The following is a 57,671-nucleotide window of genomic DNA, read 5'->3' as shown; positions in this document are numbered from 1 at the left end:
GCTCGCCAGAATTCCGCTGGTTTCGACCTGTCCAACGAAGTGACGCTCGCCGCGCTGAGCAAGAAGCTTGAAGCGACGGCAGATCGCAGCTGGACGTCCGAGCCGCAGGTTGCAGGCGTCAAGGTAAAGGGCGCAAGCCGCCCGGTTCTGAACCCCGGCGACCGTGAAGACGTTGTCGGCACGGTTACGGAAATCGATGTGGCGGATGTTGCCAAGGCTATGACCGTCGCGAAGACCGCGACTGCAAGCTGGTCCGCCGTTGCGCCCACCGAACGCGCCGCCTGCCTCGATCGCGCCGCTGATATCATGCAGCGCGACATGCCGGAACTGCTCGGCCTCGTGATGCGTGAAGCGGGCAAGTCCATGCCGAACGCCATTGCCGAAGTGCGCGAAGCCATCGACTTCCTGCGCTATTATGCCGAACAGACCCGCCGCACATTTGGCGTTGCGCATAAGGCGCTCGGTCCTATCATCTGCATCAGCCCGTGGAACTTCCCGCTCGCTATCTTCACCGGCCAGATTGCAGCCGCGCTTGTCGCTGGCAATCCGGTTCTGGCGAAGCCTGCCGAAGAAACGCCGCTGATCGCGGCGCAGGGCGTGCGTATCCTGCACGAAGCCGGTATTCCCGCTGACGCGCTTCAGCTCCTGCCGGGCGATGGTCGCATCGGTGCGGCACTGGTTGCAGCGTCGGAAACCTGCGGCGTGATGTTCACTGGCTCGACGGAAGTTGCGCGACTCATTCAGGCGCAGCTTGCTTCGCGCCTGCTGCCAAACGGCAAACCGATCCCGCTGATCGCCGAAACCGGCGGCCAGAACGCCATGATCGTCGATTCTTCGGCTCTGGCCGAACAGGTTGTCTTCGACGTGATCGCTTCTGCCTTCGACAGTGCCGGTCAGCGCTGCTCGGCGCTGCGTGTACTCTGCTTGCAGGAAGATGTGGCCGACCGCATTCTGGCCATGCTCAAGGGCGCGCTGCGCGAATTGTCCATCGGGCGCACCGACAAGCTGAAGGTTGATATCGGGCCGGTCATCACCGATGAAGCTAAGGGCATCATCGAAAAGCATATTCAGGGCATGCGTGAGCTTGGCCGCAAGGTCGAGCAGCTTCCGCTTGGACCGGAAACGGCTAAGGGCACATTCGTTGCACCGACCATCATCGAAATTGAAACGCTGCGCGATCTGAAGCGTGAAGTGTTCGGCCCGGTTCTGCATGTGGTGCGCTACAAGCGCGACGACATGGAGCGCCTGATCGATGATATCAACGCCACGGGCTATGGTCTGACCTTCGGTCTGCATACGCGCCTTGATGAAACCATCGCCAATGTCGCCGACCGTATCCGCGTCGGTAACATCTATATCAACCGCAACGTCATCGGTGCGATTGTCGGCGTTCAGCCGTTTGGTGGCCGCGGCCTGTCCGGCACCGGCCCGAAGGCGGGTGGTCCGCTCTATCTCGGACGTCTGGTTGATACCGCTCCGATCCCGCCGCGCCATAGCTCGGTACACACCGATGCAGCGCTCAAGGATTTCGCGAAGTGGCTTGGCCAGCGCGGCATGAACGATCTGGCGCAGGCAGCGCGTGAGACGGGCAGCGTTTCGGCGCTCGGTCTCGATATCGAGCTGCCGGGTCCGGTTGGTGAACGCAACCTCTATGCGCTGCATCCGCGTGGTCGCATCCTGCTGGTGCCGCAGACCGAGATAGGTCTCTATCGCCAGCTGACAGCAGCGCTTGCCACCGGCAACACGGCGGCAATCGACGCGGCTTCCGGCTTGCAGGCCAGCCTGAAAGACTTGCCTGCCAGCGTTGCCGCCCGCATCAGCTGGAGCAAGGACTGGCAGGCGGATGCGCCTTTCGCCGGTGCGCTTGTCGAGGGCGACGGTGCGCGTATTCTCGAGGTCAACCAGAAGATCGCGGGGCTGCCGGGACCATTGGTTCTGACGCAGGCCGCATCGACGGAAGAACTGGCCGCCAGGGACGATGCTTACTGCCTCAACTGGCTGTTGGAAGAGGTCTCGACCTCGATCAACACGACCGCTGCAGGCGGCAATGCCAGCCTGATGGCAATCGGCTGACCGGTCTCGCTCTTGAAATTGAAAAAGGCGGCTTTCGAGCCGCCTTTTCGGATTTTTCAGGCATTTTACGGATTATCGCGCTGATAAATCCAGTCGTGGTCGGGATGGTTCTTGAAGCGCCATTTGCGCAAAGGTCCGGCCATGACGTTGAGATAATACATTTCATAGCCATAGGGCGAGCCGCAGGGGTGGTGCCCCTTCGGGACCAGCACGACATCACCGTCTGAAACAGCCATTGTTTCATCAAGGCTGCCGTCTTCGGTGAAGACGCGCTGGATGCCATAGCCCTGTGCCGGATTGAGCCGGTGGTAATAAGTCTCCTCCAGATAGGTCATATCCGGATAATTGTCCTCGTCATGCCGGTGCGGCGGATAGGACGACCAGTTGCCCTGTGGCGTGAAAACTTCCGTCACCAGCAGGCTGTCGGCAACATCGCGGCCTTCCATCGCGATATTGTGGATGTAGCGCGTGTTGGCGCCCTTGCCGCGCTGCTCCAGCGTCAGGCCTTCGGGGCCAAGTTTCTGCGCCTTGCGTCCGGGCTTGCCGGGTGCTGTGCAGACGGCGAGGACGCAATCGCTTGTCGCTATGGCTATCCAATCGCTTTCGGCCGGAACATAGACGCAATGCGGGGGCAGCTTGTCGAACACGCTCATGCGTTCGCCCATTTCGCCAAAATCTTCGCCCGATGCGGTGATTTTGGCCTTGCCTTCCACCAGCACCAGAATGACTTCGTTGACATCGGTCCGCTCGGAGACCGTGTCGCCCGGTTTCAACCGGTAGAGACCGAAACCGACATAACCCCATTCGGCACTTTCCGGCGTGATGTCGTGGACTTTGCCATGCGTGCCTTGCGGCTTGCGTAACAGATTGGCCATGTCTCAGTCTCCCTTGTCGAGCCCTGCGTCCCTGGCGAATGCTTTCAGCGATTTCAGCCCCAGCGTCTGATATTCGAACGGGTTGCGAATATCCGGGTCCTGTTCGGCTTCGATGACGAGCCAGCCCTGATAGCCGTGTTCGGCAGCTTGCTTGAGAACAGGTACGAAATCGACCGCGCCTTCCTTGTCGCCCGGAACCGTGAACACGCCGCGACGCACCCCTTCAAGGAAGGAAAGGCTTTGGTCGCTGACTTCGGTTGCAATAGTCGGGCGAACATTCTTGGCGTGGATATGGCCGACGCGCGCCATATGCTTTTTTGCTGCGCGCTCAGGATCGCCACCGCCAAACAGGCAATGCCCGGTGTCGAGCAGGAGTTTCGTCGCCGGGCCAGTATGGTGCATCAGCAGGTCGATTTCGTCCTCGCTTTGCACGATCGTGCCCATATGGTGATGATAAACGAGCGCAATCCCCTGTTGAGCCGCATGAGCTGCGAGCGCTTCGACGCCAGCGCCGAAAGTGGGCCAGCGCGCTTCTTCCAGCACGGGGCGTTCGGAAAGCGGCTTGTCGTTATCGCCGTGAATGGCGTTGGAGGTTTCGCAGACGATGATGACCTTCGAGCCCATGGCCTTCAGAAGGTCAAGCGCGGGCTGCATCGCGGCTTTCTCGTCTTCGACCGAATTGACGAGCAGGTTGAGCGAGTGCCAGCCGGAAACATAACGCAATCCGCGCGGCTCCAGCACAGCCTTGAGCGCTTGTGGTTCCTGCGGGAATTTGTGGCCCTTTTCGATGCCGTCGAAGCCGATTTTCGCCGCTTCATCCAGGCATTGATCCAGCGTGATATGCGCGCCGAGGCTGCGGTCGTCATCATTGGACCAGGCAATGGGATTGGTGCCGTACAATATCATCGGTCAGTTTCTTTCTTTCAGCTGAGCTTCATAGTCGCGGCGGGCAGCGCGTACCTGTTCGCGCTCCGATACTTCCGGCACGGCAACATCCCACCACCAGCCTCCGGTGTCAGGCGTCGGATAGGGATCGGTATCGATGACGATCACGCTTGTGCGTGGGCTTTCGCGTGTTTCGGCAAGGGCCGCTTCCAGCTCCGTGATCGACGTAACCTTGCGCGTATCCGCGCCCATGGCGCGGGCATGCGCGGCGAAGTCGATCTGCGACGGGTTCACATGGGCGGCATGGTCGAGCAGATTGTTGAATTCCGCGCCACCAGTGGCCATTTGCAGCCGGTTGATGCAGCCAAAGCCGCGATTGTCCGTCAGGACAACGGTGATTTTCTGGCCCAGCATCACGGCGGTGGCGAGTTCGGAATTTGCCATCATGTAGGAGCCATCGCCAACCATGACGATGACGTCGCGGTCCGGCTCAGCCATCTTGATACCAAGGCCACCCGCAATTTCATAGCCCATGCAGGAGAAGCCATACTCCATGTGATAGGACATGGCGCGCCCGGCCTTCCAGAGCTGGTGCAACTCGCCCGGCATCGTACCGGCTGCACACATGACAACCGTATTGTCACGCGACTGGCGCTGCACGGCACCGATCACCTGCATGTCGGTGGGCAGGGCATTGCCCTCCGTTGGTGCAGCGGTGATGCGGTCGGCATCGGCAAACCATTTGTCTTTCAAGCGTGTATCGACCGGCTGGCGCTTGTAACCTGAAAGCGCCGCGTCAAGCGCCTGCAACCCGATCCGCGCATCCGCCACCAGAGGCAATGCATTGTGCTTCGCACCGTCATAGGGCTGGACGTTGAGCGACAAGAGCTTGCGGCCCGGATGCTTGAACAGCGCCCATGAGCCGGTGGTGAAATCCTGAAAGCGGGTCCCAACGCCGATCACCAGATCCGCTTCGGCGGCAACAGCATTGGCGCTGTCGGCACCCGTCACGCCGACCGGACCGAAGTTGAGCGGATGATCCCATGGCAGCGCGGATTTCCCCGCCTGTGTTTCGATGACGGGAATGCCATGCGTTTCGGCAAATTGCTTCAAAGCCTCATGTGCGCCGGAATAATGCACGCCGCCGCCTGCGACGATCACAGGCTTGGATGCGTTGCGGATTGCGGCGATGGCGGTTGCGAGCTCCAGTTCATCCGGCGGAGGGCGACGCCAATGCCAGACCTTTGGCGCGAAGAATTCCAGCGGCCAGTCATAGGCTTCCGCCTGAACATCCTGACAGAAGGCGAGTGTCACCGGGCCACAATCGGCTGGATCGGTCATGGTGCGGAAGGCGCGGGGCAGGGCGGTGAGAAGCTGTTCCGGTCGGGTGATGCGGTCGAAATAGCGGCTCACCGGGCGGAAACAGTCGTTGACGGTCATGGTGCCGTCGCCGAAATCCTCGATCTGCTGCAGCACGGGATCGGGGCCGCGATTGGCGAAGACATCGCCGGGAATAAGCAGAACGGGCAGGCGGTTCACATGGGCCAGCGCTGCCGCCGTCACCATATTGGTCGCGCCGGGGCCAATGGAGGATGTGACGGCGCAGGCGCGTTTGCGGCCAAGCTGCTTGGTATAGGCGATGGCCGCATGGGCCATGGTCTGCTCGTTATGGCCGCGCCATGTCGGCAACTGCTCGCGGATGCCGTAAAGCGCCTCGCCCAGCCCCGCCACATTGCCATGACCGAAAATAGCCCATACGCCCGCGATGAATGTGTCGCCTTCCGGCGTCATCTGGTTCGCTAGATAACGTACCAGCGCTTGCGCGGCAGTCAGTCGAACGGTTGTCATGTCTCCTCCCGAGATATGAATCAGTGTCTGCGCAGTTTGTCCCAGACATCGCACAGGTTTTTGTAGCGCGCGACCATTTCGGCAACGGCCTCATCATCGCTGATCTTGCCATTTAGCCATTTGCGCGCTGCGTCACCGAAGATGGTTCTGCCGACCGCAAAGCCTTTCACAAGATCGAAGCCTGCCGCTATTGCGAGGCTCGATTCCAGCTCCTCCGCTGGCGCATCAAGACCCAGAACCACGATGCCACGCGTGTAAGGATCGTTGCGGGTGATGGCTTCACAGGCATTGGCCCAGGCCGCCTTGGTCTTCATCGGTTCCAGCTTCCACCAGTCAGGATAGACGCCGATATCGTAGAAGCGCTGGATGACGCGCGCGGTGGTCCCGTCATCGACCGGCCCGGCCTTGGACGGAATGATCTCCAGCAGAAACTCCAGCCGGTTGCGGCGCGCCGCCGTGAACAGCCGTTTGACGGTCGCTTCCTGCTCGGCCTTCATATCCGCCGTATCGTCCGGGTGGTAGAAACAGAGAAGCTTCACCACATGTTCCACCGGCCATTCTACGAGCCCGCCGCAATCGGCTCCGAGGTCTGGTTCCAGCTTTAGCGGACGCGAACCCGGCCATTCGGTCGGGCGCCCGATCCATAGGCCGGAGCCAGCCGCCCGGTAGAGCGCGTCACGACCCAGCCTGCCATCGCAGAGAATGCCATAGCCGCCGCTTCCGCCGGAAACCTGCAAGGCGGCGTCGAGGCAGAGACGTTTGAATTCGCCGATCTTGGTGTTATCCACGCCGGCCTCGGCAGCCATTTCTTCCAGCTGGATGCGATGATCGAAAGCGAAGACCCGCATATGCGGCCAGATACCGTTGCGGTTGGTGGACCAGTGCACCTGTTCCAGTTGCGCATCCTTGCGCAGCGCATGATTGCGAATGCCGTTGCGGAAGAAATATTGCATTTCTTCGAAGCTTGGATAAGCAGGCGTGCAGCCATGTCGGGAGACGGCGAAAGCACCACAGGCATTGGCAAATTTCAGACTGGTCGGCCAGTCCTCGCCCTTCAGCCAGCCGCGCAACAGTCCGGACATGAAGCCATCGCCCGCGCCCAGCACATTGAAAACTTCGATGGGAAAGCCTTCTCCGCTCTGCCCCTTGTCGAGATTGTCCGGAATAGCGCCTTCGAAAACCACTGCGCCCATCGGCCCGCGCTTGCAGACAAGAACGGCATCGGTGATCTTGCGCACAGCGGTGAGGGCTGCAAGCGTATCGGTCGAGCCGCCTGCAATGTGAAACTCTTCCTCCGTGCCTACGATGAGGTCGAAAAGCGGCAGGCTCGATTGCAGCTTGGCGGTGACGGCAGCAGATTCGATGAAACGGTTTTCGCCATCGCCATGCCCTGACAGACCCCAAAGATTGGGGCGATAGTCGATGTCGAGCGCGGTGCGGCTGCCATTCTGGCGCGCAAGGCGCAGCGCCTTGAGGACAGCGGCTTCCGTGCGCGGATGCGACAGATGGGTGCCGGTTGCAAGCACACACCCAGCCTCAGCGATGAAATCCGGGTCGATATCATCTTCGCAAAGCGCCATGTCGGCGCAGTTCTCGCGGTAGAATATCAGCGGAAAATGCTGCTGGTCGCGGATGCCTAGAATGACCAGTGCGGTCAAACGTTGCGGATCGGTGACGATGCCGCGGGTGTCTACACCTTCCCGTTCCAACTCGCGCAGCAGGAATCGGCCCATATGCTCATCGCCGACCCGCGTGATCAGTGCGGATTTGAGGCCGAGCCGGGCGGTGCCCGTTGCGATATTGGTCGGGGAGCCGCCGACATATTTGTTGAAGGAAGCCATATCTTCGAGAAGGCCGCCGATCTGCGCGCCATAGAGGTCCACCGAAGACCGGCCAATCGTTATCAAGTCGAGCGGCTTCTCCATGAAATGCGCTTCCTCCCTCGGCACCTCTTATGATGACCGCAATGCGATTCTGTGCGCATAGCAGTTATTCCATTTCAGATTAAAATGGATTTATTATTCCATTTCAACTGAAAAATGGAATCAAACCGACTGGCGGGCGGTGCCGACGGCAACTGCAAGCGCGATAGCGAGGCAGAGTGTGGCGGAAAGCGATCGGAAAGCGCCGAAATCCACTTCGGAGACCAGCAAGGTTTGTTGCGCAAGCTTGCTCAGCGGGCTGACGATGGTGTCCGTGATGCCGACGACATTGACGCCGCGCGCGGCAGCGGATTCCGCCATCTCGACGGTTTCAGCGGAGTAGGGCGAAAAGGTGATTGCCAAAAGCACATCGCCTTTGCGGATGGCGTGCATGTTTTCCAGCTTGCCGACGGCGCTGTGCAGCATGGCCGGAACCTGCATCTTTTCCAGCGCATAAGCGAGATAGCTTGCCACAGGAAACGCGCGGCGAATGCCAACGAGGTGGATTGTCTCGGCGCGGGCGAGAATCTCGACGGCTCTTTCCAGCGCTTCCGGTTCTATAGTCTTGAGCAGGCCTTCAAGCGACGTACGCCCCGCTTCGGCAAATTCGGCCAGCAAGGCAGGCGCGCTGTTGGCTGCCGTCTCGCGCAGATGTTCCAGACGGGTCGAATAATCCGGCCAGCCGCCAGCATAGGATTCTCGGAAAAGCTTCTGCATTTCCGAAAAGCCGGAAAAGCCCAGCAATTGGCAAAACCGCATGAAGGCCGAGCTTTGCACGCCTGCGCCATCGGCCATTTCTGCGACTGTGGAAACCGCGATGCGGTCCTGATTGGCCGCGACAAAATCCGCGCATTGTTTCAGGCGCTTCGGCAGGCGGTCGGAAACTTCCAGCAGACGCGCTTCAAATTCCTTGACGGTGGTTGGGGCTGGGGATGAAGCGGAAACTGTATCCATTGCGGACTTTCCAAAAACGGTGTCTTGACAATCTTTATGCCACATTCTAGCAAAATAGAATAAATATTCCAATATGCCTTTCGCGCGATCTCCAATAAACGGGACAATTAAGCGGTAAACGCATGAATGGGAATATCAATCAGTTTTGTAACCGTTTCACAGCGGCGGTTTCCTGGGAGGGATAAGGCAATGGTGACACGTCTGGCACTACTTGGCGCAGGTCGCATCGGCAAGGTTCACGCGGGCGCGATAGCGTCCGACAGGCGCGCCAGACTGGTCGCAGTCGCCGACGCCAATGAGGCGGCGGCGCACGCGATTGCCGACGCTGCCGGTGCTGAGGTCCGCACAATCGATGAGATCGAAAAGTCCGATGATGTGGATGCGGTGCTGATCTGCACGCCGACCAACACCCATGCCGATCTGATCGAGCGCTTTGCGCGGGCAGGCAAGGCGGTGTTCTGCGAAAAGCCGATTGATCTCGACATTGCGCGGGTGCGCGCTTGCCTGAAAGTCATCAAGGAGACCGGAGCGAAAGTGATGCTCGGTTTCAACCGCCGTTTCGATCCGCATTTTACAGCCGTGCGCAAGGCGATTGACGATGGCCAGATCGGCGAGGTCGAAATGGTGACGATCACCAGCCGCGACCCCGGCGCGCCGCCAGCCGAATATATCAAGGTTTCGGGCGGGATCTTCCGCGACATGACGATCCATGATTTTGACATGGCGCGTTTTCTTCTCGGCGAGGAAATCGACAGTGTTTCGGCCTCGGCCTCGGTGCTTGTGGACCCGAAGATTGGCGAGCTTGGCGATTTTGATAGCGCCAGCGTCATCCTCACCACGGCTTCCGGTCGTCAGTGCGTTATCTCCAATTCGCGCCGCGCCTCCTATGGCTACGATCAGCGCATTGAAGTGCATGGTTCGCTGGGCGCTGTATCGGCGGAAAACCAGCGTCCGGTATCGATAGAAATAGCTTCGAAGGATGGTTACACCCGCCCGCCGCTGCATGATTTCTTCATGACGCGTTATACGCAAGCTTATGCGGCGGAAATTGCGTCGTTCATCGATGCGCTGGATAGCGGCAAAGCGCCGTCGCCTTCCGCCGAGGATGGCTTGCAGGCCTTGGCATTGGCCGAAGCGGCTTTGCGCTCGGTCAAAGAGGGACGCCGTGTGAAAGTTGCGGACGTTCTGGCTTAGGCATTGATTTCCGTTTGCCTTTCCCGCCGCGAGGCTGCGATATGCGGATATGGCTTACAAAATCGATGACCTGCCGCTTGAGGAACTTTTCCTTGCCGTGACCAGCGCGACCGCCGCGCTGACACGACTGGACGAGCGGCTGGCGCGTTCGCCCATCTGTGATGGATTGAAACGGCGCATGCATATGCAGGACGCCGTCTCCTCCATGTGGCTGGAAGGCGAACTGGTGCATCTGGAAGACCTGGTGCTCCATGATGCGCTGATGGACAGCCGCACGCCAAGCCATGCCCTCACGGTCGCTCATGCGGTGCTACGTATGCGCCGCCAGATTGCGGGCCGTGCGGCGGGCTGGGCGTTGAGTCCTGCTGGCATGCGGCAGCTCCTGGGGCTTAATCCTGATGTTGCTGAAGCACCCGAGCCAGAGCCGTCCGCCCTGTCCGACGATGACGACAGCGATCCGCTGCTTGATGATATCGACGCGCTTCTGGCACGAACGGATGCCCTGTTAAAAGGCGTGACCAGCGAACCCCGCAAGCCGAAACCTTTGCCACGCGATACGCTGATCTATGAAGACGACTGGGACGAGGCCGAGCGTCTGCAGGAATGGCGCGAAATTTTCGATTCAACCCGGCATTTGCCGCCGCTCTTGCGTGCCGCAATCATGCATGACGCCTGGTTTTCCATGCAGGTGGTGCAGCGCTCGTCCTGGATTGGCCGACTGCTGACGGCGTCTTTCCTGAACCAGTCGGGCATCGCCGCCAATCATCTGCCAGCGATCAGTATCGGTTTGCAGACGAAAAAGCCCAATGAACGCCGTTCGCCGAACCGGCTTATGCGGCTCAAGGTTTTTCTGGCGGCAATCGAAGAGGCTTCGGAAGCGGGCATGAAGGAGCATGACCGCCTGATGCTGGCGCGCGAACAGATGCAGCGCAAGCTGAAGGGGCGCCGATCCAATTCGCGTTTGCCGCAATTGATGGAACTGATCCTGAGCAATCCGCTGGTTTCCAGCCAGATGATCGAGAAGGAATTACAGGTCACGCAGCAAGGTGCGTTGAAGCTGATCGGCGAACTCAATCTGCGCGAAATGACCGGGCGAGGCCGCTTTCGCGCCTGGGGCGTTCTGTAGTTCAGGTCAGGCTGCGTCGCTCATACAGTTGTCGCGCAGATGGCTGGCGAACAGCTGGAACTCGTTGCGCCGCGCCGCATTCGCCCGCCACGCCAGCACCAGCGAACGGAAATTGTTCTTCCCCTCATAGGGCACGATGCTGAGATCGGTGCCGCGCGCTACATTGGCCTTGACCGCCAGCTCCGGCAGCAGCGTGACGCCCATGCCAAACTGCACGAGCTGAACCAGCGTCATGATGCTGGTGGCGTGCACATCGCCGCCGGTTTGGGCAGGCTTGGAGCCGATGGCCGCCATCACATGTTCGCGCAGGCAATGGCCGCTTTCGAGCAGCAGGAAAGGCTCATCCAGCAGATCGTCGGCATCGACGCGATCCCGATTGGCAAGCGCATGATCGCGGCGCACGGCCAGGAAAAACGGATCATGCCCGATTTCCACCATTTCGAACTCATCGAGGTCATAGGGGTGGGCCACAAGCGCGACGTCCAGCGTGCCGGAGCGCAGGCTTTCCAGCAGGCTGCGGGTCAGCCCTTCACGCACGGTCAGTTGCAACTCGGGAAACGCCTTGGCCGTCGCGGGCAGGACTTTCGGCAGGAAAAACGGCGCGATGGACGGAATGACGCCAAGCCGCAGGCGCGTGGTCAACGGTCGTTCGGCCTGCCGGGCATGTTCGGGCAGTTCTTCGATCCGCGCAACGATATCACGGGCGCGGGCCAGAAAATCCTCGCCAGCGGGCAAGAGTTGCATGCGCCGGCCCGTCCGGTCGATCAATGTAACGCCCAGTTCCGCTTCCAACGCCTGAATGGCAGCGCTTAATGTGGACTGGGTAACGCCCACGGCTTCAGCGGCGCGCGAAAACGAACCTGCCTGTACAAGCGATAGAAAATAGTGGAGCTGGCGAACGCTGATATTGAGCATGAAATGAAGGGCTTATCGTTATAATCGATATGAACAATCGCTTTAATCGCTTTGACCGATAGGGGTAGGCCGACTATAGATGACTCGCAAGCAGAAAATTCAGAAAATTCTGAATTTTCTGAATAACTATAGAATTTACAGGCAGGTTTTAAGATGCTCGGTATCGGCGATAAGCTCCCCTCTTTCAAGGTCACCGGTGTAAAGCCCGGTTTCAACCATCATGAAGAAAACGGTGTTTCGGCATTCGAAGAGCTGACGGAAACGAGCTTCGAAGGCAAGTGGAAGGTCATCTTCTTCTACCCGAAGGATTTCACCTTCGTCTGCCCGACTGAAATTGCAGAATTTGCTCGTCTGGCTTCGGATTTTGAAGACCGCGACGCCGTGGTTCTCGGCGGTTCTACCGACAATGAATTTGTGAAGCTCGCATGGCGCCGCGACCACAAGGATCTCGACAAGCTGCCGATCTGGTCGTTTGCCGACACCAATGGCTCGCTGGTTGACGGTCTCGGCGTTCGTTCGCCGGATGGCGTTGCCTATCGCTACACCTTCGTTGTCGATCCAGACAACACGATCCAGCACGTCTACGCAACCAACCTCAATGTTGGCCGCGCTCCGAAGGATACGCTGCGTGTTCTCGACGCTCTGCAGACCGACGAACTGTGCCCTTGCAACCGCGAAGTCGGTGGCGAGACGTTGAAGGCAGCTTAAGCTGTCGCGCACGACCAATCAAAAGGCGGGTTCAGGCCCGCCTTTCTTTTATCCAGCAATAAGCAATAAGAGGGTTCCATGTCGATTGACGACCTGAAGTCAAAAATCCCGGATTTCGCCAAGGATGTCCGCCTCAACCTGTCGTCCATGGCCAGCGACGAAACGCTGAGTCCGCAGCAGAAATACGGTCTGTTCGTGGCTTGCGGCATTGCCTCGCGCAATGCGGATGTGCGCAAGGCGCTAACCGCCGAAGCCGCAGCCAAGGTCGACGCATCGGTGGTGCAGGCTGCAAAATCGGCTGCATCCATCATGGGCATGAACAATGTCTATTACCGCTTCGTGCATCTGGCCTCGAACAAGGACTACCGCACATTGCCAGCCAAGCTGCGCATGAATGTGATCGGCAATCCGGGCGTGGACAAGGTCGATTTCGAACTCTGGTCGCTCGCGGTTTCGGCGATCAATGGTTGCGGCATGTGCATCGACGCGCATGAAGATGTGCTGCGCAAAGCTAACGTGACGACGGAAGTCATCCAGACGGCAGCGCGTTTTGCCGCGATCATCCAGTCGGTGGCGATTGCACTCGAAGCTGCCGACGTCGAATAGGCTTTCGGCAACGGAAACGAAAAAGCCCGCGTGGATTGCTCCACGCGGGCTTTTGTTTGGCTTTCAAGCTTGGCTTTATTTGCCGCGATTGAACGAGATGAAGGCAAAGCCGACCAGCGAGATCAAGGCTGCGACCACCATGTAATAGCCGACATAGTCGAAACTGTAATGGGTGGCGAGCCACGTCGCGATATAAGGCGCGACCGAAGCGCCGAGAATGCCGGCCAGATTGAAGGTCAGCGATGCGCCGGTGTAGCGTACCGAGGTCGGGAACGGTTCGGCCAGCGCCGCGCCGATCGGACCATAGGTCATGCCCATCAGGCCGAAACCGATGATGAGGAAGGCCAGAACGCCAGCCGTACCGCCCATGAAAAGCGGTGCCATGATCAGGCCGTACAGACCAATCAGGATCGTGACGACGATCATCACCGGGCGCATGCCGTAGCGGTCGGACAGGATAGCCGACAGTGGAATGGTCAGGCCGAAGAACACGACGCCGATCATCTGCAGGACGAGGAATTCTTCACGGCTGTAGCCCAGCGCACGCGTGCCCCAGCCGAGCGAAAACACGGTCATGAGGTAAAAAAGCACGAAGGTTGCAACGGCGGCGATGGTACCGAGGAACAGGTTCAGCTTGTGCTGCTTGAACAGCGTGGCAACTGGCACTTCAACGCGTTCGGCCTTGTCGATGGCCTTCTGGAATTCCGGCGTTTCAGCGATCTTCAGGCGGATGAAGAGGCCGACCGCGACGAGAATTGCACTGGCGATGAACGGAACGCGCCAGCCAAAGGCGAAGAACTGTTCTTCGGTGAGAACTTCGGCCAGAAACAGGAAAATGCCCGTTGCCAGAATGAAACCGACCGGCGCGCCGAGCTGCGGGAACATGCCGTACCAGGTGCGCTTGCCTTCTGGCGCGTTTTCGGTGGCGAGCAGCACTGCGCCGCCCCATTCACCGCCGAGACCGAGACCCTGGCCGAGACGGCACAGCGCCAGCAGGAGAGCGGCCCAGACGCCGATGGATTCATAGGTCGGCAGGAAGCCGATGGCGACTGTGGAAATGCCCATGGTCATGAGCGCAGCCACGAGCGTTGCCTTGCGACCGATCCTGTCACCGAAGTGACCGAACAGCGCGCCACCAATCGGGCGGGCAAAGAACGCGATAGCAAATGTGGCAAGCGATTGAAGCAGTGCCGAATTACCATCGCTAGCAGGGAAGAACAGATGCGGGAATACAATCACCGCTGCCGTTGCATAAATGTAAAAGTCGAAGAATTCGATCGTAGTGCCGATCATGCTTGCGGCCAGAACACGGCGCGCGGAATTTTGCTGCGGAACAACCGCTTGAGCGACAGTCATTTTCTTATCCGTTTTTGTGGGCTGTTATAATTGGGAGCAGCCTCGATGCGGTTCTTTAAAACCGTGTGATACGGAATCGCAAGCAGAAAAGGGGTTTTGCGTAATTTTATGAACGCGCAACTCTTCTTTTCGAAAGAAAAGTGAAAGTGCGAGCAAAATCATGGGATGTAAGAATAGGCCTTTCAATTGTCACATCGTGTCCCTAGATTCGGGTCGGATCAATAACCGGGCATCAATTCGGATGCGGAGATGCAGTTCGTGAAACAGAACATTGGCGGCAGACGCAATATGTGGGGTCTTTCCTTCCTGCATATGCCGTCGCGCGTGTTGCTGACGGTTTTGTCAGTGCTGTTTCTCGTTTCCACACAGCTTTGTTATGCCATGGCGCATGATACGCCGACAGCAGGCGTTTCTGTCGGCTGTCGTATGAGCGAACAACAATCCGCAGACAGCGCGATGCCCGTCTCCCACAATGGGGGACAACAGGCACCCATGGATCACGGAGCAAAGGCTCCGGTCGCCTGTGTGATGATGAGTTGCGGCTGTATTGTGCAGTTGAGCGCCGATATTGGCGCATTCGCGCCGTCACAGGATTTTGGTCCTCCGCCACTCGTTGCCGCACTGAGCAGCAATGCCCGCCATGACCTTCTGCGACCTCCAATAACACTTCCGCTTTAATCGCTCAAAACGCTGTCGATCCATCGGCGGCGACAGGATTATTGTCTGGAATTCTATTTGGAGACTTCACTATGCGTGGATTAACTCGCCGCCGCCTGCTCGCGCTCGGCGCGGGCGCGGCAAGCTTCGCCGCTGTTCGCCCTTTGACCGGCTTTGCGCAGGATGCGCATCAGAATATGGGCCACGGCGCCATGGAAATGGCCCCATCGGGCAAGGCGCAGAGCCTGCCCGTTCCGCCTTTGCTGGAACCCGATGCTTCCGGCGTTGTCCGGCTCAAGATCGGCAAGGGTCGTCATTCCTTCGCGCCGGGCAGCGATGCGGCTTCTGCCGGTATCAACGGAACCTATCTCGGCCCCGTCGTCCGGCTCAAGAATGGCGAAAACGTAACGCTTGCCGTCGAAAACGATATGGACGAGGAGACGACCCTGCATTGGCACGGGCTGTTCGTTCCGTCGAACCTTGACGGTGGGCCGCACAATCTTGTTCCAGCGGGAGGGCGTTGGGAACCGAAAGTGTCGGTCAACCAACCGGCTTCGTTCAACTGGTTTCACCCGCATCTGCACGGCGGCACCGCCCGTCAGGCGCATATGGGCATTGCAGGGTTGATGATCGTCAGCGACGGCAAGGATGCCGAGCGAGGCCTGCCGGAAACCTATGGTGTGGACGATATTCCGCTGGTACTTCAGGACCGCCGTGTCATCGAAGGCGACAAGGTCTATCAGCCTGACATCATGGATCTGATGCACGGTTTTCGCGGGAACCGGCTGATCGTCAATGGCGTCATCTCGCCGGAAGCGAAGGTGCCCGCGGCAGTGGTGCGCCTGCGCATTCTCAACGGTGCCAATGCGCGCAACTTCCATCTGCGTTTCAGCGATAATCGTCCGCTGTATGTGTTTGCTTCCGATGGCGGCTTTACCGGCAAGCCGGAAGCCGTCGAACGGCTGACGATCAGCCCCGGTGAACGCTATGAGGCGCTCGTCGATTTTTCGACGGGAGGCGAAAGCGTCGAACTTCTGACCGCAAGCGATGACAGCGGCGGCGACGACCAGATGCTGATGCGGTTCAGCGTCGATAGCGCGCTTAAGGGAGGGGTCAAGGACATTCCGGCAAATCTTGAAGCACCGGAAGCGCCAAACCCCGACAAATCGGTGCGCAGGCGTTCATTCTTCTTTGATGAGCGCATGGCTGAAAACATGAAGCTGATGATGCAAAAGCCTGCCGCAGACCCCCATGCTGGCCACAGGATGGGTAAGATGGATATGGGCGCCATGCAGGGCGGGGAGATGGACCACGACATGATGCATGGTAGCCGTTCATCCGCAGATACCGGTCCGGCGCTGGATGCGATGACATCCGGTGTGCGCATGGCAATTGCGGGCGAACCTTTCGACATGAAGCGCATTGATGTCGAGGCCAAGCTGGGCTCATGGGAAATATGGGAACTGACCACGAAGGAAATGGCGCATCCGTTCCATATCCACGGTGCCTCTTTCCGTATCCTGACCTTCAACGGCAAGGCTCCGCCCGCCCATCAGTCGGGATGGAAAGACACAGCGCTGATTGATGGCAAGGCAGAGCTTCTGGTACACTTCGATCGTGAAGCGGTGCGCAGTCATCCATTCATGTTCCATTGTCATGTGCTGGAGCATGAAGATGTCGGCATGATGGGGCAGTTCGTAACTGTCTGATCCAATACCGGATTGCGCGGCGGAACACTGCCGCGCAATCTTTTGCAAACTTTATAAACCGAACAATTTGTCGATCCATACGTTAGTTTTTATCCCGAAACGAATTTGAGGATGGAGGAGACGATGCGCAGCTTGATTTTAGGTTCGTTACTGGCGCTTGCGACTGTGCCCGCCTTTGCGGACGACGTCAGCGTGAAAATGTTTGAGGCGCTGCCCACAGGGCAGGGCAAGGAACTCGGCACGATTACGATTTCGCAAACCGCTGATGGCCTGCAGTTTACACCCAATTTGCAGGGCATAGCAGCGGGGGAACATGGTTTCCATGTCCATGAAAAGGGAAGCTGCGCACCGGCGGAAAAGGACGGCAAGACCGCTCCCGCAGAGGCGGCTGGCGGACATTATGACCCCGGCCATACCAAGCATCACATGGGGCCTGACGGCGAGGGCCATATGGGCGACCTGCCGCTGTTGAAGGCCGATGCGGACGGCAAGGTTACGGGTGGCGTGGTTTCGCCGCGTCTCAAATCGCTGGATGAAATCAAGGGTCGCGCCCTGATGGTCCATGTTGGCGGCGATAATTATGCGGATAAACCGAAGCCGCTTGGCGGTGGCGGCGCGCGCTTCGCCTGCGGCGTGATTGAATAACTCGCGCCGAATTCCCCGGAGCTGTCAGCTCCGGGGAAAGCATATTGGGCTTAGCCCCAGGTTTCGATGCGCAGTTTTGACCCATCGGAAAAGCGGGAAATATGGAACGGCGATGGATCGACCACCGGCGTTTCACCGCTCACCATATCCGCAACCAGACGGCCAGCGCCGGGGCCGATGCCGAAGCCGTGGCCGGAGAAGCCGGTCGCAACGATAAGGCCCTCAACGCCTGGGATCGGGGAAATGGTCGGAATGATATCCGGCATGGTGTCGATCAAGCCCGCCCATTCCTGTGCAATCGAGACGGAAGCAAAGGCGGGGATCGCCTGTTTCAGCTTCGCCAGAATTGCTGCATTGGCGGCGCGGTGCGGTTCGGGGTCGAGCGTGCGGATTTTCTCGAAGACCGAGACCTGATCGGCGGGGCGCAGCTTCCACTGGAAGGCTTCCTCGAAGAAGCGTTTTCCGAAACGAAAGCGCACATTGAACCATTCGCCGCTCGACAGCGACGGCAGAAAATCCTTCAGGTAGCGGAAGCTGTCAGGCACGATATCGGCAATCGAGCCGCCGAGGCTGGCGACCGTATAGCCGCCGTCCATCCGCTTGCGCAGCGCGAAATCCGAATAGGCAATGGCGGGTTCCACACCGGCATCAATCGGCGTGGTGCGGAAAACCGACGAGCGAACCTTGAGTTGCGGCAGGCGGGCATTGAACTCCGAGATAATCAGGCGCGACCATGCGCCACCAGCCACAACGACCGCCTCACAACGCACGCGGCCCTTTTCCGTCAGAACGGCAGTCACGCGGCCATTGGTCGTTTCGATGCCGCGTACCGCGCAATTCTGCATAATGACGGCACCGTCTTCCTGCGCCTTGGCGGCAAAGGCGGGCACAGCCTTTTGCGGCTCTGCGCGACCGTCAAGCGGCGTGATCATGCCGCCAGCAAGGCGACGCGTCAGGCCCGGAGCCAGCGCTTCGGCCTGCTGGCTGTTCAGAATGTCGGTTTCAATGCCATGCTCGCGCGCAGCGGCAATCCATTGTTCGTAGAGCGCCATCTGTTCGGCTTTTTCAGCCGCATAGGCAATGCCGGTCACACGGAAGCCGGTTTCGCGGCCCGTGCGCTCGTTCATCCCGTCCCAAAGCCGCATGCTTTCGACAATCAGCGGCATTTCACGGGTATCGCGGCCCGTGCGGCGGCACCAGCCCCAGTTGCGGCTCGATTGCTCGCCTGCGATTTCACCCTTTTCGAACAGGGCGACCGGGATGCCGCGTTCGGCCAGAAACAGGGCGGTGGAAACACCGATGACGCCGCCGCCGATAATGGCGATTTTCGTTTCTTGCGGCAGGCGTTCGGCTGTCGCGACCTTGTCCGTGACGGGCCCCATGGTCATTCTCCTAAGGTATGATAAGGCATGCGGAAAGCGTGCGGAACATGCTCCGCTTTTTGCTTGCAATCAACCAAGTTGATACCCAAAGCAATATCGAAATCCGAAAAAGATGGGGCGGCGATCCGGTTCTTGAGGAATTCTGTCCTGTTTTGGTGGCGAAGCCGCTAAACACGCTTTATAGCGAGGGAATGGACAAGGGGATTCCGGTCAGGCATGGACGTGCGAAATCAGGTTGAGCAATTGCAGGAAGAGGCCGGTGCATCCGGTCCGGCTCTGACGCTTTCCAGCGTTACCCGCCAGTTTGGCCCTGTCCTTGCGCTCAACAATGTGTCGCTTGACGTGCAGGCCGGTGAAATCATCTGTCTCGTGGGCCATTCCGGCTGCGGCAAGACCTCCATGCTGCGCATTATCGCCGGTATCGACGCGCCCGATGGCGGCTTGCTGAGCATGGGGGGTAAGGTGCTTGCCTCGCCAACCACATTCGTAGAACCCGATAAGCGCAATATCGGCGTGGTCTTTCAGGATTATGCGCTGTTTCCGCATCTGAGCGTTCGCGACAATGTCATGTTCGGTCTGCGCAAGATGCGCCGCGATTTGGCTGAGGGCCGCGTGCGCGAACTGCTTGAACTTGTGGGCCTGTCGCATATGGCCGACCGCTATCCGCATATGCTGTCGGGCGGCGAGCAGCAGCGCGTGGCGCTGGTCCGCGCGCTGGCGCCAAAGCCGCATCTACTGCTAATGGACGAGCCGTTTTCCAATCTGGACCGGGGGCTGCGGGCAAAGGTGCGCCGCGAGACGGTCGGCCTGTTGCGGGCGCTCGGCACCACGGCAATGATCGTGACGCATGAGGCGGAAGAAGCGCTTTCGACCGGCGACCGCGTCGTGCTGATGCGTTCGGGCGAGATCGTTCAAAGCGGCACCGCGCGTGATCTTCATGATCGTCCTGAAAGCCGCTATGCCGCAGACTTCTTTTGCGATTTCAACGTCATTCCGGGTGTGGTGCAGGGCAATGCGGTGGAAACTGTTTACGGCAATTTCAAAGCGCCGCAAGCGCTGCAATCCGTGAAAGACGTGTCCGTCTATCTGCGACCTGCCGATCTGCATATCGTCGCGGATGATGAGGCTGGTCCCACCGATCTGCGCTGCCTGATCGAGATGCGCACCTTTCTGGGTGAAACGGAAGAGCTGGTGCTCCATGCCGACGCCGCGCCACTGCGTTTGCGCCTGCGCACGCCGGTCCATGTGCCGAATACGGTCAATCACGTGTTTGTTCGTTTCGACCGCGATAAGGCCCTGATCTTCCACGGCTGATCCGATTGGTTCGCATTTGCGTGGCAGGGCGATTGACCGGGCCAGAAACTGCTCATATAAGTTGATTGCATAACTCATCATTTTATTTGGAACCATTCCAAACGGAGGTAAAATGCCTATTTTCGCGCGTGCCAGCCTTGCTCTCGTTGCAGCGACTTTTCTATCTGGAACTGCTTCCGCCAATGAGGTGAATATCTACACGACGCGCGAACCGGGCCTCATTCAGCCTCTGCTGGATGCGTTCAAGGCATCGACGGGCATCACGGTCAACACCGTGTTTCTGAAGGATGGTCTGGCTGAGCGCGTCGCATCGGAAGGCGCAAGCTCTCCTGCCGATATTCTGATGACGGTTGATGCGGGCAATCTCGTCGATCTCGCGGAAAAGGGGCTGACCCAGCCGGTCGAATCCAAGACCCTGAACGAAGCCGTGCCGGAGCAGCTTCGTGACGCCAAGGGCAACTGGTATGCCCTGTCGCTGCGCGCCCGCGTGGTTTATGCGGCGAAGGATCTGGAACTCGACGCCATCAATTATGAAGACCTGTCCGATCCGAAGTGGAAGGGCAAGATCTGCATCCGCTCCGGTCAGCATCCTTACAACACCGCGCTTTTCGCCGATTACATCGCCCATTACGGCGCTGAAAAGACCGAAGCCTGGCTGACCGGCCTGAAGGCCAATCTGGCCCGCAAGGCTGCCGGTGGTGACCGCGATGGCGCCAAGGATATTGTCGGCGGCATTTGCGATATCGCCGTTGCCAATTCCTATTATGTCGGCCTGATGCGTTCGGGTAAGGGCGGCGATGAGCAGAAGGGCTGGGGCGAGGGCATCAAGGTCATCCTCCCGACCTTCAAGGATGGCGGCACGCAGGTCAATATCAGCGGCGCAGCCGTGGCCAAGAATGCCCCGCATAAGGAAGAGGCTGTCAAGCTTCTCGAATATCTGGTTTCCGACGAAGCGCAGAAGATCTATGCCGAGGCCAATTACGAATATCCGGTGAAGCCGGGCGCTCCGGTCGATGCGATTGTAAAGTCGTTTGGCGAATTGAATATCGACAAGGTTCCGCTGACCCAAATCGTCAGCCATCGCAAGGAAGCCAGCGAACTGGTTGATAAGGTTGGTTTCGACAACTAAAACCAGAATGACAGTATGAACAAAGCGCCGGTGCTTCATGCGCCGGCGTTTCAGTATAACGAGCACAATGACACCTATGCCCGCCACAGCACGACGTTCGCTTTTCCGGCCTTCAAGGGCGGGGCGCGTCTGGCTTTGGGCTTCAGCGGTGATTGCGTTTCTTGTTTTCCTGCCGGTTCTGGCGCTCGCTCGCGAAGCTTTGCAGGGTTCGGCAGGCCTGTGGCAGCATCTGTTCGCGACATTGTTGCCGACAGCCTTTGCCGATACGATCATTCTTCTGCTTGGCGTCGGCTTCATTGCCGCGCTCGTCGGGACGTCGATGGCGTGGCTGGTGACAGCCTATGATTTTCGCGGGCGCGCTATTCTGGAATGGGCGCTGCTGCTGCCGCTGGCGGTGCCGACCTATATCGTCGCCTATACCTATCTGGACATTCTTCATCCGATAGGGCCGGTGCAGGGCGCAATTCGCTATATTTTGGGCTTTGATAGCCCGCGTCAGTTCCGCTTGCCGGATATTCGCTCGATGACCGGCTGCATTCTGCTGCTGGGCTTCGTGCTCTATCCTTATGTCTATATCCCGACCCGGGCGATGTTTCTCACGCAGTCGGCGAGTCTCATGGATGCCGCGCGAACCCTTGGGGTCAGCCGTCGCGGTATTTTCTGGCGGGTGGCGTTGCCGCTGGCGCGTCCCGCTGTTGCCGTTGGTGTCAGCCTCGCCTTGATGGAAACGCTGAACGATGTGGGCGCGGCTGAGTTTCTAGGCGTCCGCACTCTGACCGTATCGATCTACACGACGTGGATCACGCGATCCGATCTGCCGGGCGCGGCACAGTTGGCACTGGCTTTGCTGCTGATCGTGGTGGCGCTGGTGTCGCTGGAGCGTTGGGCGCGGCGCAAACAGCGCTTTGCTTCCAACATCCGCCATTCGCGCGGTTTTGAACCATCGAAGGTTTCAGCAGCCAGAGGGCTGTGGCTGTTTGCTCTCGGCTCGCTGCCAGTTGTCATCGGCTTTGTCGGACCGGCGCTCTATCTGCTCATCGAAGCAATAAAGCGCGCGCGCTTCGCAGGCATATCGCCGCGTCTTGCCGGGGAGGCGGTCAACACGCTGCTGCTGGCCTCGATTGCGACAGCGATTGTGCTGGTCTTTGGCATGGCGGTTGCTTATGCGGTGCGTCTGTTTCCAGGCGCTTCCTCCCGCTGGTTCTATCGCCTGTCGACCATGGGCTATGCCGCCCCCGGTACGGTGATTGCCATTGGTATTCTCGTTGTTTCCGGCAGCTTCGATCATGTGTTCAACCAACTGGCCGGGTATCTTTTCGGCGTTCCCGCCGGTCTGATTCTGATCGGTTCGGGGGCTGCGGTGGTTTATGCCTATGGCGTGCGGTTTATGGCCATCGCCGCTGGCGGCATCGATGCCGGGCTGGAGCGCATTCCGCTATCGCTCGATCATGCATCGCGCACGCTTGGACGAAGCGTGACGGCGACATTCCGCTCCGTGCATCTGCCGCTCTCCAGGACGGCAATCGTTGCAGCCGGATTGCTGGTTTTCGTGGACTGTGTGAAGGAGCTGCCCGCGACTTTGCTTCTCCGCCCGCTCAATATGGAAACTTTCGCGACGCATCTTTACGGCGAAGCCGCCCGCGGTACATATGAAGAAGCGTCGATTGCCGCACTTGCCATTGTGGTGATCGGTATTGTGCCGGTTATCCTGCTTGCGCGGGTGGGCCGTAGGACTGTCAATTCCGTGCGTCAATATTAAAATTGTCTAATATAGTAAGTGTCTTAAGTATAGACCTTATACCCTGGTATCGCTTGGCTTTTATGCTCGAATTTATGATTGCTTAAGTAGTGTAGGCTAAAGAAAATCCTGTTATATAATAAAACTACCAATATGCTTCGGTCAGGGCCGACGCGGCCTTGCGCGAATGAGAGCGGGGGCGTGACGTGTTCAAAGTTATCGAATGCATATCCGTACAGCACGACAGGCCGATTGTCGTCCTGGCCGCCCTCATTTCCTTCATAGGTGTCTTTGCGTTTTTTCTTCTGCTGGCGAGAGCGGGCGAATGCGCCGATCATCGCCGTGACAGCTGGCTTGCAACCGCTGCCTTTGCAGGGGGGTTGAGCGTCTGGGCAACGCATTTCGTTGCGATGCTCGCCTATCAGGGCACGGTGGCGATCGAGTTTGACCTCATCATCACGACGCTTTCAGCTGTGATTGCCATTGCCGGTTTCTGGGTCATGCTTCGCTTGCTCAATTTCGACAGCGTCAAGGCAAACCTGTTTGCAGGATTTTGTGGCGCGCTGGTGATCGCCGCAATGCATTTCACCGGCATGGCCGCAATCCGGGCTGCTGCGACAGTCCAGTTTGATGCAGTGCCTATCATCGTCGGCGCGGTTGTCTCCACTCTGTTGCTGGCTGGCGCTTTCGAGGTGATGCGTCTCTCAGGCCGTTGGATGCGCATTTCCCTTGCCACGGTTCTCGGCGTCGGCTCGATCTGCGTCCTGCATTTCACCACCATGTCGTCCAGCACTTTGATACCCGATCCAAGCCTGCCTGCGGCTGATCCGCTGGGTACGGGCCGCATGTGGATCGTCGGCGCTGTGGCGACGGTCTCTTGCTTCATCGCGTTCATGACTGTCGCTGCCGTATTCATCGACCGTTACATGACGGATTTGAAGGGCTTTGCCAATGCGACGCTGGACGGGCTTGCCGTCATCCGTGACGACCGGATCGTCGAAGTGAATGCGCGCTTTTCGCGTTTGATGAACAGCACTGAAAAGGCGCTGATCGGGCGTTCGCCAGAGGATTTGCTGCTGACGGCAGATGGTCTGCCCGCCGCCGCGCCGCGCACGGCTGCGGTCGAGGCGACTCCCCGGCAGGAAAATGACGAGCGTATTTTCGAACTCGCCGTCCACACGATTGAATATCAGGGCAAGGCCTGTGAAGTGCTCGCCGTGCGAGACCTGACGGAAAAGCACGCCGCGCAGCGTCAGATCGAGCATATGGCGAACCATGATGCGCTGACCGATCTTCCCAATCGCGCCTTTTTCGAACAGCGCCTGTCCAATGCCGTAGGCGGACGCTCGCAGCAGCGTTGCGCCGTCTTCGCGCTCGATCTCGACCGGTTCAAGGCGGTGAACGATATTTTCGGTCATGCGCAGGGCGACCGGGTGTTGAAAACCGTTGCCAATATTCTGCGGCGCACGATTAGCGGCGTCGATACGGCGGCGCGCATCGGCGGCGACGAGTTTGTGATCCTGCAGGTCGGCGTGCCGCAGCCTTCCGGCGCGCGCAAGCTTGCCGAGCGGATATTGGACGAATTCAAAAAGGAAATGAATATGATCGCCGATCAGACGGCGGTGGGCGTCAGTATCGGTGTTGCGATCTATCCGACCGATGGCCGCGATGCCGAAACGCTCCGCCACGCTGCCGACGTCGCGCTTTACCGCGCAAAGACTAGCGGCAAGGGCATGGTTGCGTTCTATTCGCCGGAAATGGATCGCGAGATTACCGAGCGGCGGCAACTGGAAGCCGATCTGCGGCAGGCTATGTCGCGCGGTCAGATAACAATCGCCTACCAGCCGCTGATCGGAACCGCCGACGGTTCCTGCAAGGGCTATGAAGCGCTGTTGCGCTGGACGCATCCGGAGCGCGGAACCATTCCGCCGGAAGTGTTCATTCCGATTGCCGAGGAAACCGGTGTCATTATCGCCCTTGGCGAATGGGTGCTGCGGGAAGCATGCCGGACGGCGGCGAGTTGGGACCGGCACCTGACGGTCGCCGTCAATGTGTCTCCGATCCAGTTTCGCCTGACCAATCTGCCTGAGACAGTCGCCGCCATTCTGGATGAAACCGGACTTGAGGCCTATCGGCTGGAACTTGAAGTTACGGAAGCGGCACTCATCAAGGACAGGCCCACCACGCTGGAACTGCTGCGCCGGATCAAGAAACTGGGCGTGCGCATCGTGATGGACGATTTCGGCACCGGCTATTCTTCGCTGAACAACCTCCAGAGCTTCCCATTCGACAAGATCAAGATCGACCGCAGCTTCATCAATACGATGGAAACCGATGTCAGTTCCCACGCGATTGTGCGGGCAATTGTCGGACTTGGGCGCAGTCTCGATCTGCCCGTCGTAGCGGAAGGTATCGAAAATTTTCATCAGCACCGCATGGTGATCGAAGAGGGCTGCGCACAGGTGCAGGGTTTCCTGTTCGGGCGTCCCGCACAGGCGCCAGGCATGGCCGACCCGTCAGAAATTGTTCCCTACAAGAAATTTGTGGACAAATAAAACGTTCCGCCTTGCTTGCTGCGGCGAATAAAGTGGAGCTTCGGAAGCGGCTCCCGGGCTCTCTATACTCTGCCAAATTGTTACAAGGCTGTTACATGACAGTCGCGTGATGCGCTTTCAGGGCGCGTCCGCCGGCCTGCGCGTCGGTAGCGCCAAGACAAATAATCCAAGACTATCAAGGGGGTTGCCACTGCACCCGTATCGGAGGGCAGCGGGGATAGTATAATGTTTTCAACACGATATTTCGCGTGATCGCAATAATATGTGAATTTATTACAAGGAGCTTTCCGTGCTTCTAACACGTTGAAGCCACAAATTGACAGCTCAATGGGGCTGAAGCATCGGGCAAGAAACGACATCGTTTTGGAAAGCACGGTGTAAAGGAAAGTAAACAATACCTTCGATCCGGAAGGAAAAGCCATGTGGCGGCTTTTGACCTGACGTATCGCGGCTTAAGTTGGATGATAGATACTATGCTTACTTCGCAGCAATGGCTCCCGGTCGAATTGCTCAACATCGGGCTGGCCGCGGCTCTTTTCTTCGCCTGCCTTGTCCACTCGCTGTGGAAGGCGGTCTTCGATGAGCTCAATCCGGTTTTCTGGCGCCGCACGGCTGCTCTTTTGTGGGCTGGCGTCGTGGTCGTCGCGCTGAGCGGCGGGCTGGACAGCTTCGACTGGGTACAGGCAATCGGCTGGATGCTCGTCGCCGGTGGCGTTGCCGCGACTGTGGTTCGCGCCGGTCTTTCCTATTATCGCCAGTATTGCGCGCAGAACCCGCAGGGTGTCTTCGGTCGTCGCACGCGGCTTTCGGGACGGTGAGCCTTATGTTTGCAAGAACCGAAACAATGCCCTTGCGGCAACACCGCCCTTATAGCCTGCGCTCGTTCTTTATCCGCGCTTTTGGCTCTGCACGATCCCGTAAATATTCGTAGAACGGGCGCCGGAGCGGCAATAGGCGAAGAACGGGCCTTCTGCCTCGTCAAGCGCCGCCGCCATGGCATCGACATCATCCTGCGTCAACTGGCCGCCAACCACCGGAATGTAATAGGTGGTGAGGCCAGCTTTCTCAGCAACGCGGGCAATCTCGGCAAAATCCGGCTGTTCCGGGCCGCCTTCGCCATCGGGACGGTTGCAGATGATCGTCTGAAAGCCTTCTGCCGCAATGTCGCGTACGTCATCGGGCGAAATCTGGCCCGAGACTGAGTAATTATCGTCGATCTGGCGAATATCCATTTTATCCTCGCTATCGGCGCTGCCTTTCATACACAATATATTCGGGCTATGGCCGAAATACTTGTGCTGCATGCCTGTTCGCTGGCACCATACATAAAACCCGATATGATGCTACAGCAAACTGTAGCAATGTGTCGGGATGCGCAAACAGCAGGCAAGAGAAATGACAATACCCAAGATCAGTCAGGATGTGGTGCGCCTCGCACATCGCGTTTCGGGCTTCCAGGAAGGGCGCCGCGCCGTGCCCGAGGAAGTGCCGGTCGCGATGAGCTACAACGGCTCCACCCAGGCTGTCATGATGGCGACCCCATCCGATCTGGAGGATTTCGCGGTCGGGTTCAGTCTGACCGAAGGTATTATCGACGATGCCAGCCAGATTGAAAGCATCGAGCTTGTCGCTTTCGCGGAAGGCGTGGATGTGCAGATGCGCCTTGCTGAATTGCCGGAACAGCGGCTGGCGGCGCGTCGCCGTTTCATGGCTGGCCCGGTTGGCTGCGGACTATGCGGCATCGATTCCATCGAACAGGCCTTGCGCCCGGTGAAGCCGCTCGCGGTGGACGGCTACCGTTTTTCGGCGAGCACCATTGCCATCGCGATGGCGGCACTCGGGCGTGAACAACAATTGAATGCAATCACCCATTCGGTTCACGCAGCGGGTTTCTACACACCGCAGCAGGGATTGATTGCGGCGCGCGAGGATGTTGGCCGGCATAATGCGCTGGACAAGCTCGTTGGCGCTCTGGCGCGTAGCGAGGTCGCAACCGGATGCGGCATAACCGTGATCACGAGCCGGGTATCCGTTGAAATGGTGCAAAAGGCAGTGAAGCTCGGCGCGCCGGTTCTGGCGGCTATTTCAGCGCCCACGGCACTCGCCATTCGCACTGCACAGGAGGCCAATCTCACTCTGGTCGCCATCGTGCGCGGCGAAGAATTCGATATCTACACCCATGGCGAGCGTATTGTGGTCGACTGAGATACGGCCCCGCATGGCGGGGCCGTTCCTGTGAGCGATCAAACCAATGCGGCGATACGGCTGCGTTCGCCGACGATCTGCAAGGCCGCGTGAGCGGCTTCGACACCCTTCACCTTGAAATGGTTGAAGAAGAAGTCGTGATGCTCCTTGCTGTCATGGAAATGATGCGGGGTCAGAACGACGCTCAGCACCGGCACTTCGGTTTCCAGCTGCACCTGCATCATGCCGTTGATGACGGCAGTGGCCACGAAATCATGGCGATAGATGCCGCCATCGATGACGAATGCGGAGCCGACGATGGCTGCATACTGGCCGGTCTTGGCAAGCGTCTTGGCATGAAGCGGAATTTCGTAAGCGCCGGGAACATCGAAGACGTCCACTTCGACATTGGTGCCGGTTTGGGCGGCGAGTTCCGCGATAAAGCTCTTGCGGGCTTCGTCGACAATGTCGGCGTGCCAGCGGGCCTGAATGAATGCAACTTTGAAGGAAGTCTTGTTCGGATAGCTCTGGTTCATAGGTTCCTCAAGAAACTAGAATCAGGGCGCACAAAGGAACGCATTGCTCGCGTCGGGAGACGCAATTCGTCACGCTCTTTTGCTCTCTTTCATCCGGACTATACCGTCGGCTCCGGCATCTCACCGGATCTGCTGACCCTGACAGAAGAAGCGAATCAGCTTCCTTCTTTCAGGCGCTCGCGGGCTTAGAAATCGCTTTCCATACCGCCGGTGGGGAATCTCACCCCGCCCCGAGAACAAGCCCACGCACTATTGCGAGAGCACCCTTAAATTAAGTGGCGGCTGCGATCTTGTCCAGTCGGTTCACAGGATTTTTATCCCATTAAAGAGTGTGCAGCGTCATTTTTGGTCTACGGAAATTCAAACGTTTAGGCGCTAGCCGCAACAGCTCCCCAAAAAGCCTAAATGCCTCATTTCTCATGCGAAATTGCCCGCAGAATTGGGTGGCAGATTTTAATCGATTAAATTTCTCGCTATTTATCATATCTGCCGTATTGACACCTATCCCGGGTTTCAGCCTATCCTAAGCATTACATCTTGTCGGTTGGATGTGGTTCATCCAAAAAAGACAACGTTGTCAATTGGGGTGAGGCGGCGTAAAGATGGTATGGAGGACATCGCAGCACGTCGTGTCGTTTGGCCGGGGTATCCGGCGGGGATCATCTCCCTGTTTCGGGTTGCGGCAGTGAATGAGGAGGAGCCGGTTGTATGGAGCGACCGGTTTGGTTTGCGCCTGAAGGCGCGGACAGGACGAAGGAAATATAAGTTTCGTTTGTTTCTACGGGAGGTAGACATGCATAAACTTCTGAAACTCGCCGCTATGGGCACCGCTGCCTGCGCTTTGCTTGCCGGAATGGCGCCCGTCGCAAATGCACAGGATGCCAAGCAGAATGTTGAGGTTCTGCACTGGTGGACCGCTGGCGGTGAAGCTGCCGCGCTCGATGTTCTCAAGAAGGACCTCGAAAAGAAGGGCATCAGCTGGACTGACATGCCGGTTGCAGGCGGTGGCGGCACCGAAGCCATGACCGTTCTGCGCGCCCGCGTTACCGCCGGCAACGCACCGACCGCCGTGCAGATGCTCGGTTTCGACATTCGCGACTGGGCCGAGCAGGGCGCTCTTGGCAATCTCGATGAAGTTGCCAACAAGGAAGGCTGGGACAAGGTCATTCCGGCTCCGTTGCAGGCATTCGCCAAGTATGAAGATCACTGGATTGCCGCGCCTGTGAACGTTCACACCACCAACTGGATGTGGATCAACAAGGCCGCGCTCGACAAGGCAGGCGGCAAGGAACCGGCAAACTGGGATGAGTTGATTGCGCTTCTCGACAAGTTCAAGGAGCAGGGCATCACGCCAATCGCCCACGGTGGCCAGCCTTGGCAGGATGCGACGATCTTCGACGCTGTCGTGCTTTCGTTCGGCACCGATTTCTACAAGAAGGCCTTCATCGATCTCGACCCGGACACGCTGGGCAGTGATACGATGAAGCAGGCTTTCGACCGTATGACCAAGCTGCGCAGCTATGTCGATGACAACTTCTCTGGTCGCGACTGGAATCTGGCTTCGGCCATGGTCATCGAAGGCAAGGCCGGTCTGCAGTTCATGGGCGACTGGGCCAAGGGCGAATTCGTGAAGGCCGGCAAGAAGCCGGGCACGGATTTCGTCTGCATGCGCTATCCGGGCACGCAGGGCGCGGTGACCTTCAACTCCGACATGTTCGCGATGTTCAAGGTTTCCGAAGACAAGATCCCGGCGCAGATGGAAATGGCATCGGCTGTTGAAAGCCCGACCTTCCAGTCGGCCTTCAACGTGGTCAAGGGCTCGGCGCCTGCACGTACCGACGTGCCGAACACCGACTTCGATGCTTGCGGCCAGAAGGCTATCGCCGACCTGAAGGAAGCCGATGGCAAGGGCACGATGCTGGGTTCCATGGCGCATGGCTATGCCAATCCGGCAGCCGTCAAGAACGCGATCTACGACGTGGTGACCCGCGAGTTCAACGGACAGCTTTCTTCGGAAGATGCTGTCAAGGAACTCGTCTCGGCTGTCGCTGCCGCGAAGTGATGCGCTGAACAGGCGTCCGGGAGTTTAAACCTCCCGGACGTTTTTTATCCGGCCCGGATTCTCCGACCGGCGCAGCAATATCGTAACTAATCAAGCATTGCATGATGTTGTCTTGCATGGTTCCATCGGAACTGGTGAAGGCATCTCGGACCAACGCATTTTGCAGCCGGGTCGCGATCCGGTCTTGCATAAATGCCGCTGAAACGATCGTCTCCAAAACGCCTTCATGGGCATCAGGAGCGGCGCAAACTGGGTGGCGCAAATATGCAGCGTAACAGCCGATTGCAGGAAATCATCCCCAAGCTGGTCTTGGCTCCGAGTTTCCTGATCGTCCTCGTCTTCGTCTACGGGTTTATCATCTATACCGGCGTGCTTTCGCTGACCAACAGCCGCATGCTGCCATCCTACGGCTTCGTGGGATTGTCCAATTATGAGAAACTCTGGGCGCTGCCGCATTGGTGGCGGGCGATCACCAATCTGGCGATTTTCGCGTCGCTCTATATCATCATCTGCTCGGTGATCGGCCTGTTTCTGGCCATTCTGCTCGACCAGAAGATCCGCGGCGAAGGCTTTTTGCGTCCGATCTATCTCTACCCGATGGCCCTTTCCTTCATCGTGACCGGCACGGCATGGAAGTGGTTTCTCGATCCGGGCATCGGGCTTGAAAACACCATGCATCTGTGGGGTTGGGAAAGTTTTTCCTTCGGCTGGATCAAGAGCAACACCATGGCGATCTACTGTCTGGTGATCGCCGCCGTGTGGCAATCGTCGGGTTTCGTGATGGCGATGTTTCTTGCCGGCCTACGCGGCGTTGATAATGAAATCATCAAAGCGGCCCAGATCGACGGCGCTTCGACCGCCACGATCTATCGCCGCATCATTATTCCGCTGATGCGCCCGGTATTTCTGTCGGCCTTTGTCGTGCTGGCGCATCTGGCGATCAAGGCCTACGATCTGGTGATCGCGCTGACCGGCGGCGGGCCGGGGCAGGCGACCGAACTTCCGGCGACATTCATGTATTCCTATACGTTCACCCGTAACCAGATGGGCATTGGTGCTTCGTCGGCGATTATCATGCTGGCGATGATCTTCTCGATCATCATTCCCTATCTCTATTCGGAAATTCGCGGAGGGTCGCGGTCATGAGCGCCCAGTCGCAAGATAACGCCATCAACAGCGGAAAGCTGACGCGTGCGCTGATCTACACCGCGCTGCTGCTCTTTGCCTTTTACTATCTGTTGCCACTCTATGTGATGCTGGTCAACTCGTTCAAGCCGCTGGAAGAAATCCGTCAGGGCGGCATGTTGAACTTGCCGCAGCAATGGACCATCGAGCCGTGGCTTTCGGCCTGGTCCACGGCGCAGATCGGTGTGCAGCCTACCGGCCTGAAGCCGTTCTTCATCAATTCCATTTTGATGGTCGTGCCTGCCGTGGCAATTTCCACGATCATCGGCGCGCTGAATGGTTACGTGCTGACCAAATGGCGCTTTCGCGGCTCGAACATCTTCTTCGGACTGCTGCTTTTGTCATGCTTCATTCCGTTCCAGATCGTGCTCATCCCCATGGCGCGTGTGCTCGGGCTTTTCGGTATTGCCGGAACGATCTGGGGCCTCATCATGGTGCACGTCATCTATGGTCTCGGCTTCACGACCCTCTATTTCCGCAACTATTACGAAGCGTTTCCGACCGAGCTGGTGCGTGCCGCGCAGATTGATGGCGCAAGCTTTTTCCAGATTTTCTGGCGCATTTTGCTGCCGTCGTCGGGGCCGATCATCGTGGTGTCGGTGATCTGGCAGTTCACCAATATCTGGAACGACTTCCTGTTCGGCGCGTCCTTCTCCGGCGCGCACTCCACGCCGATGACGGTTGCGCTCAACAACCTCGTTTCGTCTTCCACAGGCGTCAAGGAATATAACGTCCATTTCGCGGGCGCCATTCTGGCGGCTCTGCCGACGCTGATCGTCTATATCGTATCTGGCCGCTACTTCGTGCGCGGTCTGATGTCCGGTGCCGTCAAGGGATAAGTTCAATATGTCATTTCTGAAAATTACCGATCTCTACAAATCCTATGGCACCGTCTCGATCCTGAAAAACATCAATATCGAGATTGAAGAAGGCGGCTTTCTTGTTCTCGTTGGCCCGTCGGGTTGCGGCAAGTCCACACTGCTCAACACGATTGCCGGTCTTGAGCCGATCACCTCCGGCGACATTGCCATCAACGGCAAATCGGTTTCCGGCCTGCATCCATCCCAGCGCGATATCGCGATGGTCTTCCAGTCCTACGCGCTTTATCCGAACATGACGGTTGCCGGAAACATCGCTTTCGGCATGGAAATCCGCAAAGTTCCGAAGCCCGAGCGCGACAAGGCCATTCAGGAAGTGGCCGACATGTTGCAGATCGGGCATCTGCTCGACCGCAAGCCGAGCCAGCTTTCCGGTGGCCAGCGTCAGCGCGTCGCCATGGGCCGCGCATTGGTGCGCAATCCGCAGGTCTTCCTGTTCGATGAACCGCTGTCGAACCTCGATGCGAAGCTGCGTGTGGATATGCGCACCGAAATCAAGCGGCTGCACAACCGCATGAAAACCACCATCGTCTATGTCACGCATGACCAGATCGAAGCCATGACGCTGGCAACCAAAATCGCGGTGCTGAAAGACGGCGTCTTGCAGCAGTTCGGCACGCCTGCGGAGATTTATAACAATCCGTCCAACATGTTCGTGGCGGATTTCATGGGTTCACCGGCGATGAACCTGCTGACCGTTGCAGTGGAGAAGAACGGCACGGATTATGCAATCTCGCTCGACCGCGGGGACGGTCAAGCCCTGACGCTGCCGCTGAAGAATGCGCCGCAGAAGCTTGGTGACTATGTGGGGAAACAGGTTGTCTTCGGCATTCGTCCGGAAGCCCTGACTGATCCCGACGGCGCGGATCGCAATGCGGGCGCTGTCGTGGAAGGCGATTGCCTGATCGACGTGGTCGAACCGGCAGGGTCGGACACGTTCGCGGTAACCCGTCTTGGCGGCAAGCATGTGGTCGCCCGGCTGCGCGCCGATGCGCGCATTGCTGCCGGGCAGGCATCGCGGCTCGCCTTCAATCTCGACAAGTCGGTGTTCTTCGATCCGACGAGCCAGGCACGGATTCTGTAGAACAACATTCGCCAGATACGGGAAATCGGTATTTAAACTGCTTCCCCGTTCTGGCTCGCCGTTCGAAGCCAAAACGAAAAGAGCGCTTCCGACCAATCGGAAGCGCTCTTTTTCATAATTTGCCTGGAGGGCAAAATCAAATTCGATCTATGATCATCGCAAGCACTGGTCCAGCCTCATCGGGCGGTCAACTCAACGCAGAAAATCCAGTCCCAGAAGACCGACCGCAAGCGCCGTGTTCAGCGAAATGATCATCATGCCATAAACAAGTGCAGTTCTCGTAATATCGTTCATTTCCTACCTCCTTGAGCCGGGACCACCCCTTCCAGACTCGAAGCCTCGTGAAACTGTTACCGAATGTAACAGTCCGTTACGGAGAGCGCAACCCCGCTTTACACAATTGTGAACGATTGAAATCTGCCGTGAGAAAAATGGCTGCCGGCAGCGCGCGCTCGCGGTCCGGCCGCGAAAATTGCCGCCAAGTCACCACAATGTGAGAAAAAATTGGCTAGCAATCTATCTATAAGCTCGACATAGCTTCGGCAGGCTTTATGTAAAAAGCACGGCTTATTCGGATATTCATCGTGAACCGCATCATTCCACTTGTGCTGGCTATTGCTCTTTTCATGGAGCAGATGGATTCGAATGTCATTTCGACATCTTTGCCAGCAATTGCTGCAGATATCGGCACTAGCCCGATTGCGCTCAAGCTGGCGCTGACGGCCTATCTGGTTGCGCTCGCGGTGTTCATTCCAGTCAGCGGCTGGATGGCTGATCGGTTTGGCGCCAAAAATGTCTTTCGCGCGGCCATTGCCGTCTTCGTCGTCGGTTCGATTGCCTGTGCAGCGGCAAACTCGCTGACCGCCTTCGTGGTTGCGCGCTTCTTGCAGGGCATGGGCGGCGCGATGATGACGCCGGTGGGGCGCCTTGTGCTTATCCGCTCCACACCGCGCAGCGAACTTGTCTCCGCCATGGCGTGGCTGACGATCCCCGCCATGGTCGGCCCGTTGGTTGGCCCGCCGGTTGGCGGTTTCATCACCACGTTTCTCACTTGGCACTGGATATTCCTGATCAATGTGCCGATCGGCGCAATCGGTATCTGGTTCGCCACCCGCTTCTTGCCCGATAATGACGAGCGCATCGTCAAGCGTCTCGACTGGCCGGGTTTCGTTCTTTCCGGCATCGCCATGTCTGGTGTGGTCTTCGGCCTCTCAGTGGTCAGCCTTCCGGCGTTGCCGCCCGCCGTTGGCTTGGTCACGCTGGCTGTCGGTCTGATCTGCTCGGTGTTTTACATCGGCCATGCCCGGCGCAGCGCCGATCCGCTGCTCGATCTGCGGCTGTTCGACAATCAGGTTTTCCGTTCGGCAGTGTTCGGCGGCAGTATTTTCCGCTTCGGCATTGGCGCAATTCCGTTTCTGCTGCCGCTGATGTTCCAGCTCGGCTTCGGGTTCTCGCCGTTCCAGTCGGGCATGATAACCTTCGTGTCAGCCATTGGCGCTATCAGCATGAAGTTCGGTGCAAAACGGATTTTCGCTCGGATCGGTTTCCGGCGCGCCTTGATGGCGGGTTCGATCATTTCGGCGGGTTTCATCGCGGTAAACAGCCTGTTCACGCCTGCAACGCCGATCTGGATCATTCTCGGCTTCCTGCTGGTCGGCGGCTTTGCGCGCTCCCTGTTCTTTACCGGCGTCAATGCGCTGGCCTATGCGGAAATTCCGGATGAGAAGACCAGTCAGGCCACGCCGATGACCGCTGTTGCACAGCAGGTTTCGCTGGCGATTGGCGTTGCGCTTGCCGGCGGCGTTCTGGAAATCAGCAGTGGCTTGCGCGGGGCGCCGCTTGCTTTGGTCGATTTCCACGTCGGCTTTATCGTGGTGGCTTTGGTCTCCGCAGTGGCATTCTTCTGGTTCGCGCGGCTTTCGCCCGATGCCGGTCACGAATTGGCCGGGCCGACTGTCGTTAAACCGAAGAGCACGGAGCGTGCTGTAGTCGAAGCGGCAAACTCGTCGGCGGGCAAATAAAAGGGGCCGTGGGGGCCCCTGTCGTGACTTTGCGATTTCGTTTGAAAATCAGCCTTTAAAATCCCGTGCGAGCAGATAAAGCTCCACCGATTCCGCGCGCGATGCGGGCGGTTTTACGTGATGCACGGAGCGGAATTTCTGCTTCAGCATGGCCAGGAGCTCGTTTTCCGTGCCGCCCTGAAATGTCTTGGTCAGGAAGTGGCCGCCGGGCTTGAGCACCGAGACCGCAAAATCAGCCGCCACTTCACACAGATGCACCGTGCGCAGATGGTCGGTGCGACGGTGACCGGTGGTAGGTGCCGCCATATCGGAAATGACGAGATCTGGCTTGTCGCCAAGCGCTTCCATCAGCTTCTGGGGTGCTTCATCGTCGAGAAAGTCCATTTCCAGAAGGATAACGCCCGGCAGCGGATCGACATGCAGATAGTCGATGCCGACAACATGCGGGTCTTCATCGGTGGAGCCGACGATCTTGGCCGCAATCTGCGACCAGCCGCCCGGTGCTGCGCCAAGATCGATGATCTTCTGCCCCTTCTTGAGCAGGTCATAGCGGTCGTTGATTTCGATCAGCTTATAGGCCGCGCGCGAACGATAGCCATCTTGCTTGGACTTGTGCACATAGGGGTCGTTCAGGTGACGCAGCAGCCAGCGACGCGAGGATTCCTTGATCGTGCCTGCCTTTTTCTTCACGCGCACGTGCAGATTGCTGGTGCCCGCACCACCACGCCCACCAGTTTTGGCGCCCGTCTTCGTGCCGCCCTTGTTTCCGCCTGCTTTGCTCATTTTCAGTTGCCTGTTCTAGCGCCAACAGCGCATTTATTGGCGCAATTGCGCACGATTGTGCCGCCATGCGCCGTCGCGCGACATCAGTTCGGTCAGGATGCCTTCACGCAAACCGCGATCCGCCACCAGAAGTTTTTCACTCGGCCAAACCTTGCGGATGGCATCGAGAATGGCGCAGCCTGCAAGAACCAGATCGGCCCTGTCCGCACCGATGCATGGATTTGCCACCCGCGCCTCGAAATCCCAGGAGAGGAGGCGGCTCGTCATCTGCGTCACATCTTCCGAGCCCATCCACATGCCATCGACGCGGCGACGATCATAGCGTTCGAGACCGAGATGAATACCCGCCAGTGTGGTCACCGTACCGGATGTGCCGAGCAAATGGAAACGCGGGCTTGAAGCCAGTTGGCCCAAGCAGTGCCGTTCGGCAAAGCTGGACAGAAGTTCGGTCACATGACCGACCATCGCCTCGAAACTTTCCTGCGTGACATTGCGCCCACCGAAACGCTCGGCAAGGGTCACGACCCCAACGGGCAGCGACGTCCATGCCATGATGTGTTCGGCAAGACGCGGCGAACGGCGTTGTGAAACGTCGATCAGCGCGATTTCGGATGAACCGCCGCCAATATCGAACAGCACCACGGCTTCCGTTTCGCGCGCCACCAGCGTTCCGCAGCCCGAAACGGCCAGACGCGCCTCGGTCTGGCGATCGACGATTTCCAGTTCAAGTCCGGTTTCCTCGCGGACACGCTCCAGAAACTCTTCGCCGTTGGAAGCCGCGCGGCAAGCCTCCGTCGCAATCAGACGCGAACGGCGAATTTTCTTGCCCGCCAGCTTGTCGCGGCAAATCTTGAGCGCTTCAATGGCGCGCAGCATGGCGTTGTCGCTCAGTCTGCCAGTCGCGCTCAAGCCTTCGCCGAGGCGCACGATCCGCGAAAAAGCATCCACAACGCGAAACTGTCCCGGCCGGGTCGGCGATGCAACCAGCAGGCGGCAATTGTTGGTGCCAAGGTCGAGCGCGGCATAAAGCGGCGCTTCGGCGTGGTAGTGCCGTGGAGGCTGTGCCGTGCCGTTCTTGCGCTTGGCTTGAGACGATGCCTGCGCATGGTTGTCACGGCGCGGGGTTTCGTGGCCTTGCTTGGCGGTGTGTTCAGCGGCCCGCGGCGCGGCATTCGTCTGCTGCTGCGCCTGCTTCTTCTTGCGGGCGCGTCGGCGACGATTCGAAATTTTGCCGGGAGACTTGGCTTCCTGATGCGCGGCTTCTTCCGCAGCTTTCTGTGCAACAGCTGCTTCCGGTCGCCGTCCCGCTTTGCCACGGTGACGACGGCGCGCACGCTTCCGCTGGCTGCCGGAACCCTTGTCGTCCGCTTCACTTTGCGGCTTTGGGCATCCTGAATCGGGTGCGCTACGCGCATTGCCCGCTTCTGCAACGGCTTCCTTGCGCGCTTTGCGCTTGCCGTTGTGGGACGGACTCCGGGCTTGAGCATTTCCCGATTGTCCGCCGGACGCCCCTTGATGCGCCTTTTCTACGGGGCGCTCCTCGGGGTTTTTCAAGGTACTGATCCTTATAAGCGCCGCGCGAACCGTCAGGACGCAAGCTGGACACTTCAATTATTACGTTGCCCTTAATGTAACAGCGGTTTCCTCTTTTACCAAGGGGCAGGCCGGTGAGACTCGGCGGAAAATTTTGAAAAGAACGAATGAATTGCGCCAAGGCGAAAAATGAGAGGGCCTTCGCAAACACGAAAGCCCCTTTTTGAAAGCAAAATGTCCGGTCAGATGTCGTAAGTGTGCGCGGCATTGATAGTTGCGACAAACTGCTTGGTACGTTCGCGGGATGGGCGCGTGAAAACTTCATGCGCAGAGCCGGTCTCGACAATATTGCCCGATTCCAGAAACACCACATTCTGCGAAATCTTCGAGGCGAGGCGCAGATCGTGGGTGGCAATCACCATCGTCGTGCCTTCCTTGGCAAGTTTGCTCAGCACATCCACCACTTCCGAGGCAAGTTCAGGATCGAGCGCCGAAGTGGGTTCGTCGCACAGCAGCACGCGTGGCGAAGGCGCCAGCGCACGGGCAATCGCTATGCGCTGCTGCTGCCCACCGGACAAGGTCGATGGCCAGGCGTCGGCCTTATGGGCCATGCCCACTTTCTGCAACAGTTCCAACGCGCGTTCGCGGGCCTTGGCTTTCGGCCATTTCAGCACGGTGACGAGGCTTTCCATGACATTCTGGATCGCGGTCTGATGCGGAAACAGCTGGAAATTCTGAAACACCATGCCGGTCTGGCGGCGAATGGACTGAATGGCCTGCCAGCTTGGCTTGCGCCCCGGCTCGAAAGTCAGCGTCTGTCCGCCGAGCGACAACGTGCCGGATGTCGGTACTTCCAGCAGGTTGATGCAGCGCAGAAGCGTGCTCTTGCCGCCACCCGATGGGCCCACAAGGGCCGTCACCGAGCCTTCGGAGATCGTGACATTGATGTCGTTGAGGATAACAGCGTCGTCGAAACGCTTGACGATATGTTTCAGCTCGATCATGCGTTTGTCTCCAGCGTGCCGCCATAGCGCCCGAAGCGTCGTTCAAGCCGTACCTGAAGGGCCGACAATATCGAACTCAACGCAAGATAGATCAGCGCGGCCTCGATATAGAGGATCAGCGGTTCATAGGTGGTGGCGACGATACGCTGTGCCGACTGGAAAAGCTCCGGCACGGTGATGGCGGCGGCAAGCGAGGTATCTTTCACAAGCGAAATGAAAGTGTTGGAAAGCGGCGGCACGGCGATTCTGGTCGCCTGCGGCAACACGGTGCGGGTCAGCGCCTGACGCCAGCTCATGCCGATGGAGTATGCGGCTTCCCACTGCCCCTTGGGCACGGATGAGATGACCGCGCGGATGATTTCCGAACTATAGGCACCGACATTCAACGTGAAGCCAATGAGGGCTGCCGGGAACGCATCGAGATAAATGCCAATGCTCGGTAAGCCATAGAAGATCACGAAAAGCTGCACCAGTAGCGGCGTGCCACGGAATATCCAGACATAGAAGCGTGCAATCGACGAGAGCCAGACCGGCGCGAAAAGCCGGACGAGGGCCGTCAGAAGCGCCAGCGCCAAACCAAAAATGAAGGACAGCAATGTCAGTGGAATTGTGAAGATCAGCCCCGCCCAGAGAAGGGTCGGGAGCGACTCGATCATGAGTTGTAGCCAATCAGGCACTTAGGTCTGCTCCTTCGCACACAAAGCAGTGTCGGTTCAAATCGAGATGATCAGGCACCGGCAAGGCACTTTCATTCATCTTATACTGTTTGTGGAAAACGATCTCTGAAATTCAGTGGGAATAATTTTCTACTACACAATAAAAGAAGCCGGAAATGAATTCCGGCTTCATCGTTTATGCATCCGGAAGCTTACTTGGAAACGTCCTGACCGAAATATTTCTGCGCGATCTTGTCGTAGGTGCCATCGGCCTTGATGTCGTCCAGCGCCTTGTTGATGGCTGCGACGAGGTCGTCGTCGCCCTTGCGAACGATGATGCCCGAAGCGTCAGCATTTTCTTTTTCGGCGGCGATCTTGACCGGAGCCTTCGGCTGCTGCTTCTTGAAGTCGAGGAAGGACAGGCTGTCATTGAGCGTCGCATCGGCGCGGCCCGTCAGGACGAGCTGGATCGACTGGTCGAAACCATCGGTCGCCACAAGTTCCGCACCGGCTTCCTTGGCGAGCTTGCCGTAGTTACTGGTCAGCGACTGTGCCGACTTCTTGCCCTTCAGATCGGCAAAGTCCTTGATCGTGTCGTTCTTGTCGTTGACGATCAGAACAACCTTGGAAACGATGTAAGGGTTAGAGAAGTTGAACTTCTTCTTGCGCTCTTCGGTGATGCCAACCTGATTGATGACGGCATCATAACGATTGACGTCGAGACCGGCGATGAGGCCGTCCCACTTGCCTTCGATGAATTCCGGCTTGACGCCGAGCTTGGCGGCCACGGCTTCACCGATTTCCACGTCGAAGCCGACGAGCTTGTTTTCCTTGTCGTGATAGGTGAAAGGCGCATAGGTGCCTTCCGTGCCGATCTTCAGAACGCCCGCCGACTTGATGGCGTCGAGATTTTCTCCGGCCATTGCGCCGGTGAAGAGAGCTGTCTGAATGATGCCTGCCGTAGCGATGATCTGAGCGAATTTCATTTTCGGTATCCGTGAACTGGTTGATGTTCTATTGATCGCAGAAATTTAATTCTAAAGATGCGTCCAAAACGACGGTAAAGACGCAATTATTAGGATTGAATCCTAATTATAGATCGAATTTTGGTGAATAATTCTAACATTTTTCGGGGTGGACCGAAAGGGTGGAAAAACCGTTCGCAAATGCGTCGGCACGCATTGATTTTGCCCGGTTTTATCCCGGTTGAATGCACAACGCCGCCAGACATGAGCTGGCGGCGTTGTGCTTTGTTAATATTCATCTCGGTTATTCAGGCTTGCCGTATCCGCCACCAGTCGGCGTGATGACGGTGAAGGCTTCACCTGCTTCCAGAACAGTCTGGTCGCAATTTCCTAATACGTCGATGGACCCGTCCTTGCGACGCACTTCATTACGGCCGGTCTGGCCAGCTTCGCCGCCTTCCAGACCGAAAGCCGCCACCCGGCGATGACCGGAAAGAATGGCAAATTCCAGCGTTTTCAGCGCGCGGATCGTGCGCCTGGTGCCGTCGCCCGCGTGCCATTTGCCCCTGCCGCCGGAGTCCTTTCGAATATGGAAGTCTTCCAGCAAGACGGGGAAGCGGGTTTCCAGAATTTCCGGGTCGGTCAGGCGCGAATTGGTCATGTGGGTGTGCACAGCATTGGCACCGTTGAAACCGGGACCGGCGGGCGCGCCGGAACAGATGGTTTCGTAATACTGATATTCGTCATTGCCGAAAGTTAGATTGTTCATCGTGCCCTGCGCTGCGGCCATCGCCTTGGTCGCGCCGAACAGGCAGTTGGTGACAGCCTGACTGACTTCGACATTGCCCGCCACGACCGCCGCTGGATATTGCGGAGAGAGCATCGAGCCTTCCGGCACAATGATCCTGATCGGTCGCAGGCAGCCCGCATTCATCGGAATGTCGCCCTCAACCAGCACGCGGAAGACATAAAGCACAGCCGCGCGGGTGACGGGCTCTGGCGCATTGAAATTGTCGGAACGCTGTTCCGACGTGCCGGTGAAATCGACCGTCGCTTCGCGCTTTTCCTTGTCGATGGTGACGCGCACCTCGATTTGGCAGCCCTGGTCCATCTCATAGGTGAAATGGCCGTCCGGCAGCTTGTCGAGTACGCGGCGCACGCTTTCGGCGGCATTGTCCTGAACGTGGCCCATATAGGCTTTCACGACATGCTCGCCGAATAGGCCGATCATCTTTTTCAGCTCGGCCACGCCCTTTTCGTTGGCCGCGATCTGCGCCTTCAGGTCGTTGACGTTCTGCGTCAGGTTACGGACAGGGTAGGTCGCGCCAGTCAGCAGAGCGGCAAGCGCCTCTTCGCGGAAGGTGCCGCGATCTACCAGCTTGAAATTGTCGATATAGACGCCTTCCTGCTCGATATTGACCGCAAGCGGCGACATGGAACCCGGCGCGATGCCGCCAATATCCGCATGGTGTCCACGGCTTGCCACCCAGAAACGGATTTCACGGTTCTCGTCATCGAAAACCGGCGTGCAGACGGTGAGGTCGGGCAGGTGGGTGCCGCCATTATAAGGCGCGTTGATGAGAAACACATCGCCCGGCTTGATATCGCTGTTCTCGCGAATGGCGGTGGCGACCGACGCATCCATGGAACCGAGATGCACCGGCATATGCGGTGCATTGGCGACGAGATTGCCTGCCGCGTCGAAAACCGCACAGGAAAAGTCGAGACGCTCCTTGATATTCACCGAATAGGCAGTGTTTTGAAGCGTAACGCCCATCTGTTCGGCAATGGACATGAAGAGATTGTTGAAAATCTCCAGCATGACCGGGTCGGCTTCGGTGCCGATGGCCGTGCGCGCAGGCAGCGCCTTGATGCGCGTCAGCACGACGTGGTCATGCGCAGTCAGGCGGGCCTGCCAGCCATCTTCGATAACGATAGTCTGGTTTTTCTCGATGATGATCGCCGGGCCGGTGACAGTCTGGCCGCGTTGCATCTGCTCGCGCAAGACAACGCCCGCGTCGTGCAACTCGCCCTGCGAGAAGAAGCGGGTCCGCTTGGCGGTTGCAGCTTCCAGATCGCTGTCGAGCGATTGGGCGCTTTCGGTTTCGCCTGCGCCACCACCCACGGCTTCGACTTCCACCGCGTCGATAACGAGAGCCTTGTTCTCCGCAATGAAGCCGAAACGGCGCTTATGGGCCGCCTCGAACTCGGCGCGAAGGCGGTCGGCATTGTCCTTAGCAGGGAAGGTGGCTTCAACGGAGAGCACGGTGTCGGTGCCCGCATAGCGGATGTGGGCGCGCAGATGACGCTGCACGGCTGCGGCTTCTATGCCTTGAGCCAGAAGTTCGGCCACGCATTCCTGCGCCAGTTCTTCACCCAGTTCTTTCAGGGCTGAAGGCGCTGCCGGATCGAGCGCGACGCCGAGCGCCTTTTGACGGGTGGCGCGAATATCGGCCAGACCCATGCCATAGGCGGACAGCAGACCGGACATTGGATGGAGGAGAATATTCTTCATGCCAAGCGCATCGGCAACGAGACAGGCGTGCTGGCCACCCGCACCGCCAAAGCAGTTGAGCGCATAGCGCGTCACGTCATAGCCGCGCTGGACGGAAATTTTCTTGATGGCCTCGACCATATTGGCCACTGCAATGCGGATGAATCCATCGGCAACGGCTTCCGGCGAGCGACCATCGCCAATTTCGGCTGCGAGCGCGGAGAAAAGTTCCCGCACCCGCTCCACATCGAGCGTCTGGTTCTGGTCCGGGCCAAAGATTGCCGGGAAAAATTCCGGCAGAAGCTTGCCCAGCATGACATTGGCATCGGTGACGGCGAGCGGTCCACCGTTGCGATAGCAGGCCGGACCGGGATTGGCGCCCGCCGAATCCGGGCCGACGCGGAAACGTCCGGCGTCATAATGCAGGATCGAGCCGCCGCCTGCGGCAACGGTGTGGATCAGCATCATCGGTGCCCGCACGCGCACGCCAGCCACTTCCGTTTCGAAAGCGCGTTCATATTCGCCATCGAAATGCGCGACGTCCGTGGAGGTGCCGCCCATGTCAAAGCCGATGACTTTCGGAAAGCCTGCCGTTTCGCCGGTTCGGGCGAGGCCGACAACGCCACCAGCCGGGCCGGACAGGATTGCATCCTTGCCCTGAAACAGATCAGCGGCCGTGAGACCACCCGACGACATCATGAACATGACGCGCGCGCCGGTGCGCTCGACATCCAGCTCATTGGAAACCTGCGCAACGTAACGGCGAAGAACCGGCGACAGATAGGCATCGACGACTGTAGTGTCGCCACGACCGACCAGCTTGATCAGCGGCGAAACCTCGTGGCTAACGGAGACCTGCTCGAAGTCGAGACCGCGCGCAATGCGAGCAATTTCAGCCTCATGCGAGGGAAACTTAAAAGCATGCATGAGCGCGATGGCGACGGATTTGTAGCCCTGTTCCTTCAGCGCAACCAGTACGGCTTCGGCCTCGGAGGGATCGAGAGCCGTTTCAACCGTGCCATCCGCCTGAACGCGCTCATTCAGTTCCACGACCTTTTCATAAAGCGCTTCCGGCTTGATGATTTCGGTCGCGAAGATGTTCTTGCGTTCCTGATAGCCAATGCGCAGCGCATCACGGAAACCCCTTGTGGTAACAAGGGCCAGCCGCTCGCCCTTGCGCTCCAGAAGCGCATTGGTGGCGACCGTCGTGCCCATGCGAACTTCGCCGATGGCACCGGCGGGAATCGTTTCACCGGAGTTCAGGCCCAGATGCAGGCGAATGCCGTGAACGGCGGCGTCCTTATAGGCAGACGGGTTTTCGGAGAGAACCTTGCGTGCATGGAGCTGGCCCTGCGGATCCCGCCCGATGACGTCCGTAAACGTACCGCCGCGGTCGATCCAGAAATCCCATACTCCGCGTCCCGTTCCGCTCATCGCTGGCTCCCTCACACAAGTTATAAAGCGGGTCGCATTTATCCTATTAGGGTGACGCGCTCTCAGTATTTGTTTATACGCACATCCCGAAAACCGTTTCACCCTTTTCGGGGTATATTCCAAAATCTTCTTGGCGACTGGCTGCGCGACAGCCTTGACCCCGCTTTGATCCCATTGGCAGGACTTCCCGATGAGCGTGCTTTTTGAGAAAACCTATCCGCGTACCGTTCATGCGCTTGTCGATCATTTTCTGAAACCGGAAATGCGCGACGCGAAGGTGGAAGCCTGGCTGTTCGATGACCAGCCGAGCCGCTTTGCAGCGGAAACGAAGCTGCGCGAAGCAGGCGTCGAGGCGCGCCTGCGCTCGGCTTACAAGCCGCTCCTGCATTTCTTTCTGGAAGAAGTCGATGGCGCGGCGCTGAAGTCGGCTGCGATCCGCTATCCACGCCACGAAGCCTGCGTGCAGAACCGTTTCCTGCTCGAAACCTATCCTTTGTCAGTGCTGCTGCCGGAGGCGGAGGTGGCTTTTGCAGCTTCGGACAAAGACGATTTTCATTATGAAGTCGATCTGACCTTTACCGATGGTCATAGCGAGAAGCACCGGGTTTTTGCCCCGAACCGCGTGCATGTGGATTTCATCGGCGAAACGCTGGTCTCGCCAACCGGCTGGCTGACGGTCACGCAAGGCGGCAAGACTGAAAGCGCGCGCTATGAAACATCCTATGAAAAGCTCTTTCATGACACGGTTTCGACCATCGCGGCCCATGACTGGAAGCGTGGCGAACCTTATTTCGATGAACTGAACATTACGGTCAGCTTGCCCATCACCGACCGTCGCCTGCCTTACGATGAGGAAACGCTGAGCCTCACCGAAGCCATGCACGAGGATATCTATTTCTCGCTGCTTGAAGTATTTCAAAAAAAGTCCAGTCGTCCAGTGGGTGATCGTGGGTTGCAACCGGGCCAGATTGTGCCAGAAGTCTGCTTTCGCGATGCCGAGCCGTCGGTCAGAGTGGAAACGAGACCGCTTTCCACCGATGACGCGCTGACGGCAGAACAGGTGCTGGAGACGGCGCAAGCGCCGCTTTCCGCCGATCAGATCCGCCGTGAACTCGCCCGTCTGGGCGGTGAGCCGTTCGAGGCAAAAACCCGTTCGGGCAGAGCGGTGCGCGCGACCTATCGCAAGGGCAGCGATGCCGCGATGATGATCAGCGCCGGTCAGCATGCCAATGAAACGACGGGCGTTGTCGGCGCGTTGCGTGCGGCCAATCGGCTTGTCACGCGCGAAGGCGCGCATTTCACGATCTCCCCGCAGGAAAACCCGGATGGATACGAGATACACAAGCGGCTTTGCGCACTGCAGCCGCACCACATACATCATGCGGCGCGCTATACGGCGCTGGGTGATGATCTGGAATATCGCAGCGGCGAGGGGCTCTACGAAAAGGCCATTCGTGTCGAGGCTGAAAGGCTGACGGATGCGAAACTGCACGTCAACCTGCATGGTTATCCGTCGCATGAATGGACGCGCCCGCTCTCAGGCTATGTGCCGCGTTCCTTTGCCATGTGGACGCTGCCGAAAGGCTTTTTCCTGATCATCCGCCACCATGCCTCATGGGAGAGGCACGCAGAGGAACTGATCGACCGCGTAACGAAACATCTGGCCGCGATTGACGGGCTGGTCGCTTATAACAACGCCCAGATCAGGCTTTTCGAGCAGCATGCAGGCGAAACGGGTTTCCGCATCATCAACGGATTTCCGTGCCTTGTCGGCGTCGATGACCGACATACGGTGCCAATGACGCTCATCACCGAATATCCGGACGAAACGGTCTATGGTGATGCTTTCGTCAAGGGCCATACCGCGCAGATGGAAACCGTGCTGGCATCCTACGATGCCTTGCAGGCGCTGTTCCCATCCACGCCGGTTGCCTGAACGGTCTCGATTTCGAGAGTGAACTTTTATAAAGGAAAAAAAGCGCCGTTTAGCGGCGCTTTTTCATGTTTAACATCTGCTGGTTGAGATCAACCGCTGATCAGCTTCACTTCCATGAAGTCTTCGAGGCCCCATTTGCCGCCTTCGCGACCGTTGCCCGACTGCTTGTATCCGCCGAACGGGCTGCCCGGAGCGCGGGACGTGCCGTTGATCTGGATCATGCCTGCGCGAAGCTTGCGCGCAACGCGCTTGGCGCGTTCCGGGCTGCCGGTCTGGATATAGGCGGCCAGACCGTAAGGCGTATCGTTGGCGATGGCGATAGCTTCTTCTTCCGTTTCAAACGGGATCATGGCCAGCACTGGTCCGAAGATTTCTTCGCGGGCGATGGTCATGTCGTTGTTCACATCGGCGAAGACGGTCGGCTTGACGAAGTCGCCTTCGGTGAAGCCATCCGGGCGGCCAGTGCCGCCGGCAACGAGGCGTGCGCCTTCATCGATGCCTTTCTGGATCAGCTTTTGGACCTTTTCGAACTGAATCGACGAGGAAAGTGGCCCGATATGATCGCCTTCTTCCGCAGGATCGCCGACCTTGGTGCCTTCGGTGACCTTCTTCGCGAGTTCGACGGCCTTGTCATAGACCGAGCGCTCAACCAGCATGCGCGTCGGCGCATTGCAGGACTGGCCGGTATTCTCGAAGCAATGGGCAAGGCTGCGCTCGATGGTCTTTTCCAGATCGCTATCGGCAAAGACGATGTTCGGCGACTTGCCGCCGAGTTCCAGCGAAACGCGCTTGACGGTTGCCGCTGCGGCGCGGGAAACCGCCGTGCCTGCGCGCGTCGAGCCGGTGAAGGACATCATGTCCACATCCGGGTGCTGCGACAGCGCTTCGCCGACCACCGGACCTTCGCCATTGACGAGGTTGAACACGCCCTTCGGCAGACCGGCTGCATCGACGAATTCCGCAAACAGCATCGCCGACATCGGTGCGATTTCGGACGGCTTGAGCACGACCGTGCAGCCAACCGCAATCGCGGGAATGACCTTCAGCGCAATCTGGTTCATCGGCCAGTTCCACGGGGTGATCAGCCCGCAAACGCCGATCGGTTCGTGCACGATGGTCTGGTTTGGAAATTTCGGAGAAAGAATTTCTTCGAACTCGAAACTCTCGAAGGCAGCGACAAAAGCCTTGATATGCGACACGCCAACGGCAGCCTGCGATTCACGCGCAAGCGTGATCGGCGCCCCCATTTCGTGCGAAATGGCCTTGGCCATTTCATCCATGCGGGAATCGTAGATTTCAGCAATACGGCGGATATAGGCGATACGCTCCTTCGCGGGCGTTTCGGCCCATGCAGGGAAGGCTTTGCGCGCTGCCGCAACCGCGAGATCGATATCGGCAGCCGAACCGCCAGAGATCACCGCATAGGGCTTTTCATTGGCCGGATTGACGACTTCGATGCTCTTGGCGTCGATTGGAGCCCGCCAGGCGCCGTCGATATAAAAATCCGTTTTCTGAACCAGGTTCTTCTGAAGCATGGCGCTTTCCTCCGTCGTTTTTGAATTCCCATATGTTGTTCTGCAAGCGGATCCAAATCGAACCGGTTACATTTGCGGGCAACTCTAATGCCCGGATATGGCAGCGTCAAAACAGAAGGACGGATGGAACCATCAATTTTTCTTATTCATTATCGTAGGCTTCGACATCGATGCCGAGCGACACAAGGCCTTCCTCGATATAATCGCCCAGAAGCGGTGTTCCGATCAGGTATTTTGCCTCGCGCCCATTATGGCGTTCGCTTGCGGTGGATAGCGCGTCGTCCCATTCCTCTGCCGAGAAATCGCCGCGCCCCACCCACATCAAGGCGAGCAATTCGATACGCTGATCTTCGTTCAGCGAGCGGATGGCGGCGAAAAGCTCTTTCCGGGTTGGGTTGTCAATTGACGCATCGAGAATATCGACATCCCTGTCGTCGCCGGGATTGGAGCCGGAATCCTCGTCCACCGCAGGCACTTGCACGTCATATTCGCGCGCCTTTGATATAATGAATTCCAGATTCTCCAGATTGTTCGTCAGCTCGACCATCGAATACCTCCGTTACCGGTTTTCTCAGCGTCTTTCTGATTATAGGGCGTCCGCTTCACGCAGGCGATAGCCAACACCGGTTTCGGTGAGAATATATTGCGGCTGGTCGGGCAGGGCTTCGATCTTCTGACGAAGCTGGCGCACATAGATGCGCAAATATTGCACGTCTGCCGCCGGACCCCAGACGTGATTGAGAATAAATTGATGCGTCAAAACCTTGCCCGCATGCTGCACCAGAAGGCGCAGAATATCGTATTCTTTGGGCGACAGCTTGATGTCGTTGCCATCGACCTTGACGATGCGCCGCACCAGATCGACCGAAAGACCACCGCTCTGGAAAATCGGCTTTTCGCCTTGCTGTTGCAGCTTGTGGCGGAGCGCAACGCGCATGCGTGCCGCAAGTTCGCGCATACCGAAGGGCTTGGTCACATAATCGTCGGCGCCGAGTTCGAGAGCTTTCACAATGCCCACTTCGTCGGTGCGGCTCGAAAGAATGAGGATGGGCAGGCTGCGCCCTTCCTGTCGCCATTGCAGCAGGAGCCGGTGCCCGTCCATATCCGGCAGGCCGAGGTCGAGCAGTACCAGGTCTGGACTTTCGGCCTCAATCTTTTCCATCGCTTCGGCCGCATTGGCGGCTTCAACGGTCGTGTAGCCTTCGGTGGTCAGCCCGACGCGCAGAAGTTTGCGGATCGGCGGTTCGTCATCGACGATCAGCACTTTGACGGCTTGCATATTCATTGCGTTGTTTCCGTTTCAGCGTCGCCGGATGGAAGCGGCAGGGATATGACGAAGACCGCGCCCGCACCGCTTTGGCCGCGATTGCGGGCGGATATGGTGCCGCCCATCGCTTCGACAAAACCGCGCGCGATAGAAAGGCCAAGGCCTGTACCCGCTTGTACGTGATCGCCCTTGCGAACGCGATAGAAGCTGTCGAAAATCCGTTCCGTGTCGTCGGCGGGGATGCCCGGCCCCTGATCGGCAATTTCCAGAATGAGCCGCGTGCCGCTGATATGCGCTTCGACGGTAATTTCAGAGGCGTCCGGCGCATATTTCGCGGCATTGTCGAGAAGATTGAACAGAACCTGTTCGAACAGAACCGCATCCAACCGCAGCATCGGAAGATCGGCGGGTACTGATACGCGCACTGCATGGCGCACAAGAATTTTGGCGGCGCGGTGCAGGGCAGCGCCGACAATATCGCCGATATAATGCGGGGACAGGTTCGGCTCCATCGCGCCTGCTTCAATCCGGGTCATGTCCAGAAGATTGGCGATGAAGCGGTTGAGACGTTCCGACTGATCCACGATGGTCTGATAAAGATCGGCCTGATCTTCAGCGGGCAAAGAGCCGTGATATTCGCGCAATGTGGTGGCCGCACCCATGATGGCCGCGAGCGGCGTCTTGAGGTCGTGCGAAATCGAAGTGAGAAGTGCGGAGCGCAACTTGTCGGTTTCCGCAGCAAGCTTCGCCCGCTCGACATCCTCCACCAGTTGCACGCGCTCGATGGCGATGGCGGCCTGATCGGCCAGCGCTTCGAACAGTCTTTGCTGTTCGGGCGTGAGTATCGGTCCCTGCCGGTCATTGTCGAGACCGATAACGCCGACCGAGGTTCGCGCCGTGCGCAGTGGCAAGTAAAGGCGACGCGCGCCGGGTAGCGTATCCGCACCACGTCCTGCGGGCAGATTGTGCTCCCATGCCCAATGGGCAGCGGCGATATCGGCATCGTCGAGCGTGTCGTCCGGCGGATATCCGGCGCGCACCGCGATGCTTTCGCGTTCCGGCAGCAGGATGACCGCACGCACCTTCAGCATGGACGCGATCTGGAACGCCGTTGCCCAAAGGACATCGTCCAGCGAGCCGGTGCCCGCGAGCTTTTTGCTGAAAAGATAGAGATCCTCCGTCATGCGCGCGCGCTGGCGCGCCGATGCCGCCTGACGCTGCACGCGGCTTGCGAGATTGCTGGCCACGAAACTGACGAGCAGGAAGAAGACGAGGGCGACCACACTTTCCGGGTCCGCAATGGACAGGGTGTAAAGCGGCAGGAGAAAGAAGAAATTATAGGCGAAAGCGCTGATGACGGACACAAACAGCGCTGGCCACAGGCCAAGCGTTACTGCAACGCCGAGAACGCCGACCACGAAGACCAGCGCTATGCTGCGCACGTCGAGAAACTGGTCGAGCAGCAGCCCGACGGCGAGCGCCGCCGTGATGACCGCCATGCCAATCACATAGGGCAGGAGTTGCAGGCTCGCGGTTGGCGCGGCGGTCTTGACCTTGCGGGCAGCATTTGCCGCCTCCTGATCAATGCCAGCGGTGATGTGAACATCGATGGCGCCTGCCCGGCGGATCAGATCGTGCCCGACCGAACCTTCGATGATTTCACGCCAGCGCGGCTTGGCCGATTTGCCGACGACAACCTGCGTGAAATTATGCGTGCTGGCATAGCGAATAATGTCTTCGGCCACCGACTGGCCGGGAATGATGATCGGTTCGCCGCCCAACTGTTCGGCAAGGCGCATGGTTGCCGACAGCCGGTCTTTTTCATCCTCCGACATGGTGGCCGAGCGGGGCGTTTCAATGTGAATGACCGCCCATGGCGCGCGCAGCCGGTCGGCAAGACGGCGCGCATAGCGCACGAGAGACGCGCTACGCGGTCTTTCATCCACGGCAACAAGAATACGGTCGCCGGCAGCCCACGGGCCTTCGATGGCATGGGCGCGCATATGGGTGAGAAGCTGCTCGTCCACCCGCTGCGCAGTGCGCCGCAGTGCCAGTTCGCGGAGCGCCGTCAGATTGCCGGGTGAGAAATAGTTGCGAATTGCGCGCTTCGCGGTCTTTGGAAGATAGACCTTGCCTTCATTGAGCCGCTTGATGAGATCGCCCGGTGTCAGGTCGATCAGCTCGATATCGTCGGCGCGGTCGATAATGCTGTCCGGCACGGTCTCACGAACGCGAATGCGCGTGATCTGCGCCACCACATCATTCAGGCTTTCGACGTGTTGAATGTTGAGCGTGGTATAGACGTCTATCCCTTGTGCGAGGATTTCCTCCACATCCTGATAGCGCTTGGGGTGTCGGCTTTCGGGCGCATTGCTGTGGGCGAGTTCATCCACCAGAACCAGCTGCGGACGGCGCGCCAGCACGGCGTCAATGTCCATCTCTTCCAGTTCATGGCCATGATAGGCGACGCGGGCGCGCGGAATGATTTCCAGCCCATCGACCAGTGCTTCGGTGTCGCGGCGGCCATGGGTTTCGACAACGCCGATAACGATATCAACGCCATCGGCCTTGCGCGCCCTGCCGGACATCAGCATTTCATAGGTTTTGCCGACACCGGGTGCTGCGCCCAGAAATATCTTCAGGCGGCCACGCGTTTCGCGCTCCGCCTGTTCGAGCAGGGCATCGGGAGAGGGCCGTGTGTTGTCAGCGCGAATGTCGTCCGACATCAATGATAATGCTCCTGCGAAGCGGGCGGCGACATGAGCGCCACCCGCAATCTACCTCATTTTGCTGCGGTTCTGTCCAGAACTAGATTGAGTTTCAGGACATTGACCACAGCTTCGCCGAGAAAGCCGAGTTTTCGGTCTTCCACCTGCTGCTCCACAATGCCGCGCAGCGTGGCTTCGCTGATACCCCGCGCCTTGGCGACACGCGGTATCTGATAAAAGGCTGCTTCCGGCGAAATATGCGGGTCGAGACCGCTGGCCGAAGTGGTCACGAGATCGATAGGGATCGCGGTGTCAGGCGCTGCCTGTTTTAACGATTCCGCCTCGGCCTTGATCCGCTCTATCAAAGCGGGATTAGTGGGGCCGAGATTGGAGCCGCCGGAACTGGATGCATCATAACCATCCTTGCCTGCGGCGGATGGGCGGCCGTGGAAATAACGGTCGCTGGCAAAGCTCTGGCCGATCAGTTCAGAGCCGATGACCGTTCCATCCTTCTCGATCAGGCTGCCATTGGCCTGTTGCGGGAAAATTGCTTGCGCAAGGCCTGTCATGCCGAGCGGATAGATGAAGCCGGTAATGACAGTGAGCGCGACGATCATGACCAGTGCAGGGCGAAGTTGCTTCAACATGGGCGAAAATCCTTATGCGAGGCCAAGGGCGATAATGGCCATATCGATGGCCTTGATGCCGATGAATGGAACGATGACGCCGCCGAGACCGTAGATGAGCAGGTTGCGGGAGAGCAGGGCGCCCGCGCCAACGGCCTTATACTTCACGCCTTTCAGCGACAGCGGGATCAGCGCCACGATGATGAGGGCGTTGAAGATGATGGCCGAGAGAATAGCGCTTTGCGGCGTGGCGAGGTTCATGATGTTCAGCGCGCCAAGCTGCGGGTAAAAAGCCAGAAACATGGCCGGAATGATCGCGAAATATTTCGCGATATCGTTGGCGATGGAGAAAGTCGTAAGCGCGCCGCGCGTCATCAGAAGCTGCTTGCCGATTTCAACAATCTCGATGAGCTTGGTCGGATCGCTGTCGAGATCGACCATATTGCCCGCCTCGCGGGCCGCAACCGTACCAGTGTTCATGGCGACACCCACATCGGCCTGCGCAAGCGCTGGCGCATCGTTGGTGCCATCACCACACATGGCGACGAGTTTGCCCTTGGCCTGTTCCTCGCGGATCAGCGCCAGCTTGTTCTCCGGCGTTGCTTGCGCCAGAAAATCATCCACGCCCGCTTCCGCAGCAATTGCCGCTGCCGTCATCGGATTGTCACCGGTGATCATCACCGTGCGGATGCCCATACGCCGCAATTCGGAGAAACGCTCGCGAATGCCGCCCTTGACGATATCCTTGAGGTGAATGACGCCGAGCAGCTTGCCATCCTTGGCGACGGCAAGCGGCGTGCCGCCACCCTTGGCAATGGTGTCGGCGATGGCTTGCAGTTCGTGAACGGTTTTTGCATCCGAAGTCGCGTTTTTCAGCACGGCATCCACGGCACCCTTGCGAATGGACGAACCGTCAATATCAACGCCGCTCATGCGGCTCTGCGCTGTAAAGGGCACGAAAGTCGCATGCAGGCTTTGCATATCGCGACCGCGAATGGCGTATTTTTCCTTGGCCAGAACCACGATGGAACGACCTTCCGGCGTTTCATCGGCAAGGGAGGCGAGTTGTGCTGCGTCGGCCAGTTCCTGTTCGCTTACGTCGGTGATGGGCATGAAGGCTGTTGCCTGACGATTGCCGAGCGTGATCGTACCGGTCTTGTCGAGAAGCAATGTGTCTACATCGCCTGCCGCCTCTACCGCACGGCCCGACATGGCCAGCACATTGAAGCGCACCAGACGGTCCATGCCTGCAATGCCGATAGCTGACAGCAGCGCACCGATGGTGGTCGGGATCAGCGTTACGAACAGGGCAACCAGCACGATGACGGGGATATAGCCGCCCGCATAGGTCGCGAAGCTTGGAATTGTCACCACGGCCAAAACGAAGATCAGCGTCATGCCTGCAAGCAGGATGTTGAGCGCGATTTCGTTCGGCGTTTTCTGGCGTTCGGCGCCTTCCACAAGGCTGATCATCTTGTCGATGAAGGTCGAGCCCTGCGCTGCCGTGATGCGCACCCTGATCCAGTCGGAGAGGACCTGCGTACCGCCGGTGACGGCGGAACGGTCGCCGCCGGATTCGCGGATGACCGGTGCGGATTCGCCGGTGATGGCGGCTTCGTTAACCGAGGCGACACCCTCGATCACTTCGCCATCGGAGGGGATGATGTCACCTGCTTCAACGAGAACGATATCGCCGACCTTGAGGCTTGTTCCGGCCACGGTCTTGTAATCGGTCTTGCCGTCGCCGCTCAGGAGCTTGGCCTGGGTTTCAGTGCGGGTGCGGCGCAATGATTCCGCCTGCGCCTTGCCGCGCCCTTCGGCAACGGCTTCGGCAAAATTGGCGAACAGCACTGTAAACCAGAGCCACAGCACGATCTGGGCGGAAAAGCCGACATTGCCGCCGCCTGTGGCAATGTCCTTTGCAAGCAGTACCGTGGTGAGCGCCGAAACGACGGCCACGACGAACATGACCGGGTTTCGGGCGAGGCTTTTCGGGTTCAGTTTGCGGAAGGCATCGCCGACCGCCGGGATAAGAATACGGGCATCGAGAATGCTCGCAGATTTGGACTGGCTCATAACGAGGCTCCAGTGGATGTTTTGCGAAGCGGACGCTCAGATCAGCCGGATGGCGAGAAACAGGATGAGCATCACGGCAAGGATCGACAGAATGCAGTTCGATGGTTTCAGCATCAGAAGGTCTTGCCCTGGATCAGAGCGAGGTGTTCGGCGATGGGGCCGAGCGCCAGCGCGGGGAAGAAGATCAGGCCGCCGACAACCAGAATGACGCCGATCAGCAAGCCCACGAACAATGGACCATGGGTCGGGAAGGTGCCGGCCGATTGCGGGGCGATTTTCTTGGCGACCAGCGATCCGGCAATGGCCATGGTGGGAACAATGACGAGGAAGCGCCCCATCAGCATCGCAAGCCCGATGGTGATATTGTACCAGGGCGTGTTGCCGGAAAGCCCGCCGAAAGCCGAGCCGTTATTGGCGGTGCCCGACGTATAGGCGTAGAGAATTTCCGAAAAGCCGTGCGGTCCCGGATTGGCGATGGAGCCAAGGCCAGCAGGAATGACGGCAGCGATTGCGGTAAAGCCGAGGATCGACAGCGGCAGGCACAGCACGGCCAGCATCGCCATTTTGACTTCCCTGGCCTCGATCTTCTTGCCCAGATATTCCGGCGTGCGACCGACCATCAGGCCAGCCACGAAAATCGCCACCACGACGAACAGGATAATGCCGTAAAAACCTGCGCCGACACCGCCGATGATGATTTCGCCGAGCATCATATTGATCATCGGGATCATGCCGCCGAGCGCCATCATGCTGTCATGCATGGCGATCACCGCGCCACAGGATGCGGCAGTCGTGACCACGGCGAAAAGGGCGGACATGGCGATACCGAAACGGGTTTCTTTGCCTTCCATATTCGCGCCGTCGATGCCGAGTGCGTGGATCAGCGGGTTGCCGGCAGCTTCTGCCCAGTAACAAATGGCGACGCCTGCAACGAACAACACGCCCATGGCCGCGAAAATGGCCCAGCCCTGCTTTTCATTGCCGACCATGCGGCCAAAGACATTGGTCAGCGATGCGCCGATGGCGAAGATCGCAACCATCTGGATCATGTTCGAAATGGCGTCGGGATTCTCAAACGGATGCGCGGAATTGGCGTTGAAGAAACCACCGCCATTGGTGCCCAGCATCTTGATCGCCAGCTGCGATGCAACCGGTCCAAGCGCGATGACCTGCCGCGCGCCTTCAAGTGTGGTGGCCTGCGCATAGGCGCCAAGCGTTTGCGGAACACCCAATGCGACGAATGCAAGCGTCATCACGATGCAAATTGGCAGCAGGATATAAAGCGTGCAGCGCGTGAGATCGACCCAGAAGTTACCAAGCGTTTTCATGGATTTGCGAGAGAAAGCGCGGATAAGCGCTATCGCGATCGCCACACCCGTTGCAGCCGAGACGAAGTTCTGCACCGTCAATCCGGCCATCTGCGTCAGATAGGACATGGTGCTTTCGCCGCCATAGTTCTGCCAGTTGGTGTTGGTCACGAAACTGGCGGCGGTGTTGAAGGCAAGGTCTGCGGGCACATTGCTCATGCCCATGGGGTTGAAGGGCAATGCGCCCTGAAACCGTTGCATGGCATAAAGCAGAATAAACCCGGCCAAGTTGAACAGCAGCATGGCGGCGGTATAGCTCGTCCAGTGCTGTTCCTCGCGTTCGCCAGTGCCTGCAAGACGGTAGAGCCCGCGTTCGACCGGAACGAGAATTGGCGAAAGGAACGTTCGTTCGCCGTTGAAGACGCGCGTTAAATAGAAGCCAAGCGGCTTTACGAGCAGAATGATGATCCCGCAAAAGACGAGGATCTGTATCCATCCATTGATTGTCATGGTTTTTCCCAAGCCCATTGGGCTGCAGCTCAGAACCGCTCTGGGCGAATGAGCGCATAAAGAAGGTAGATCGCGATGAAGATGGCGACCAAAGCGCCAGCGATATATTCGATCAGCATGTCACGCCCTCAAAGCTTTTCGCAGACGCGCAGATAACCAAAGAGCAGACCGAAAAAGCCGATGCCGATTGCCAGGACGGCGATGTCCATAATGTCGTCCCCTTGCGGGGCTCCCTGTTGGTGAAGGCTTTCGCCAGGCAGGGATTATGTGACGTTACGGCATAGGGTTTCGAGACAGGGAAACGGGCCGCGATATAAAAATCTCATATAGAAAATGGAATATTGGAGGGCAGCTGTCCGGCTGACGATCCAGAAAAAATCACGTAAAATCAGATTGTTACGAAATGGTGCTCACGCTTCAGATCGAGGCGGCTGCCCGGCCTGCCGCCCGCCCGGAGAATATACAGCCGCCCAAGAATGTGCCTTCCAGCGCGTTATAGCCATGATAGCCGCCACCGCCAAAACCGGCGGCTTCGCCTGCTGCATAAAGGCCGGGAACCGGTTCGCCGTCCTCGCCCAGAACTGCCGATTGTAGGTTGGTGTGCAGGCCACCCAGCGTCTTGCGGGTCAGGATATGCAGTTTGACGGCAATCAGCGGTCCGTTGGCAGGGTCGAGCAATGCATGCAGTGGCACGGCGCGCGTCAGCCGGTCACCGATATAGGCGCGGGCATTATGGATCGCCATGATTTGCGCATCTTTCGTGTAGCGGTTGACCACTTCACGATCCCGCGCTTCGATCTGGTCGCGAATGCGCCGCACATCGAGCAGTTTATCGCCGCTCAAAGTGTTCATGGCCGCGACCAGTTCTTCAATCGTCTTGGCGGTAATGAAATCCGCACCCTTGTCGATAAAGGCTTTGACGGGCGGCGGCGGCGCTTTGCCGAGCCGACTTTTCAGGAGCAGCTTCCAGCTTCTGCCGGTCAGGTCCGGGTTCTGTTCGGAGCCGGATAGTGAAAACTCCTTGCGGATGATCTTCTCGGTCAGAATGAACCAGGAATAATCATATCCGGTGGAGAGAATATGTTTGAGCGTGCCGAGCGTATCGAAGCCGGGCAGATAGGGAGCCGGTAGCCGGTTGCCGCGCGCATCGAACCACATGGACGATGGACCGGGCAGAATGCGGATGCCATGATTGGGCCAGATCGGGTTCCAGTTGCGGAGACCTTCGGTGTAATGCCACATGCGGTCGGCATTGATGACGTGCCCGCCTGCATTAACAGCCATATCGATGCCGCG

Annotated in this window: 46 protein-coding genes and 1 riboswitch (2 of these 47 running past the window's edge); of the genes, 21 read left to right on the top strand and 25 right to left on the bottom strand. The window is 58.4% G+C overall.

Going from position 1 to position 57,671, the window contains the following annotated elements; translation table 11 throughout:
* On the top strand, positions 1–2,073 hold the 3' portion of the coding sequence (gene putA, locus FIC94_RS03295; protein ID WP_140023909.1) for a trifunctional transcriptional regulator/proline dehydrogenase/L-glutamate gamma-semialdehyde dehydrogenase. The gene continues 1,611 nt to the left of window position 1, outside the view; 2,073 of the gene's 3,684 nt are visible here — the last part of the coding sequence; the start codon falls outside the window, past its left edge; its stop codon occupies positions 2,071–2,073.
* A gap of 65 nt (positions 2,074–2,138) precedes the next feature.
* Here the strand turns inward: putA and iolB are convergent, their stop codons facing one another.
* The 5 genes from iolB to FIC94_RS03270 form a co-directional block, all read right to left on the bottom strand.
* Complete coding sequence (gene iolB / locus FIC94_RS03290; protein WP_140023908.1) at positions 2,139–2,948, bottom strand: 5-deoxy-glucuronate isomerase; 810 nt, start codon at positions 2,946–2,948, stop codon at positions 2,139–2,141.
* A gap of 3 nt (positions 2,949–2,951) precedes the next feature.
* Positions 2,952–3,854, bottom strand: a complete 903-nt coding sequence (gene iolE, locus FIC94_RS03285) for a myo-inosose-2 dehydratase (protein WP_140023907.1) — start codon at positions 3,852–3,854, stop codon at positions 2,952–2,954.
* Between the two features lie 3 nt (positions 3,855–3,857).
* Entirely contained in the window at positions 3,858–5,681 is a 1,824-nt protein-coding gene (iolD, locus tag FIC94_RS03280; protein ID WP_140023906.1) for a 3D-(3,5/4)-trihydroxycyclohexane-1,2-dione acylhydrolase (decyclizing), read from the bottom strand.
* Positions 5,682–5,701: 20 nt separating this feature from the next.
* On the bottom strand, positions 5,702–7,606 hold the full coding sequence (locus FIC94_RS03275; RefSeq protein ID WP_140023905.1) for a bifunctional 5-dehydro-2-deoxygluconokinase/5-dehydro-2-deoxyphosphogluconate aldolase: 1,905 nt from the start codon (positions 7,604–7,606) through the stop codon (positions 5,702–5,704).
* Between the two features lie 120 nt (positions 7,607–7,726).
* A complete protein-coding gene (locus FIC94_RS03270; RefSeq protein ID WP_140023904.1) occupies positions 7,727–8,557 on the bottom strand; it encodes a MurR/RpiR family transcriptional regulator in 831 nt (276 codons plus the stop codon).
* Between the two features lie 189 nt (positions 8,558–8,746).
* On the opposite strand from FIC94_RS03270, the gene iolG reads away from it, so the two are divergent.
* Entirely contained in the window at positions 8,747–9,751 is a 1,005-nt protein-coding gene (gene iolG, locus FIC94_RS03265) for an inositol 2-dehydrogenase (protein ID WP_140023903.1), read from the top strand.
* 49 nt (positions 9,752–9,800) lie between these two features.
* Positions 9,801–10,877, top strand: a complete 1,077-nt coding sequence (locus FIC94_RS03260) for an RHE_PE00001 family protein (protein ID WP_140023902.1) — start codon at positions 9,801–9,803, stop codon at positions 10,875–10,877.
* A gap of 6 nt (positions 10,878–10,883) precedes the next feature.
* Here the strand turns inward: FIC94_RS03260 and FIC94_RS03255 are convergent, their stop codons facing one another.
* Complete coding sequence (locus tag FIC94_RS03255; RefSeq protein WP_140023901.1) at positions 10,884–11,792, bottom strand: hydrogen peroxide-inducible genes activator; 909 nt, start codon at positions 11,790–11,792, stop codon at positions 10,884–10,886.
* Between the two features lie 153 nt (positions 11,793–11,945).
* On the opposite strand from FIC94_RS03255, the gene FIC94_RS03250 reads away from it, so the two are divergent.
* The gene (locus tag FIC94_RS03250) at positions 11,946–12,500 is read left to right on the top strand and encodes a peroxiredoxin (protein WP_109367204.1); all 555 of its coding nucleotides are present in this window, start codon (positions 11,946–11,948) and stop codon (positions 12,498–12,500) included.
* Positions 12,501–12,578: 78 nt separating this feature from the next.
* A complete protein-coding gene (gene ahpD / locus FIC94_RS03245; protein ID WP_140023900.1) occupies positions 12,579–13,106 on the top strand; it encodes an alkylhydroperoxidase, AhpD family in 528 nt (175 codons plus the stop codon).
* Positions 13,107–13,181: 75 nt separating this feature from the next.
* On the opposite strand, the gene FIC94_RS03240 is transcribed toward ahpD, so the two are convergent.
* Positions 13,182–14,462 carry an MFS transporter gene (locus FIC94_RS03240; RefSeq protein ID WP_109367206.1) on the bottom strand — a complete coding sequence of 427 codons (1,281 nt, stop codon included), beginning with the start codon at positions 14,460–14,462 and terminating at the stop codon, positions 13,182–13,184.
* A 249-nt stretch (positions 14,463–14,711) separates the two neighbouring features.
* Here FIC94_RS03240 and FIC94_RS03235 point away from each other — a divergent pair, with 249 nt between their 5' ends.
* From FIC94_RS03235 to sodC, 3 genes are all read left to right on the top strand, one after another.
* Positions 14,712–15,140, top strand: coding sequence for a hypothetical protein (locus FIC94_RS03235; RefSeq protein WP_140023899.1), 429 nt, complete (start codon positions 14,712–14,714; stop codon positions 15,138–15,140).
* A gap of 71 nt (positions 15,141–15,211) precedes the next feature.
* Positions 15,212–16,828, top strand: coding sequence for a multicopper oxidase CueO (cueO, locus tag FIC94_RS03230; protein ID WP_140023898.1), 1,617 nt, complete (start codon positions 15,212–15,214; stop codon positions 16,826–16,828).
* A gap of 123 nt (positions 16,829–16,951) precedes the next feature.
* Positions 16,952–17,473, top strand: a complete 522-nt coding sequence (sodC, locus tag FIC94_RS03225) for a superoxide dismutase family protein (protein ID WP_140023897.1) — start codon at positions 16,952–16,954, stop codon at positions 17,471–17,473.
* A 50-nt stretch (positions 17,474–17,523) separates the two neighbouring features.
* On the opposite strand, the gene FIC94_RS03220 is transcribed toward sodC, so the two are convergent.
* Positions 17,524–18,855 carry an NAD(P)/FAD-dependent oxidoreductase gene (locus FIC94_RS03220; protein ID WP_140023896.1) on the bottom strand — a complete coding sequence of 444 codons (1,332 nt, stop codon included), beginning with the start codon at positions 18,853–18,855 and terminating at the stop codon, positions 17,524–17,526.
* A gap of 47 nt (positions 18,856–18,902) precedes the next feature.
* On the opposite strand from FIC94_RS03220, the gene FIC94_RS22360 reads away from it, so the two are divergent.
* The 6 genes from FIC94_RS22360 to FIC94_RS03195 all read left to right on the top strand — a co-directional run bounded on the left by FIC94_RS22360 (position 18,903) and on the right by FIC94_RS03195 (position 26,409).
* A complete protein-coding gene (locus tag FIC94_RS22360; protein ID WP_180917888.1) occupies positions 18,903–19,094 on the top strand; it encodes a hypothetical protein in 192 nt (63 codons plus the stop codon).
* Entirely contained in the window at positions 19,072–20,169 is a 1,098-nt protein-coding gene (locus FIC94_RS03215) for an ABC transporter ATP-binding protein (RefSeq protein ID WP_140023895.1), read from the top strand. The genes FIC94_RS22360 and FIC94_RS03215 overlap by 23 nt, the downstream gene beginning before the upstream one ends.
* 112 nt (positions 20,170–20,281) lie before the next feature.
* Positions 20,282–21,298: a Fe(3+) ABC transporter substrate-binding protein gene (locus tag FIC94_RS03210; RefSeq protein ID WP_140023894.1), complete on the top strand. Its 1,017-nt coding sequence runs from the start codon at positions 20,282–20,284 to the stop codon at positions 21,296–21,298.
* A 67-nt stretch (positions 21,299–21,365) separates the two neighbouring features.
* Positions 21,366–23,057 (top strand): ABC transporter permease, encoded by a 1,692-nt coding sequence (locus FIC94_RS03205; RefSeq protein WP_140023893.1) that lies wholly within the window; start codon positions 21,366–21,368, stop codon positions 23,055–23,057.
* 185 nt (positions 23,058–23,242) lie between these two features.
* Positions 23,243–25,591 (top strand): bifunctional diguanylate cyclase/phosphodiesterase, encoded by a 2,349-nt coding sequence (locus FIC94_RS03200; RefSeq protein ID WP_140023892.1) that lies wholly within the window; start codon positions 23,243–23,245, stop codon positions 25,589–25,591.
* A 473-nt stretch (positions 25,592–26,064) separates the two neighbouring features.
* Complete coding sequence (locus tag FIC94_RS03195; RefSeq protein ID WP_121538239.1) at positions 26,065–26,409, top strand: hypothetical protein; 345 nt, start codon at positions 26,065–26,067, stop codon at positions 26,407–26,409.
* 69 nt (positions 26,410–26,478) lie between these two features.
* Here FIC94_RS03195 and FIC94_RS03190 read toward each other — a convergent pair whose 3' ends face one another.
* Positions 26,479–26,823: a protein tyrosine phosphatase family protein gene (locus FIC94_RS03190; protein ID WP_140023891.1), complete on the bottom strand. Its 345-nt coding sequence runs from the start codon at positions 26,821–26,823 to the stop codon at positions 26,479–26,481.
* A 163-nt stretch (positions 26,824–26,986) separates the two neighbouring features.
* Here FIC94_RS03190 and fdhD point away from each other — a divergent pair, with 163 nt between their 5' ends.
* Entirely contained in the window at positions 26,987–27,796 is an 810-nt protein-coding gene (gene fdhD, locus FIC94_RS03185) for a formate dehydrogenase accessory sulfurtransferase FdhD (protein ID WP_140023890.1), read from the top strand.
* 38 nt (positions 27,797–27,834) lie between these two features.
* Here the strand turns inward: fdhD and FIC94_RS03180 are convergent, their stop codons facing one another.
* Positions 27,835–28,311, bottom strand: coding sequence for a 6,7-dimethyl-8-ribityllumazine synthase (locus FIC94_RS03180; protein WP_140023889.1), 477 nt, complete (start codon positions 28,309–28,311; stop codon positions 27,835–27,837).
* A gap of 77 nt (positions 28,312–28,388) precedes the next feature.
* Positions 28,389–28,553, bottom strand: a riboswitch (FMN riboswitch).
* 551 nt (positions 28,554–29,104) lie between these two features.
* Here FIC94_RS03180 and FIC94_RS03175 point away from each other — a divergent pair.
* The 5 genes from FIC94_RS03175 to FIC94_RS03155 all read left to right on the top strand — a co-directional run bounded on the left by FIC94_RS03175 (position 29,105) and on the right by FIC94_RS03155 (position 35,541).
* A complete protein-coding gene (locus FIC94_RS03175) occupies positions 29,105–30,373 on the top strand; it encodes an ABC transporter substrate-binding protein (protein ID WP_140023888.1) in 1,269 nt (422 codons plus the stop codon).
* Positions 30,374–30,637: 264 nt separating this feature from the next.
* Entirely contained in the window at positions 30,638–31,519 is an 882-nt protein-coding gene (locus FIC94_RS03170; RefSeq protein ID WP_109367972.1) for a carbohydrate ABC transporter permease, read from the top strand.
* The gene (locus FIC94_RS03165; RefSeq protein WP_109367220.1) at positions 31,516–32,397 is read left to right on the top strand and encodes a carbohydrate ABC transporter permease; all 882 of its coding nucleotides are present in this window, start codon (positions 31,516–31,518) and stop codon (positions 32,395–32,397) included. The genes FIC94_RS03170 and FIC94_RS03165 overlap by 4 nt, the downstream gene beginning before the upstream one ends.
* A 7-nt stretch (positions 32,398–32,404) precedes the next feature.
* Positions 32,405–33,520, top strand: a complete 1,116-nt coding sequence (locus tag FIC94_RS03160; RefSeq protein ID WP_140023887.1) for an ABC transporter ATP-binding protein — start codon at positions 32,405–32,407, stop codon at positions 33,518–33,520.
* 584 nt (positions 33,521–34,104) lie between these two features.
* Entirely contained in the window at positions 34,105–35,541 is a 1,437-nt protein-coding gene (locus FIC94_RS03155) for a DHA2 family efflux MFS transporter permease subunit (RefSeq protein WP_140023886.1), read from the top strand.
* Between the two features lie 48 nt (positions 35,542–35,589).
* Here FIC94_RS03155 and FIC94_RS03150 read toward each other — a convergent pair whose 3' ends face one another.
* The 6 genes from FIC94_RS03150 to FIC94_RS03125 all read right to left on the bottom strand — a co-directional run bounded on the left by FIC94_RS03150 (position 35,590) and on the right by FIC94_RS03125 (position 44,410).
* Positions 35,590–36,324, bottom strand: coding sequence for an RlmE family RNA methyltransferase (locus tag FIC94_RS03150; RefSeq protein ID WP_109367223.1), 735 nt, complete (start codon positions 36,322–36,324; stop codon positions 35,590–35,592).
* A gap of 33 nt (positions 36,325–36,357) precedes the next feature.
* Complete coding sequence (locus FIC94_RS03145) at positions 36,358–37,878, bottom strand: Ppx/GppA phosphatase family protein (protein WP_140023885.1); 1,521 nt, start codon at positions 37,876–37,878, stop codon at positions 36,358–36,360.
* A gap of 221 nt (positions 37,879–38,099) precedes the next feature.
* A complete protein-coding gene (locus tag FIC94_RS03140) occupies positions 38,100–38,861 on the bottom strand; it encodes an amino acid ABC transporter ATP-binding protein (protein WP_140023884.1) in 762 nt (253 codons plus the stop codon).
* Complete coding sequence (locus tag FIC94_RS03135) at positions 38,858–39,538, bottom strand: amino acid ABC transporter permease (RefSeq protein ID WP_140023883.1); 681 nt, start codon at positions 39,536–39,538, stop codon at positions 38,858–38,860. The genes FIC94_RS03140 and FIC94_RS03135 overlap by 4 nt, the downstream gene beginning before the upstream one ends.
* 191 nt (positions 39,539–39,729) lie before the next feature.
* The gene (locus FIC94_RS03130) at positions 39,730–40,503 is read right to left on the bottom strand and encodes an amino acid ABC transporter substrate-binding protein (RefSeq protein WP_140023882.1); all 774 of its coding nucleotides are present in this window, start codon (positions 40,501–40,503) and stop codon (positions 39,730–39,732) included.
* 283 nt (positions 40,504–40,786) lie between these two features.
* Positions 40,787–44,410, bottom strand: a complete 3,624-nt coding sequence (locus FIC94_RS03125) for a hydantoinase B/oxoprolinase family protein (RefSeq protein ID WP_140023881.1) — start codon at positions 44,408–44,410, stop codon at positions 40,787–40,789.
* 190 nt (positions 44,411–44,600) lie between these two features.
* On the opposite strand from FIC94_RS03125, the gene FIC94_RS03120 reads away from it, so the two are divergent.
* Complete coding sequence (locus tag FIC94_RS03120; protein WP_109367229.1) at positions 44,601–46,346, top strand: M14 family metallopeptidase; 1,746 nt, start codon at positions 44,601–44,603, stop codon at positions 46,344–46,346.
* An 89-nt stretch (positions 46,347–46,435) separates the two neighbouring features.
* Here the strand turns inward: FIC94_RS03120 and FIC94_RS03115 are convergent, their stop codons facing one another.
* The 9 genes from FIC94_RS03115 to FIC94_RS03075 all read right to left on the bottom strand — a co-directional run.
* A complete protein-coding gene (locus FIC94_RS03115) occupies positions 46,436–47,881 on the bottom strand; it encodes an aldehyde dehydrogenase family protein (RefSeq protein WP_109367230.1) in 1,446 nt (481 codons plus the stop codon).
* 142 nt (positions 47,882–48,023) lie between these two features.
* Positions 48,024–48,428: a DUF3775 domain-containing protein gene (locus tag FIC94_RS03110; protein WP_109367231.1), complete on the bottom strand. Its 405-nt coding sequence runs from the start codon at positions 48,426–48,428 to the stop codon at positions 48,024–48,026.
* Positions 48,429–48,467: 39 nt separating this feature from the next.
* A complete protein-coding gene (locus FIC94_RS03105; protein ID WP_140023880.1) occupies positions 48,468–49,166 on the bottom strand; it encodes a response regulator in 699 nt (232 codons plus the stop codon).
* The gene (locus FIC94_RS03100) at positions 49,163–51,874 is read right to left on the bottom strand and encodes a DUF4118 domain-containing protein (RefSeq protein ID WP_140023879.1); all 2,712 of its coding nucleotides are present in this window, start codon (positions 51,872–51,874) and stop codon (positions 49,163–49,165) included. The genes FIC94_RS03105 and FIC94_RS03100 overlap by 4 nt, the downstream gene beginning before the upstream one ends.
* Positions 51,875–51,930: 56 nt before the next feature.
* Positions 51,931–52,503 carry a potassium-transporting ATPase subunit KdpC gene (gene kdpC / locus FIC94_RS03095; RefSeq protein ID WP_140023878.1) on the bottom strand — a complete coding sequence of 191 codons (573 nt, stop codon included), beginning with the start codon at positions 52,501–52,503 and terminating at the stop codon, positions 51,931–51,933.
* A 12-nt stretch (positions 52,504–52,515) separates the two neighbouring features.
* Positions 52,516–54,558: a potassium-transporting ATPase subunit KdpB gene (gene kdpB, locus FIC94_RS03090; protein ID WP_140023877.1), complete on the bottom strand. Its 2,043-nt coding sequence runs from the start codon at positions 54,556–54,558 to the stop codon at positions 52,516–52,518.
* Between the two features lie 113 nt (positions 54,559–54,671).
* A complete protein-coding gene (gene kdpA / locus FIC94_RS03085; RefSeq protein WP_140023876.1) occupies positions 54,672–56,375 on the bottom strand; it encodes a potassium-transporting ATPase subunit KdpA in 1,704 nt (567 codons plus the stop codon).
* A 29-nt stretch (positions 56,376–56,404) separates the two neighbouring features.
* Positions 56,405–56,494: a K(+)-transporting ATPase subunit F gene (gene kdpF / locus FIC94_RS03080; protein WP_078336841.1), complete on the bottom strand. Its 90-nt coding sequence runs from the start codon at positions 56,492–56,494 to the stop codon at positions 56,405–56,407.
* Between the two features lie 298 nt (positions 56,495–56,792).
* On the bottom strand, positions 56,793–57,671 hold the 3' portion of the coding sequence (locus FIC94_RS03075; RefSeq protein WP_140023875.1) for an FAD-binding dehydrogenase. Its footprint extends 774 nt past the window's final position; only the last 879 of its 1,653 coding nucleotides appear in the window; the start codon falls outside the window, past its right edge — the gene reads right to left on this strand; it ends in the stop codon at positions 56,793–56,795.

The sequence above is a fragment of the Ochrobactrum teleogrylli genome (assembly GCF_006376685.1).
Classification (GTDB): domain Bacteria; phylum Pseudomonadota; class Alphaproteobacteria; order Rhizobiales; family Rhizobiaceae; genus Brucella; species Brucella teleogrylli.
The sequence above is the reverse complement of the archived record's forward strand: the minus strand, read 5'-3'. Positions and strand labels throughout refer to the sequence as shown.

Excerpts from the sequence above, each read along its gene's own strand:
- iolB (WP_140023908.1), bottom strand. The coding sequence starts at position 2,948 with ATGGCCAATCTGTTACGCAAGCCGCAAGGCACGCATGGCAAAGTCCAC.
- iolE (WP_140023907.1), bottom strand. The coding sequence starts at position 3,854 with ATGATATTGTACGGCACCAATCCCATTGCCTGGTCCAATGATGACGAC.
- iolD (WP_140023906.1), bottom strand. The coding sequence starts at position 5,681 with ATGACAACCGTTCGACTGACTGCCGCGCAAGCGCTGGTACGTTATCTA.
- FIC94_RS03275 (WP_140023905.1), bottom strand. The coding sequence starts at position 7,606 with ATGGAGAAGCCGCTCGACTTGATAACGATTGGCCGGTCTTCGGTGGAC.
- FIC94_RS03270 (WP_140023904.1), bottom strand. The coding sequence starts at position 8,557 with ATGGATACAGTTTCCGCTTCATCCCCAGCCCCAACCACCGTCAAGGAA.
- iolG (WP_140023903.1), top strand. The coding sequence starts at position 8,747 with ATGGTGACACGTCTGGCACTACTTGGCGCAGGTCGCATCGGCAAGGTT.
- FIC94_RS03260 (WP_140023902.1), top strand. The coding sequence starts at position 9,801 with ATGGCTTACAAAATCGATGACCTGCCGCTTGAGGAACTTTTCCTTGCC.
- FIC94_RS03255 (WP_140023901.1), bottom strand. The coding sequence starts at position 11,792 with ATGCTCAATATCAGCGTTCGCCAGCTCCACTATTTTCTATCGCTTGTA.
- FIC94_RS03250 (WP_109367204.1), top strand. The coding sequence starts at position 11,946 with ATGCTCGGTATCGGCGATAAGCTCCCCTCTTTCAAGGTCACCGGTGTA.
- ahpD (WP_140023900.1), top strand. The coding sequence starts at position 12,579 with ATGTCGATTGACGACCTGAAGTCAAAAATCCCGGATTTCGCCAAGGAT.
- FIC94_RS03240 (WP_109367206.1), bottom strand. The coding sequence starts at position 14,462 with ATGACTGTCGCTCAAGCGGTTGTTCCGCAGCAAAATTCCGCGCGCCGT.
- FIC94_RS03235 (WP_140023899.1), top strand. The coding sequence starts at position 14,712 with ATGCAGTTCGTGAAACAGAACATTGGCGGCAGACGCAATATGTGGGGT.
- cueO (WP_140023898.1), top strand. The coding sequence starts at position 15,212 with ATGCGTGGATTAACTCGCCGCCGCCTGCTCGCGCTCGGCGCGGGCGCG.
- sodC (WP_140023897.1), top strand. The coding sequence starts at position 16,952 with ATGCGCAGCTTGATTTTAGGTTCGTTACTGGCGCTTGCGACTGTGCCC.
- FIC94_RS03220 (WP_140023896.1), bottom strand. The coding sequence starts at position 18,855 with ATGGGGCCCGTCACGGACAAGGTCGCGACAGCCGAACGCCTGCCGCAA.
- FIC94_RS22360 (WP_180917888.1), top strand. The coding sequence starts at position 18,903 with ATGCTCCGCTTTTTGCTTGCAATCAACCAAGTTGATACCCAAAGCAAT.
- FIC94_RS03215 (WP_140023895.1), top strand. The coding sequence starts at position 19,072 with ATGGACGTGCGAAATCAGGTTGAGCAATTGCAGGAAGAGGCCGGTGCA.
- FIC94_RS03210 (WP_140023894.1), top strand. The coding sequence starts at position 20,282 with ATGCCTATTTTCGCGCGTGCCAGCCTTGCTCTCGTTGCAGCGACTTTT.
- FIC94_RS03205 (WP_140023893.1), top strand. The coding sequence starts at position 21,366 with ATGACACCTATGCCCGCCACAGCACGACGTTCGCTTTTCCGGCCTTCA.
- FIC94_RS03195 (WP_121538239.1), top strand. The coding sequence starts at position 26,065 with ATGCTTACTTCGCAGCAATGGCTCCCGGTCGAATTGCTCAACATCGGG.
- FIC94_RS03190 (WP_140023891.1), bottom strand. The coding sequence starts at position 26,823 with ATGGATATTCGCCAGATCGACGATAATTACTCAGTCTCGGGCCAGATT.
- fdhD (WP_140023890.1), top strand. The coding sequence starts at position 26,987 with ATGACAATACCCAAGATCAGTCAGGATGTGGTGCGCCTCGCACATCGC.
- FIC94_RS03180 (WP_140023889.1), bottom strand. The coding sequence starts at position 28,311 with ATGAACCAGAGCTATCCGAACAAGACTTCCTTCAAAGTTGCATTCATT.
- FIC94_RS03175 (WP_140023888.1), top strand. The coding sequence starts at position 29,105 with ATGCATAAACTTCTGAAACTCGCCGCTATGGGCACCGCTGCCTGCGCT.
- FIC94_RS03170 (WP_109367972.1), top strand. The coding sequence starts at position 30,638 with ATGCAGCGTAACAGCCGATTGCAGGAAATCATCCCCAAGCTGGTCTTG.
- FIC94_RS03165 (WP_109367220.1), top strand. The coding sequence starts at position 31,516 with ATGAGCGCCCAGTCGCAAGATAACGCCATCAACAGCGGAAAGCTGACG.
- FIC94_RS03160 (WP_140023887.1), top strand. The coding sequence starts at position 32,405 with ATGTCATTTCTGAAAATTACCGATCTCTACAAATCCTATGGCACCGTC.
- FIC94_RS03150 (WP_109367223.1), bottom strand. The coding sequence starts at position 36,324 with ATGAGCAAAGCAGGCGGAAACAAGGGCGGCACGAAGACGGGCGCCAAA.
- FIC94_RS03140 (WP_140023884.1), bottom strand. The coding sequence starts at position 38,861 with ATGATCGAGCTGAAACATATCGTCAAGCGTTTCGACGACGCTGTTATC.
- FIC94_RS03130 (WP_140023882.1), bottom strand. The coding sequence starts at position 40,503 with ATGAAATTCGCTCAGATCATCGCTACGGCAGGCATCATTCAGACAGCT.
- FIC94_RS03125 (WP_140023881.1), bottom strand. The coding sequence starts at position 44,410 with ATGAGCGGAACGGGACGCGGAGTATGGGATTTCTGGATCGACCGCGGC.
- FIC94_RS03120 (WP_109367229.1), top strand. The coding sequence starts at position 44,601 with ATGAGCGTGCTTTTTGAGAAAACCTATCCGCGTACCGTTCATGCGCTT.
- FIC94_RS03115 (WP_109367230.1), bottom strand. The coding sequence starts at position 47,881 with ATGCTTCAGAAGAACCTGGTTCAGAAAACGGATTTTTATATCGACGGC.
- FIC94_RS03110 (WP_109367231.1), bottom strand. The coding sequence starts at position 48,428 with ATGGTCGAGCTGACGAACAATCTGGAGAATCTGGAATTCATTATATCA.
- FIC94_RS03105 (WP_140023880.1), bottom strand. The coding sequence starts at position 49,166 with ATGAATATGCAAGCCGTCAAAGTGCTGATCGTCGATGACGAACCGCCG.
- FIC94_RS03100 (WP_140023879.1), bottom strand. The coding sequence starts at position 51,874 with ATGTCGGACGACATTCGCGCTGACAACACACGGCCCTCTCCCGATGCC.
- kdpC (WP_140023878.1), bottom strand. The coding sequence starts at position 52,503 with ATGTTGAAGCAACTTCGCCCTGCACTGGTCATGATCGTCGCGCTCACT.
- kdpB (WP_140023877.1), bottom strand. The coding sequence starts at position 54,558 with ATGAGCCAGTCCAAATCTGCGAGCATTCTCGATGCCCGTATTCTTATC.
- kdpA (WP_140023876.1), bottom strand. The coding sequence starts at position 56,375 with ATGACAATCAATGGATGGATACAGATCCTCGTCTTTTGCGGGATCATC.
- kdpF (WP_078336841.1), bottom strand. The coding sequence starts at position 56,494 with ATGCTGATCGAATATATCGCTGGCGCTTTGGTCGCCATCTTCATCGCG.